Below are 57,671 nucleotides of genomic sequence, written 5' to 3' on the forward strand. Positions count from 1 at the left end.
ATATCAGTACCAATAAAAGTACAATCGTAAACAAAAATGTTCTTAGCACCACCACTCATTTCACTGCCAATTACAAAACCACCGTGCGCATGATAAACCGTACTATTTCTTACAATCACATTCTCAGTTGGCATAGCACGTTGTCTGCCCCAAGCGTCACGACCCGATTTAATACAAATGCCATCATCACCCACATCAAAAGTGCTATTTTCAATCAATACGTTTTTGCACGATTCGATATCAATACCATCCCCATTTTGTGCATACCAAGGGTTTTTAGCGTAAACATTTCTCACCGTTACGTCTTCGCACATGAGTGGATGAATGTTCCAAGCTGCCGAATTTTGAAAAGTAACGCCTTCTAACAATACCTTTTTGCATGAAGTAAATACCAACAGGTTTGGACGAAAGAAATCCTTAATAGAATCGTAGTATTCAGCATTCTTATCTGTTCTAATTTCTCCTGGATTACCTTTTATTTTTGACCCCTCTAAACTCTTTTGCGAAGGATACCAGGTCTTTTTATCCTCCGAAAGTACACCACCCGAAGCTACTAAGTTTTTCCATTGGGTTTCTGTCAGCTTACTTTTCTTCACCATTCGCCAAGCGTCGCCACCACCATCAACAATCCCATAGCCAGTTACAGCAATATTGGTTTGGTTAGTAGCCCATAGCGGCGATTGATTACGCATTTGTGGCAAACCCTCCCAATTACTTTGCACTAAATGATACTGGCTAAAATCCCTGGTGAACTGTAAAATAGCATTTTTTTGAAGGTGCAGGTTAACGTTACTTTTTAGCTCAATGGGTCCAGTAATCCATAAACCTTTGGGCACCAATACCACCCCGCCGCCTTTTTTGTTACAGGCAATAATGGCATCGTTAATATTTTTAGTCACTAAAGTTACCCCGTCGCCTTTAGCGCCATAGTTAACAATATTGAAAGTATCTTTTTTGAAAGAAGTTTGAGCTACTACTGGCAGGTTATTAAACGAATAGGCTTTTGGAGAAGCCTTTTGCGCCTGCAAAAAAATCGGCGCAGCAATCATCACGGCAAATATCGAAGCTACAATTTTCTTCATGTTCATGTGTATATTTATAAATGGTTATTTAAGTTATGAGTTACTTGTTTGGTGTTACGCGTACTGTTCGTCCTTCGAAACGTACATCAATAACCCACAATCCGCAACACTATTCTATAACAAGTCTACACAGTTTGGGCCAGTAAACGAACTAAAAGCCCGAAAATAACTATGCAAACGTTCCCAAATGATGGGTTGTAAACAATAAGTTACAGCTGAAACATTTTGAATTATTTTTGAAAAGTGAGTTCCAACCTCTTTTGAACTAGCGGCCCTGCTTTCGCTCATAGTCCTCGGTTTCGCCAAGCTCAACCTGTGGGCTAATCCGCTCAATCAGGTTTATCATTGAAGTTATTAGCTTTTGGCATTTAAACAAGAAAGTAGACCTACAACATTTAGATTATCTCTATATTTAGTTAGTCACCCTAAACCAATCAACATCAGCATAACCACTATCATTGGTTTGTTGCTCACGAGTGGCAAACAGGCCCATTTTTGCGCCAATCCATTTACCAGGAGTAGCTTCAAAAACATCGTCAATAGTCGTAAAAGTGTGACCATCTTTACTATAACTAAATTGGCACTTGGCCCCTTTGCTTACCTTTACCCTCAAGTAAATATCTTTGCCATCTAACTTTAACAAAGTTCTCTCTACTTCGGCTTTGCCTTTATCGGCATTCTTACAAACCGAATAAACAAGGTATAAGCCATCTTTTTTAGACTTTAACGCTAAATAGGCATAGCTCAATCCATAAACAGTTAGCCCTACTTTCTCATTCTCTAATTTGGGATTTACTGTAAAAGTAAACTTGGTAGTTGCTGTAAATTCTTCTGTCGGAAATTTCTGCATTAAAATATTGGGTACTTCCCAAAGGTTTTTAGCACTATCTGGAGTTTTAACGGTATACAGTCTCAAACTACCTTTGCTTATATTTAAAAACGACCAAATGGCTGCTGGATTTGCTTGCCATTGCCACTGCAAGCCAAGTGCAGCCCCATTAAATTCATCGCTTTCTGCTGGTGTAAAAATGGCACTTGCTTTGGCAACAGTAGGTTTTTTATGAATCAATACTGGTTCTCCAATTCCATTGCCATCATGATCTATTCCAATTACTGGCCAGTTGTTAATCCATTTCATCGGTTGTAAATGCACTACTCGTCCATAAGCATCCTTATCCTGAAAGTGTACGAACCAGTCTTCGCCATTTGGCGTATTAACCCAAGCTCCTTGATGAGGACCATTAATAGGTGATTTACCTTGGTCCATCACCACTTTACGTTCATAAGGTCCGTATACGTTTTTGGAACGCAATACCAATTGCCAACCTGTAGAAACACCGCCAGCTGGAGCAAAAATATAGTAGTAGCCATTCCGTTTATAAAACTTGGGACCTTCCAAGGTCGGATCCTGCTCATGTCCATCAAACACAATTCTACCTTCGGTAATGGTTTTATCTCCAGCAGCATTCATTTCTTTTACCACAATAAGGCTTTTAATACCCGCTCTGCTGCCTGCATAAGCATGTACCAAATACACTTTACCATCATTATCCCATAGCGGACATGGATCAATCAAACCTTTTCCAGCTTCTACCAATATAGGATCCGTCCATGGTCCATTAATACTTTTTGCCTTGGTTAAATAAATTCCAAAGTCAGGGTCGGGATAATAGATGTAAAACTCATTGTTGTGATAACGTATGGCTGGTGCCCAAACCCCATTCCCATGCTGTGTTTTAGCAAAATGTTCAAACGGTGGCTGACGTTTTAGCGCATGACCAATCAATTTCCAATTCACCAAATCTATCGATTCTAAAATAGGCAAACCTGGTATGGCATCAAAGCTCGAAGCAATCATATAAAATTTATCACCTACCCTTATCGCATCAGGGTCAGAATAATCTGCATCCATCACAGGATTTTGATAAGTTCCGTTTCTCAAATCAGACACCCAAACTTTTGAAACTTCGTTTTGGGCAAATAGATTTAAAGAAAGGGCTACGAATAGGATTACGAATGTTTGCTTCATTTTATGATTAAAAGTCTATTTGTACTGTGCTTCGGTAATGGCCTTGATCAAACTATTGATGTAAACCTCGATGTTGTCGTATGCAGAACTTAAGTCTCTACCATTGGCATTGGCTTTGTTCGGGTCTAGCTTATTGGCAATCTCCCAGTCATCTGGCATTCCGTCACCATCGGTATCTTTTAACACAGCCGTTTGGTTTAGCGTTGGCCAACTTCCCACATCGGTTTGTGAGTCGATAATTCCTTTGAAACCCGTTTTAGAGCCATTGTAAGTTACCGTTCCATTTTTCACTTCGTTGGTTACCCTCGTATCCACCGCATCACGTTTGTAACTTGCCCCAGCGTAAAGCAGTACCATATTGTAAGCCTGCTCTGCGGTATGTATGGTGGTTGGCTCTGCGGTAAACGGATTTGTTTGTTTGGTCAGTGCAAAATTAGCTGTACTCAATCCCGAGTTCCGATCTACGCCACCATTCCAATTATCGGCTGTTACGGCAGTGCTGTTGGTTACTACGTTGCCTGCCACATAAAACTTGCCGTAGCCTGCACCGTAAGTGGCTACATCAGGCTCCATATATAGTTCCAAAATGCGGTTTCGTTTGCTCGAAGAAGTGCCTGGCCCCGCTTTATAATAATTGTTAACAATGTTATACTCACCATTTTCTCCACCATAGCTACTGTTTGTACCCCAGTTATAAATCACGTTGTTACGATAATCCACTTTGTCGATGCCGAAGGTACTTTTTCCAGTTCCTGCCCTACTTCCGCCATCAAATCTTGGGTTACGACTGTTATGGTGTGCTAGCAAATTATGATGAAAAGTAGCACTTGAACCACCCCAAATCGCACCGTAACCGTGATCATCTTTCTCATGAAAAGATTTATTAAGGCTTTCAGATAAGATACACCACTGCATGGTAAAGTTTTTATTCGCATAAAATGACGAACATTCGTCAATAGACCAACTCATTGAGCAATGGTCAATCAGAATGTTTTCTTTCCAACGCCCCCAAAGCGCATCTTGCTCATTCTTTGTCAAATCGCCCATACGGAAACGCATAAACCTGATGATGACATTATTTGCATTCACGTTCATTTCATAGTTTTGGATACATATCCCATCACCTGGGGCAGTTTGTCCAGCAATGGTTAAATCGCCATTATTGATTTGTATTTTGCTGTTGAGCACGATGTTTCCAGAAACTTCAAACACAATAATTCGAGCGCCAGTAGCAGCAATAGCTTCCCTTAAACTCCCCGCACCAGCATCATTCAAATTCGTCACTTTAATGACTCTTCCACCTCTACCGCCAGTGGCATTTTTACCATAGCCTTCGGCTCCTGGAAATGCGTAAGGGGTTTCTTGTACCTGCACGGGTTTATCATCTCTAGTTACAGGATCTTTCTTCACTGCAGGCGCTTCGGTTTTTTTTGAGCAGCTTAACAAGGCAAAAGCGCCCAGTAATAGGTATAATTGATTTCTTCTCATTTTTCTATTTATTTAGTTTCTGGTAGCCATTTGTTACTACCTGAGAAAATGTTTTTAAGGGTATATTTTTTGAGTTCTTTTTTACTGAGTTGGTGCGACCAATTAACCCTTTGCCCAGCAATGTAACCTGGGCCAAACGAGCCATATTCTGCATAATAGCTTCGTTTATGGTTATCGTTTTTATTCCATGGACTCCAGCCTTGCGGTAAAATATGGTCGCCCATTTCGGTATTAATAAAAACTGTTTTAGCGAAAGGTCGCCAAGGCCTACCGAGGTAAACTTTCTTAAATTCAGGTGCTGCAGTAAGCTTACAGTTGAAAAAAACGAAGCCAAACGCTTGATGTGCTGTAGTGGATGCTGCTGTGATGTAAGAATTCTTTTTACTATGGATGTGACAATGTTCGAAAACTACGGTTGCCGCCCCGAAAATAAAATCTGTAGTGCCCTCAATGTAGCAATCCACATAATATTGTCTACTGGTATCTGCCGAAGGAAATAGCGTATCTTGGTTTCCGATAATCTTACAGTTTTTGATGATTACCCGATCTGCTTCTACATGCAAGGCTACCGCTTGTCCCACTGGACCTGCACTATTTTCGAAGGTTAAATTTTCTGCTACAAATTCATTTCCTTGCACTAAAACCGAATGGGAAGTATAAGTATTAATGATTCCTTTCCCTGAGTAGTCATCATAGGTGATGATCGTATGGTCCTTGTTTTCTCCAACCAGCCTAATCTTAGTTTTCTGTGCTGGGATCACCAATTTTTCTTTGTAAACACCAGCTTTGACATAGATGTTGACTGGCACATCGCTATAATCGCGAACAGCCATTACCGCTTCTTGAATAGTAGTGTAATTTCCGCTACCATCTTTGGCAACTTTTAATTCCTTGGGATAATCTTGTGCTTTTGAAGCCAAAAATCCAACAAGACAGCACCCTAAGAAGATAAATTTTTTCATACTCTAAACAGATTTTATTGCGTTGGAGTGACGGATTATTCCATCGGTTTCCAACCGTTAAAAATTTTCTCGAGCGTATAGTTTTCGCTTACTTCTTTTGCGGTAAGCTGGTGTGACCATTTAACACGGGCATTGTTGTTTGCTCCCAAGCCTTTGCTTTGATACTCGGCGTAGAATGATGTTTTTTCTGCATCTGACTTATTCCAATTATGCCAGCCTTCGGGTTTGATCTGTTTCCCTAAATCACAATTGATGAATACCGTTTTAGCGTACGGACGCCAAGGTCTGCCTAAGTAAAAGGAATTTTCTGGTGCATCGCCGTGAATACGAGTATTGAGAAAAACATAACCATATTGGGTGCTATCTGGTGTAGATGCTGCCGTAACGTAACCCGCTTTTTTGCAGAAGATTTCGCAATCCTCGAAAACAGCGGTAGCGGATCCAAAAATGAAATCCACCGTTCCTTCAATGTAGCATTTGTAGTAATACTGCCTACTAGCATAACCATACGTGTAAAGGGTATCTTGAAAGCCTAACATTCTGCAATTGATAAACCGAGCTTTATCGCCAGCGACAAACAACGCTACCGCTTGACCTACCGGACCTGCCGTGTTTTGAAAAGTGATGTTCTGTGCGGTAAACTGAGGACCGTAAACATAAAAGCTGGATGAACCAGAAGTGCCCTTCTCTTCACCAAAGATGTTTTTCTTTTGTGCCCAGTCATTGTAGGTTAAAATGGTATTGGCCACACTTTCTCCAATTAAAGTGACTAGGTGCTTGGATGAAGAAAGATTAAGTTTCTCTTTATAAACACCATTTTTGATAAAGATGGTTGTAGTTGCTTTCCTAAAATCGGGTACTGCGTTTAGGGCTTCTTGTACGGTGGTAAAATTACCAGATCCGTCTTGAGCCACTACAAAATCATATGCAGTTTTAGGTTGTGCAATCGCCGAAAAGCTACAGCACCATAAAACCACCAAACTACATATCCACCTTGTATTCATTACTTTTTAACGATTGGTTTTACCACCTGATTAGCCAAAGGAAGTTTAAGATTTTTGATTTCCTGAAGTACAATTTGTGCTATTTTTCTGGCACCAAGCTCGCTAAAATGGGTATTATCTACTTTCCCTTCTGGATAATTTGGATGCTCATTAGCTTGCAATTGTAGAAATAGCAACTTGGAATTTTCTTCACCCATTTGCTGATAAAGCGCACGACTTTTTTCATCTAAATCAATTAACGGGACGGTCAGTTTTGCAGCAATTTCTTTTACCAATGGAGTGTATTCTTGATGGGTTTCAAGTGCTTTTCCTTCTTTGTCAAATTTCCTTCTTGATACGGGTGTAATTAAAATTGGCGTAGCTTGTTTAGCTCTAGCTTCATTCACAAACTTGGTCAAATTTTCCTTGTATTGTACTGGCGTGGTATAACGATCTACTTTTTCTTTGCTTTCATCATTATGTCCAAATTGGATGAACACGTAATCTCCTTTTTTCATTGTGGATAAGGCAGTGGTCCATAAACCTTCACTTAGAAAAGTGCGGGTACTTCGCCCGTTTTTTGCCAAGTTATTTACCGTGACGCTTTGATCGAAAAAATAGGTAAAAGGCATGCCCCAACCTGTTTCGGGATAGGCTCTAGTTAACTTATTGGCCGCCGTAGAATCTCCGATAATAAAAACCGTTGTTTTATCTTCCTTCATGGGGAATAAAAATGCGAATAAGAAATAAGAAGCTAAAAGAAAATGACGAAACATAAATTTGAAAAAGAATTAAAAAAAGATGGGGCTTTGAGCCCCGTCTTTAAAAATGATCACCTACAATCTCCATCTTGGATCACCTGCACTAGCTTTACCAGCGAAAGTATCATCCTTGATTTTGAAATTAGCCGTTGCTGGAGCAGTAAATAAAGCTGTACTCGTTCCACCATAAGTATTTACTCCTGGAATGGCATTTGTTGAAAATGTAACATCAGATGCTTGATAATTATTCTCCAAAGTTGCCGTTGTACCGCCTCTGATACCTCTTCCAGTATTTGCAGGAGAATAGGTCTTTCCTAAAATATTATTTTTGAAAGTATAAGATGTAGAAACTATTTGAGCATTATAATCAATTAAGTATCTAGCATCACCTACGATATTATAGAAGGTATTATTTTCCACCGCTACCGAAACCGAAGGCGCCGAATTATGCAATATTAATCCGTAACCAATATTAGAAAATGTACTATTAGTAATGGAAATGTTGTTAACCTTACCTGTAGCAACATTCGTGTTAATAAATGCATAGGCCCCGTTACTTCCGTTGTTACTAACATCATCAACTATACATTTATTTACTATTATTTTATTTATCGTAATGGTGGCAGTACCTTGTAATCGCATTGGAGTATTAACTAAGTTTCTAATGGTACAATTTTCAAAGGACACTTGCTCCATAATGGAAGCGGCACTTTGATTAATTAAATACTGACGTTTAGTACCTGTAACGTCTCCATTGGCATAACCCGTTAAATCTACGTTTTCGAAGTGAAGCTTACCTCCTATAGAAGGTAATGTAATTAATGAAAATGAAACAATTGGCTTTACAGGTCCAGCTTCCCCAATGATACTGATGTCCAGTCCAGCTGGTAGAACTACCGTTAGATCCGAATTGTATTTAGTGCCTTGTAGAATTACGAATCTAGTGCTGGTAGTAGCTGCTTGAATTTTAGCAGCCAAGTCATCTGTTGCAGTTACGTAAACTACATCTGCGCCAGTTGGCAGGTTTGGAAGCGTAGTGAAATTTTTAGTTCCTCTTACAGCCGTATTATTTAAAATAGTCGCAGTATAAGTAGTCAAAGGAGATAACCCAGTAACCACTGCTTGTCCAGCCGCAATTTCGCCAGTTGTTAAAACTTTGGTGATATCACCAGGCATTATTTTTATACTTGTAACTGTAGAGGCTGCTGGCCAGTTTAATGTAACCGAATTAGGAGTTAACTTGTCGGATGTGATATCTTGAAAAATCTGCTCTGGCTCTGTTTTAAACGCAATATTTACCCATTTAGAATCGCTAGAACCATCGTTACCTATAGATTTAATTCTTGCATAATACTGTGTATCTCCACTCAGGTTTGTAACTGTATAAGTTATTAATGTATTTGCGATGTTTGAAATAGTACGCTCAGGCGTCCCTGTATAATCAGCTGTTTTGTAAATTTCAATGGTATAAGATTTTGTATTCTTAATTTTCTCCCAAGTAAACACAGCATTAACCTTACCTGAAATGACCACCTTTAAACCACTTACGGCAAATGATCTGGCAAAAGTTGGCTCAACTTCTTCCAGCTCATTTTCTTTACAACCACTAGCGAGTAACAAAACTGCCAATGCAATATTAAATATGTTTTTAAAATTTCTTTTCATTGTCAGTCAAATTAAAGTCCTAAATAGCTGTTGTTTAGCTTACCATCTGAAGCTTCTAAAAACACTTGCCAAATAGGCCAGTGAGGCTGTTTACTTGGTTGTTTTACGTAAAGTGCATTCCAAGTTTCTACCGAAGTTCCAGATGTAGTTGAAGAAAGTTTCCAGTCTACCGCGGTGTAACCAGTTTTAGCAGCACCAATAGCATCTGTATCTCCCTTATCTAAACCGTAAATATCAATGGTTTCATTATCAGCATTTAACTTCCAATATACTTTTGTTGGCCATTGAGCATAATTATTCACTTTATTATGCAAATCCTGTAAGTTCGCTCTATTAGTCGCTAATGCAGCATCTAATATATTCCAACGAATTAAATCTTGCTTTCTAATCATTTCACCCACAAACTCTAAAGCTCTTTGTTTCATGATTACATTTTCTAGGAATTGCTGTTTATCACTAAATGAAGCAGCATAAGTCATATATGCTGCTGCTTTTGCAGTATTATTTCCATAAGCTCTATCCACAATTTTCTTTACTTGAGGAAGTGCAGCTGCAGGACCATCAATTTCGTTAATTGCTTCTGCTGCCATTAAAATCACGTCCGAAAAACGCATCACCATCCAATTGATTCCGTCATCATTTGTAGAAGTTACTCTTCTTGTCATCCATTCATAACGATATTTTCCTAAATACATCGTACTCAATGTAGACACCTTTTGAACAGCGGTAGTAACTGTAGCTGCGCCCCATCCGTATGGTGTAACACTAACGTTTCTACGCGTATCTTCCTTATCATATTCATACCAAACTGCAGGATTTGCCAATACTGAACCACCACGAGCTTGAGCGGTATATTTATCAACACTGGCATGGTTTACACCTAAATCAAATATCACCCTACCTCTACCTTCTGCAAATGGAAGTTCCCACATTGATTCTTGGCCCGCAGTAGTGATCTCTTTACATAAGTTTTGGAATACTGTTTGGAAGCTAGGTAACAAGACTCCACGATTTTCATTAATTAACGCCAAACATTCATCTTTAACGATTTGGTACATTTTACTTTTCGTCAGTTCAGGATCGTTGCTTAAACGTGTGGTACCATCTAAATGCATATTGTAACCACCAGCCATTAAAGCGATGCGAGCTCTTAATCCCTTAGCAAAAGCCTTATTAATGTTCTCTACGGTACTAGTTCTTGCAGTTGCATTTGGCCAAGCTAAATATTTTTCAGCTTCAAATAAATCAGCAAGAATTTGTTTATAAATAACATCCATATCAGATCTAGGCAAGTTCAAGGTTGCGTTAGTTACGGGCTCAAATCTAGCTGGTACGTTACCCCATCCTTTAATTAAGTCCATATACATAAAGGCTCTTAAGGTTAATACTTCTCCATAAAGCTGAGCTAGCTGCGCATTGTTATCTATATCGCCATAAGCTTTAAACCCTCTGATTGCTAAATTAGCACGTTCAACACCTGAATATAACATGGCGTATACATTTGTACTGGCATTCATTTGAGTGTTATTTACGTTGGTATTATAGTTGCCCATACGCGATTTCTCGGTAGTAAAAGAAGTAATACCCGATAAAATCTCCGTATCTGTATTAGAACCATAAAGTGCAATATATCTACCTCTATATGAATTAGTTTCCGCAAACGTCTGCAAAATACCAGTGATTACACCCTCAGCCAAACGAACTGTAGAATATAATTCTTTATCTTCTATCGAAGATTTCAAAGGAGCATCCAGTGCTCTTTTACAGCTGCTTAACATCACTAATGCAGCTAAAAACAAAACTATAAAATTAATTTTTTTCATTACGCTTCGCATTAAAAGTTAACATTTAAACCGAATATAACCGACCTACTTCTTGGATATGCCGAGTAGTCAACACCAGGTGTTAAACCTGTACTCCTTCTGGTTGAAACTTCAGGATCGTAACCTGAATAGTTTGTCCAAACAAACACATTATTAACAGAAGAGTAGAATCTCACTTTTTTCAAGCGAATCTTATTTGTAAGACTTGTAGGCAAAGTATAACCTAAAGTTACTGTCGAAAGTCTTAAGAAAGAACCGTCTTCTATTGCCCAATCGGACAATACATAATTAGTGTAAGGTGACCATAAAGTAGTATTAGCATTCATCGCGGTTAATTCTGCAGGATCATTACTAATTGTTCCGTCACCACGAAGATTGGTCCACCTGCTTCCAGAGGCCATTTGACTAATTAAATTCCTGTAGCTAGTGTTTCCAGTCGAAGTATATTCAATCTTGTTTGCATTGTATACATCGTTACCATAGCTCCAGTTAAAATAAGCTGCGAAGTCGAAATCAAACAAACGGCCCGTTAATGAGAAACCACCAGTATGTTTGGGCAACGCGTTGCCAATAATTGTTCTATCGCTTGTATTTACTACACCATCACCGTTAATGTCTACTAGTTTGTGTTGTCCAGGTCTAATGTTACCCACTACAGAACTAGAATTTGGTATGCCTGTTTTTAAAGTCCAAGTAGAACCACTTACACCAGAGAAATCAGAAACTTCGTATCTACCTGCACTTTTGTAACCATAGATTTGACCCAGTGACATTCCTGGTAATACTTTATAGTCTTCACCAATTGCTGTTGAAGCCCAACCAGAAGTTCCGTTGATATTTTCTATAGCTCCTAAAGAAACCACTTTGTTTCTATTGAATGAAATATTAGCGTTGAAACCAAGGTCAAAGTTTTTCTTTTGTATTGCACGGTAGTTAACACCAAGCTCTAAACCTTTATTTTGAGTTTCGCCAATGTTTCTATATTGTGTTTCGTAACCTACCCCTGTAATTGGATAAAGTACTAACAAATCTTTCGTGTTGTTTAAGTAAACATCAGCAGTAGCTGTGACTTTGTTATTAAATAACCCAAAATCTAAACCAATGTTACGAGACACGGTAGTTTCCCATTTCAAATCTGGATTGTACATAATTTTGCCTAACGACCAAAAATTGGATGCTCCGTTAATCCACGATGTAGTGGAGTTAGAATAAGCTTGTAATACTTGTCCAGTAGGGATATTATTATTACCAGACTCGCCATAACTTGCTCTTAATTTCAAATCAGACAACCACGATTTTGTACCAGACATGAAATCTTCCTGAATAATTCTCCAAGCCGCTGATACAGAAGGAAAATACCCCCACTGGTTACCTGGCGCAAATTTGGAAGAGCCATCTGCTCTAAAAGCTACGCTCAACAAGTATTTGCCTTTGTAATCATAATTTGCTCTACCAAAAAACGATAATAGTTTATCATCTTGAGCAAAAGCATTATCAATAGAAAATGGCGTACCTAATGTTGTAAAATGACGAGTGTCATCAAAGCTAAAAGTTGTTGGATAACCATGAATTACATTTGTAAGGGTAGAATTCTCAACCTTCAAATACTCCTGTCCAATTAAAGCAGTTAGGTTGTGATCACTTGGCAAAAGCTTTCTGAAATTATAGTTTAAAGTATTTGTGTTTCTTAAAGATATTCTTTGTGAATTTGCTATCGTTAAAGCAGGTTGATTTTGATTTAATACCCCAGGAACATTTCTCACGTAATACGTAGTGAGTCCATAAAAACGATCATTGGTATTATTTCCAACTTCGTAACCTACGTCTGATCTAAATTTTAAATCATTGTTGATATCATAACTTAATGCACCAGTGAATGTATATTGTCTACGAGTAACTAACTGATCATTGTCACTAACAGCCGTAGTTGGTGTATACAAATTGAAATCGTCCTCAATGTTATCTGCGGTAGTTAAACCTGGTACCGAAAAAGGTGGATATAGTACCGCATATTTTAACCGGGAGTCTGCGGAGGAAACTTCTTTTGTTTCATTAGCGCCACCGCCATTAATTTTAGAATCTGAGTAACGTAGACCTAAATCAATCGAAAGCGACTTATAGATTTTATGATTTAATTTAAAGTTGATGTTTTGACGTTGAAAACCTGACAACATCATAATCGCCCTATCTTTTACAAAATTGTGGCTTAAGCTATATTTAGTTTTATCACTCCCCCCCATGATACTTAAATTATGGTTGATTGTGTTACCTCTACGGCCAAAAACAATATTCTGCCAGTCATTTGAGGCAATATTTTGATACATATCCATGTCTTCATAAGCACCAAAATAATCAGTATAACCAGATAAAGAACCTGTGCCAGGTGTGATTAATCTTTCATGCTCATATTGCCATAAAACATAATCAGCAGGCGTTAATACATCCAAAGTATTTGCAATTTTTCTAAAACCACCAAATAAATTATAGGAGATGCTCGTTTTACTATCTCGTGAGCTTTTAGTGGTTACTAGAATTACTCCGTTTGCGCCTCGAGATCCATAAATTGCTGTAGAAGACGCGTCTTTTAAGATATCAATACTTTCAATATCCTGCGGTGCAATGTCAGATATCGTATTCACAGGAAAACCGTCAACGATATACAGAGGCTCGTTACTCTGAGTAATAGAAGATCCTCCCCTAACACGAACATTAATCTCAGCATCTGGTGATCCCTCAGTAGTAGCGATGTTAACACCAGCTACCCTACCTTGAATTGCTTCTAAAGCCGAAGAAACTGGAGCGGCTGCTATGGTTGCTGCCCCTACGGAAGAAACAGCACCAGTAATAGCTTCCCTTTTAACAGTACCATAACCGATGTTTACAATTTTTACCTCATTAAGTGTTGTTGCACTTTCTTCTAAAGCCACATTTATTTGACTTTTAGAACCAACTATTTCTTCAAGACTATTAAAGCCAATAGAATTAAAAACTAAAACAACATTTCCAGTGGATGGAACTGCAATTTTATATATCCCATTAGCATCGGAAGATACAGCATTTTTGGTTCCTTTAATGGTTACGGCTACGCCAGGAATTGGAGATCCAGTAGCCTTTTCGGTTACTTTCCCTGTTACTGACCTCGTTTGCGCATGCGCTAATTGGATACCCATAGCCAATACACAAAAAAACAGTAAGATTTTTTTCATACAATATGGTTAAAATTTGGTTATATGCGAAATGGGTTTAGAGCCATCTCTTAACAATTCTACAACGTTTTTTTAAGATATAGCGCTGATGAGTAGCTATAAATTTATGCAATCGTTCCCGACAACGTTGCCAAAATCAAGCAAAAATTATATCTTTAGTACAATGAAGAAATAGTACTATTTTTGAGATACTTATTCAACATCACAAACTCCGTAATTTTATATCACAACGCATGTTCGAGCCCGTAACCATAAAAGATATCGCAAAAGCACTTGGTCTGTCTACTTCTACTGTTTCCAGAGCACTTAGAGACACGTACGAAATAAGTCCAGCCACAAAAAAATTGGTTACAGATTATGCAAAGCAAATTGGCTATAAACCCAATCCTATTGCTTTAAGTTTAAAGGAACGCAGAAGTAAGTCTATTGGCGTAGTGGTGAGCGAAGTAGCCAATAGCTATTTTTCACAAGCGGTAGATGGCATTGAATCCATTGCCTACGATAAAGGTTACCATGTTATCATTTCGCAAACGCATGAATCTTACGAAAGAGAAGTGATTAACGTAAACCATTTAGCTTCCAGATCAGTAGATGGGCTTTTAGTTTCCCTTTCTTCACAAACTTCGGACATTTCACATTTAAAATCTCTACACGATAAAGGTTTACCGATAGTTTTCTTTGATCGCGTAGCGGATGAGATTGTAACCCATAAAGTAATTGCGGATAACGAAAAAGGTGCGTTTGAGGCCACTGATTATCTGATCAAATCAGGTTATAGAAAAATTGCTCACCTTACCAGCTCCAGTTACCTCTCTATTAGTATAGAACGTTTGTCGGGCTATAAAAAAGCTTTAGCGCATCATGGAATTGAATTTAGGGAAGATTATGTAAAATACTGCCCTCACGGTGGAATGCTTTACGAAGAAACAGAAACAGCAATTAAAGAATTATTGGCGTTGAAAGATAAACCTAATGCCATTTTTGTGGCTGGTGATAGGTTAAGCACGGGTTGTTTAAGCGTATTTAAGAACTTGAACGTAGCAGTTCCTAATGATATGGCAATCGCTGGTTTTAGTAATTCGGATGTATTGGATCTTTTTAATCCTTCACTTACTTCGATAAGGCAGCCAGCGTATGAAATAGGCCGCCTTGCTACCGAAATGCTACTTAAAATAATTGAAGCAAAATATCCTATCGAAGAGTTTGAGAAAAAGGTTTTAGATACCGACCTCTACATCAGATAGTTTAGTGAGGCAATTTAAAAGCCTGTCTAGCCAATAACTTCCAATCTTTACCCTGTAGCTGCCAAACTAACAAAATACCAAGGTGAACTTCTCCAGGTTTACCGCCATCGTTGGTTTTAGCATGTAATTCATGACGTACTACCCCTGTACTGCCTGTAATCTTAACGGTTTGATTGGCTAAGTCAATGCTTACAAAATCAGATTTACCACTGGCTATGGTTTCTACAAAAGTGGCTTTATCTTCTATTTTTCCACCAGAATGACCGTAGCTTAAATCATCAGCGGCAATATCTTCTAAATCTTTACGATCGCCACTAACCATCGCAGCTTTCATTTTTTCTACAGCAGTTAAAAGATTTTGCTCTGCCTTATTTTGGGCAAATACGTAGGTGCTAGACATCAGTGCAAGGATTAAAACAAGTTTTTTCATATCATTAACGTAACTTTTGGGCATAAAAAAACATACCCTTCATTTTTCATTTCAACAAAAAAGAAAGGTATGCTTATTCTAAATTATTCTTATTTATTTTTTAGTAAGTCTCTAATCTCACCAAGTAAAATTTCTTCTTTAGATGGTGCTGGTGGAGCGGTTGGAGCAGCTTCTTCTTTTCTTTTCAGGCTATTTATTCCCTTAATCATTAAAAAGATAACCAAAGCTAAAAGTAAGAAATTAATGGCTACTGTAATGAAATTACCATAGGCGAAAATAGCTGTTTCTGGTATTTTACGTGCTTCTTCTAAAGCCGTATTTACAGGCACATCTCCTTTTAGTACGATGTACAACTGGCTAAAATCAGGCTGCCCAATAATGGCTGAAACAATTGGCATCACCAAATCCTTCACTACGCTGTCGATAATTTTACCGAAAGCACCGCCAATGATTACACCGACAGCTAGGTCCATTACATTGCCTTTTATGGCAAACTCTCTAAATTCTTTTACAAATCCCATATAAACGTGTTTTTAGTTAGGTATTTAATTTTTAGTTATCGTAAACTTACTGAAAAGAAGATTAATTAATCAAATTAAACCAACAAAAATCTAAAGCATTTGTTTATTTTTGGAACTCGAATTCATCCCAAATATGCTAAAACAACATCTTCAGCAAAAGTTATTACAAAAACTATCGCCTCAACAAATTCAGTTTATCAAATTGTTGCAGGTGCCAACGGTAGCTTTAGATACTCGCATCAAAGAAGAATTAGAAGAAAATCCAGCGCTTGAGGATTCGAGTTTAATGACTTTAGACGAACCTAAAGGTGAATATGACGACCTACAGGACGATAGAGACGACTTTGACGGCGATAAAGGTGAAGACACTGGTATGGATGAGTTCAATGTAGATGATTATCTACAGGACGACAGCACCAACGATTATAGCACTTCGTATAACAATGGCGACGATGAAGAAGACAAGAAGGAAACACCTATTGCCATTGAAACTACTTTTTTTGAAAGTTTACAACAGCAATTGGATTTAGTTCCCTTATCTGATCAAGATTTTATCATAGGCAAACAGATTATTGGCAGTTTAGATGACGATGGTTACCTACGCAGACCAATCACCTCTATGATTGATGACTTGGCCTTCTCACAAAATGTGATGGTGGAAGAAGAGGATGTCTTGGAAATGCTGAAATTGATCCAAAGCTTTGATCCTGCTGGAATTGCTGCCAGAGACTTACAAGAATGCTTGACTTTACAGTTAAAGAAAAAAGACGCTAACAATCCTTTAATTAAAAAGGCAATTGAAATTGTAGAGCATCACCTTGATGAATTTACCAGAAAACACTACGATAAGTTAGAACGTGCCGTTGGCCTTAATAGCGAAGAGCTTAAAGAAGTAGTTGCCGAAATTTTACGCCTAAATCCAAAACCAGGTGATTCAAATCAGGTAACAACCAAGCAAATGCAAATCATTCCCGACTTCCATATCTCGAATAATGATGGTGTTTTGGTACTTACTTTGAATGCTAGAAATGCCCCTGAATTAAGGGTAAGCCGTTCGTATATGGACATGTTTGAGCATTACGACAAGGCTTCACAAAAAGATAAGAAGATGAAGGAAGCCGTTCAGTTTGTAAAGCAGAAGCTTGATTCGGCTAAATGGTTTATTGATGCGATTAAGCAAAGACAGCAAACCTTGCTAAAAACCATGAATGCGATTATGCACTATCAATATGATTATTTCCTAACCGGTGATGAACGTAAGTTAAGACCAATGATCTTAAAGGATATTGCAGACAAGATTGATATGGATATTTCTACGGTATCAAGGGTAGCTAATTCGAAATATGTACAAACCGAGTTTGGTACTTTTCTTTTAAAATCTTTCTTCTCTGAAGCTATCCAAACCGAAAGCGGTGAAGAGGTTTCTAACAAAGAGGTAAAGAAAATATTGGAGGACTGCATTGGAAAAGAAGATAAGCGTAAGCCTTTGGCCGATGAACGTTTAACGGAAATCCTGAAAGAGCACGGTTACAATATTGCGAGAAGAACAGTAGCTAAATACCGTGAGCAAATGAACATTCCAGTAGCTAGATTAAGGAAAGAACTTTAAGATTATCTCCAGGTTCTACCGCCGCTAAACACCTGATAAACGTTATTTAATTGGAAGCCCAGTACAATTTCATGGCTACCATTAGAAACGGTGTTCAATTCAGAAACCGTAAAATCATAGGCATAGGTTAAATTAAGGAATCTTTTAAAATTGATGCCCGCCATTGCCGAAAAGGAGTCTGATTTACGATAGCTACCACCAATCCATATTTTATTTTTGTAATCGAGCTTAAGATTCAGATCAAATGAAATCGGTAATCCTTCTACCCTTTTCACCATGAATGACGGGATGGCCGAAATATCCTCATCCACAAAAAGCTTGTAGCCAGAAGTTAAAAAGAAATGCGGTACAGATTTCCCTGTACTATAATCAGCGCTACTGGTAAAGGCTAATTTTTGCGGCAAAATTTGCTGTGATGAAATACCAGCAAAAAATCTGGCACCATAATACCAAACACCCATGGATAAATCTGGCTTAAACTGACTTACCACTGCACCTGCTAATGCTGGATCATTGGCATTTTCCAAAGTAATTTGTTTCATGTCCAAAGCAATGCGGCTCACTCCAGCGTAAACTCCTACCGATAAGTTATTTGTTCCGCTCATTCGAAGGTGGTAAGCATAACTAACACCTGCATCAATTCTTGAAATAGGACCTGCCTTATCTGAAACCATCATCACGCCTACGCCGTGGTGAGCTGGAGAGGCGGTATAGTTTTGCAAATAACTTCGGCTCATCGGATCATCACCTTTCTCTGGAAGCGATAAAGGATTGCCCCAGAGGTAATCATCGCCTAAGCTCCAATGTGCCGACAGAAATGAAGTCTTGGGCGCATTCTCTATACCCGACCACTGAGAGCGATGTCCCACTTTAATGTCAGCATAATTCTCTGTGCCGCTTAAAGCTGGATTTAACAAATAATTATTGAATATGTATTGCGTGTATTGTGGTCGTTGTTGGGCAAACAGTTGAGTCGCAACCATTGAAAACATTAAAATACAGGTAGATCTCTTTAAAAACATTATCTAATAATGGTAAGCGTGCCAGTGATTGGCTTTTTGCCGACTGCTAAATTAATAATATAATAATACACTCCAACAGGTAGTGGATTATGGTTATAAGTTCCGTCAAATGGCTTAGTATATCCTTTACTTCTAAATACATTCTGTCCAGCCCTGTCAAAAATCTCTACAGTTGCTGCTGGGTAGCTGTCTATATATTTGAGATTCCATTCATCATTGATCGCATCTCCATTTGGAGTAATGGCACTAGGAACTTCTAAATTTTTAAGCAGCTTTACAAACACCTCATCGGTTTGTACGCAACCTTTTTCGCTAGTCACAATTAACCGATAAAGCATATCTTCTGTTGGATGAACTACAGGGTTCAACACATCATCTCTATCCAAACCAGTAGCTGGTATCCACTTATAGGTCAGGTTCTTTCCAAAACCAAATGCAGTAGCCGACAAGGTAGCCATTCCACCTTCTAATACTTTTTTATCTTCTCCTGCGTCTACGGTTGGCGTTTCATTTACCGTAATACTTTGCGTTTTTTGCGCTTTACATCCATTGGTTACTTCATAGGTATAAGTAATTTGATGCACCCCAGCGCCAGCTCTTGCGGGACTGAACAATCCACTAGCGTTAACCCCCTCTCCGCTAAAAGTACCTGTACCAGGCAGTCCATTTTTTTCTGTAGCCAATAGCTGAACACTAGGTGCTTCCAAGCAAATCTCCATGCTTTGATTAAATTCTATTTCTGGGAAAGCATTTAAGGTAATGGTCTTTTCTACTGTTGATACACAAGTATTTCCTGAATAAGCCACCATTTTAACCACATAACTTTTACTAAAAGGAGCACTAAAAACTGGATACTGATGGGTGTATGATTTTGGATTAAGACTAGAACCAGGTGAAAAGTCACTTTCCAGTTGACTTGGATGATTGGCAAAGTCGTAATACCAATCAACTCTGGTGATGTTTCCAAAAGCTAGGGTCGTTTTATCTTCAAATACTACAGGCGTTTGGCTACAAAGTTTATTGGCATCTTTAATTTCAAAATCAGCATGAGGCACTGCACCTTCCACATTAATTTCCTTGGTGATTGTTTTACTACAACCAAATGGTGTCTTCACAGTTAAGGATACAGTATATTTACCCACTGAAGTATATTTATGGGATGGACTTAACGATGTGGAAGTATTCGGATTCTGCGCATTAGCATTTTGATCTCCAAAATTCCATAAATAAGTAAGTGAGGCATTTGGAACGATATAGCTCGACAAGTTATCGAAATTTGCTTGTCCATCTACCAAACATGCGGTTTGAAGATCAAAGTCTACTAAAGCATCTGGATATAGGATAATATTTTTGGTTTCTTCGCTTACACATGCGCCGCCAGAATAAGCCCTCATTTTAACCACGTAACTCCTTGATGGCTCACCTATAAAGGTTGGATATTTAAAATTGTATAATTTAGCGGCATCCGTTCTCAAATTCGGATTTTCGTCTACTTCATCTGGTGTAGTTTTATTCGCATAGTCAAAAAACCATTCTATCTTGGTGATTTCGCCAAAATCAACAGTGGCTTTATCTTTAAAAACTACTGGACTATTACTACATAGAGTATTTTGATTTTCAACCTCGAAAGCAGCTTTAGGTACACTGCCATTTACTCGAAACTGCTTTCTTACCGTTACGGCACAGCCACTGGCAGACTTCACCGTTAAAGTAACTTCATATAATCCAGTGCTGGTGTAAACATGTGATCCGTTACGAAGCGTAGAAGTATTAGGTCTTGCTGGTGTGGCATTTGCATCGCCAAAATCCCATAAATAGGTTAACTGTTCATTAGAGGTGATGGTTGCTTTATTGGTAAATATCGCACTTCCGTCGGCAAGACAAAAGTCTGGCAAATCGAAATCAACAATAGGTAAAGTATTTACATTAATCCTTTGTAAAACAATACTTTCGCATCCAAATTCTGATGTAACCGTTAATTTTACTTCATACTGACCAGCAACGTCATAAGTATGTACAGGATTTTCGTCTGTAGAAGTTTTGTTATCACCAAAATCCCACAACCATTTGACCAATTGACCATCTGAGGAGGTCGACTGATTTTCGAAGGTAATCACCTGTTGTTCGCAAAGTGCTGTAGGCTTGGCAATAAATTTAGCAACAGGTAGCGCCAATACACGAATATCTTTCGAAAAAACGTCTGAACTACATCCATTCTCAGTCGACACAATTAACTTCACCGTAAACACCCCTGGATTAGCAAAAGTATGCTTGGGATTCTGCTCCGTAGAAACTGGGCTTCCGTCTCCAAAATCCCACATCCATTTTTTGATAGCCCTATCCGTTACATTTGAATTACTTGCGTCGGTAAATGCAACCTCATTTCCTAAACACGATTGTGCTGACGTGGTAAAGTTTGCCGTTGGCTCTGGGTCTACATTAAAAAGAAATTCGAAATCGGCACTACTGCCGAAACAACTATTTGAATTTACCGCAAAATATCCTGTTGCTTTAATTACTTTTTGTCCTGCAGTGGCATAAGATTTATTAACAGGTGCAATGTAATCATAAAGTGTTTCTCCATTTACAGTTCTCATTGTTGGGCTTGGCGACACGTCATCGTAAATAGGCGTTCCATCATCAAATTGCCACACCAAACGGGTCAGTAAATATGGCATGGTGATTTTGAAATCGGCGCTTTCGCCTATACAGGCATTGCTATGCTCTTCGTGACTCGTTTTGCTAATTACTGTCAAATATTGATTGGCAGCTAAGCTTGTTCCTGCAGAATACCCGTATGACTCGGCATTTCCAAACCCATAAGCAATGGCGTTAAAACCTTCATCGGCACTTAGCGTTAAACTTTGATTGTAAACTTGAATTTGTATATAGGAATAAGCTGAGTTTGTTGGAAAAAGTTTCCATGTACCATTGGCAGGCACCGCTCCATTCACTTTAAAACTAGCTCTACTGTCGGTTTTGATGACCACGTTAATATACTTTTGCTGAATAGCCTGTTGATCGGAGGAGAACAACGTAATTTTGGTGATGCTAAACTCCACGGGGTTGAGCAAAATCATATCGGGATCTCCGATCAAATTGCCGCCTGTGATGGAAGAGCAGTTTTGAGTTAATGAATATTGCGCTACACTGATTAATTTATCAGCAGTAATGATGGTACCTTCAGTTAACAATCCTGTTTCATAAAATTCTCCTTTGTTCAGTGTAACTACTGAACCATCAATGTTTATTTTAGTATTATTTTCCTGGGCTAAAACCCTCACAATGCATCTTCTATTAATAAATGGTGCAACAGCATAGGTTTTGCCCCAGCTATTGGTGGTATACAGCTGCTGTAATAAAGGATCTCTGGAATTGGTACATTGGATATTTAGCGAGGTACTTCCCGAAAAAGCTGCAAATCGCTTACATTGTGAAGTAGTTTCATCTACTTCTACATACACCCCCGTTAAATCAGTAGAAGCGGGGCCTAAATATTCATACACATCGCCCGCTTTTGCTAAAGTGATGGTTCTTATCGTACCATTTTTTTCTGTTAAGCGGAGTGTTGTATTGTCCTCTGCTGCCACCAATACCAAAAAGTTACGACCATTGGCATCTTGCCGATAGTTCATGGAGTAATACTTTTGCCCCAGAGCTTCAAATGGAATAATCAATGACGCCGCAGATCTAGCTCCTGCGTACACGTGCCCGTATACAGCTACCGCGGGTTGGCCAGCCGTTACTTTAATGTGTATCCCTCTATTGGTTAAGTTTTTATTGGCATCGGCTGTTTCTATATACGAATCAGCCCTAGGCACGGCAAATACCACCACGGTATTGGCAGGAATGGCTTTAGTTTCAGTATAAGCACCACAACTAACCGTAACTTCCGAAGTTCTTTTAGAAGTAATAAAGATATTCATATTCGCTAGCTGGTTGCCGCTAGGATCATGTGTCGGAAAAACCGCCCAAAAATCAGTTCCTTCGTTAGATATATTTTGTGCCCGCAATTTTTCAGCTAGGCCGAAATATAGCATGATCAATAGGCAGAAGGAACAAATAGGCTTCATTGTTAAACTAACATAACATAGATGTTAAGTTATTAATAAAACCTAATAAACCAATAGCTCATTTAAAAAAGAAGTCTTAGAGAAATTTCATGTGAGCCAGAAGAGGCCGTCCGTAACTGCGACGTAGTATAATCATAAGCATAGCCCACTCCTACTATTTTAGCAATATTAAAGCCTACATTTCCAAAAAAAGCATCATTTTTACGATAACCGCCCCCTACCCAAAAAATATCTCGGTAGGCAAATTTCAGATTCAAATCAAAAGCTTTTGGCAATGGGCTAACCACTTTTAACATTACCGAAGGGGTTAAAGAAAAATCATTACCGATCCAGAATTGATATCCGCCAGTTAAAAAATAATGTGCTACTTCTTTTCCCGTATTAAAAGCACCATCAAAAGCCAATTTGTTTTTAATGATTTGTTGCATAGAAGCACCGATGTAGTAATTCGCAGAATAGAAATACACACCTGCATTTAAATCGGGCGTAAACTTATTGATTTGTCCAGCGTTAGCCACTACTGGATCACCTGGCTCGTCAAAAATCAAGGATTGTGCATCTAAACCTAATCTATTCAAACCTAATCCAACGCCTACCGATAAATTAGCCCTATCGCCTATGGCCAAATGATAGGCGTAAGTGAAATTGCCGGTCATACGGTTTAAGGGCCCAGCTTTATCATTAATAAACAACGCGCCAAAGCTATGATGTGGCATAGAAGCCGTGTAGTCAAAGCTATCGTCTCTAGTTTGTGGTTCGGTAACGCCTAAATCATTTGAACGATAATTAGCCATATCACCTCCAAAGGAAATAGGCATACTGAAACTTACATAACTGGTTTTCGGTGCATTTTCTAAACCCTGCCATTGCGTACGTAGGCCAAATCTCAAATCCTTACCACTATTAAGACCTGTTACCGCTGGATTTAACACCGACATATTTTGTACATATTGAGAATAGTGTGGGCGTTGTTGGGCAACTGCTGTAAACAACATCAGGTTTAAAAAGATCAAAACAGCTAACTTTCTCATCTTAAAATAGTCACTGATCCTGTATATTTTTTACGGCCATTATTAGGCTCAATAATGTAGTAGTAAACACCTACAGGCAAATCGGCTCCATTTAACCGTCCGTCCCAAGGCGTATCATAAGGCGAGGCTTCGAAAACCTTTTGTCCATACCTATTAAATATAGAAATAGTGCCCTTTTCAAATGTTTCTAAGTACTTAATATTCCAAGTATCATTCTTGCCATCTCCATTGGGACTAAAAACATTAGGTACACTTGGATTTTCGTGTACCGTTACCAGATATTCATACACCGATTGGCAGCTATTTGAAGTAACGGTCAAGGTGTATCTAGTAGTTTTGGTGGGATTTGCAATCGGATTTAAAATGTTGTCAGCACTCAAACCTTCTGATGGTGCCCATTTATATTGGTTATTGCTCCCTGTTGCTATAGCTTCAATAAGTTTTTGTCCACCCAATAAGATATCCATATTTGGTGGCAGTGTTACCTTTGGAAGTTTATTTACAATAACATTGATATTTTTTTCCTCTACGCAACCGTGAACTGTGGTAAAAACATACTTAATATTGAAATTACCAGGGCCACTCAATCTAGGACTAAATACTCCAGTACTGGAAATAGCGGCACCACTGTAAGCAAAACTTCCAGCTACGGCATTTTCATCTGTAATCACCAGTTGAATAGGATCTGCTGTTTCACAAACGGGCGCAATATCAGCAACTTTTAATATAGGTGCTGGGTAAACTGTAATCGTAACGGGTGCGCTTTCCGTAAAACAAACCTGACCTGAATAAGCCCTCATCACTATTTTATAGTCTTTCTGCACCGATAGGCTTGGATATTTATGCAAGTAGACTTTTCCTGCAGTTGGATTTTCATCCGTAACCACTGTATTTAGTCCACCACTTTCATAATCGAATATCCATTCAATTTTACTAATCTTTCCAAAGCCAATACTGCTTTTATTTTCGACGGCAACCTCTTTATTAGCACATAAATTTTCCAGATCTTTCACATCAAAAACGGCATTCGGGCTACTCCCACTAATCACTACTTGTTTGGTAAACACCGTAGCGCATCCTTGGTCGGTAGTACCTATTAAAGAGATGTTATACGTGCCTGCTGCATTAAATTTATGGGTAGATTTTTGTTTAATGTCTTCTGTTAGATTGCTAACTCCATCACCAAAATCCCAGCGCCAAGCTACAAAATTGCCTTTCACAGCCGTGGCCTCAAACTGAACGATGTCATTCACACATGAACCTGGATCCTTAAAAGTGATTTCTGGGTTTTCGACAATGGTGATGACCTTTACAATCGTGTCAGCACAACCGCTCGAAGAAACTGAAATTAACTTCACATTATAGTTACCTGCAGCCTTGTATTTAGAAGTAGGTGATTGATCCGATGAGTTTGGCTGTCCGTTCCCGAAATCCCAAGTTTGACTAGCCACATTGGAGTTTGCTGTGGTAGTTTGGTTCACAAACTTAATCTCACTGTCAATACAAAAAGGCCCAACCGCAGTAAATCCCGACTTTGGAGCGATAATGATATCGATGTTTTTAGATACCGATAAATTACAGCCCATGTCAGTCACTACCCTTAACTTTACCGTTTTAGTTCCATAGCTTGCGTATTTATGAACGGGGTTTTGTAAGCTAGATTTCATTCCATCACCAAAGTCCCATTCCCAAGCGGTAATGTTCCCACCAGTTCTGGGCGACGCATCAGTAAATTGAATATCGGTATTGATACAAGCCTGTACAGGCGCATTAATTTCTGGAGAAAAAATATCAAAAACTGTAAAAATCTCCTCATCTACCGCACAAATTGCCGAAGAAGGTTTCTGTATCAATGCCCTTATCGCATAGTTACCAGCCGTAGCAAAATAAGTAGGCGGTATCGTGTACTTGTATAAATAATAGGTTTGCCCATCTTCCACTTGAGTGGTATAACTAGGGGTATTAGTTACTTCGGTTTTAAGTCCATTATTCAAGTTCCAAGTAATCTTATCCGTTACATACGGTAATTTCAATACAAAATCTAAATTGGTACCCAAACAAAAATTACTAGCGGCAATATTACCCCCATTAGGAAAAACCTGGATGTTACTTTTGAGGTTTTTAAGATCTGTACCAGCCAAATAAGCATATGACTCTACAGAGCCATAACCATAAGCAATGGCTACAAATCCGCCGCTGGCAATTAAACGATGTTGGTCGCTCGAATTGGTTACATCTACCACAGCATAACTATATTCGCTATTGGCAATAGGCTTAAACAAACTATTAATCGTACTTCCATCCAGCGTAAAACCTTGAATATCGGCTGTTTTAATGATGATATTTAAAAAGTATTTAGAGATATTGGTATTTACCCCTGTAACACTATTCAATCTTGAATAAACCGCAATATCTTTTAAAGTTTGTTCGATAGGATTTAAAATGGTCATTTCAGGATCTCCCAAATAAGGCCCACCTTGTCCAGATTGTGCACTGTTGGCCAAATTACAAGTTTGAGAGGTTTGATATTGCGCTACTGCAATTGGCGACGATGCCTTGATCACATTAGGAGAAGTCGTGTAAAAGGTAATAACACTTCCTTTTTGATAAGGATTTGATAGAGGCGTACCATTGACAATTGTAGTACTTCCATTTACATTTACCGTGGTGTTATCCTCTGCTACAATAATCTTAATGATATCCGTATTTCCATTTAACGTATTATAAAATGGTGCCGATACAAAGTTCTTGCCCCAAGCTGTTACAGGGAACAATTGCTGAAATAAATTATCACCACCATTTGGAGCTCTTGAATTTCCCAACTCACAAAAAGCCGACCAAGTAGTTCCTGAAAAAACGGCAATTGGCGTACAACCAGTAACCGCTTTAACCAAAGTTCCAGTTAAATCATTAAGAGATTGGAATTGATAAACATCACCTTTGTTTAGGGTAATTTGGTACTTTACATTGGCTGGTCTCTTCCCATCAGAACTGCTTTGCGTAGGCGTAATATCTATTAGGGTACCGTCCTTAATCCCAACAATGGCAAACTGAGAATACACAGTAGCACTTGAATTTCCTTTGTTTTGCTCTGAAAAAACATAGTATTCCTGTTCCAGCGAAGCCGTAGGCAATACCAAGGTAGATCCTGTTCGAGCATTATTAGAAATTACACAGTATAAAGAAATAGGCTTCGCCGAAGTAACGTTAATTCCCCTATCTACCTCTTTAAAGTTAGAGGAACCAATATAAACGCTGTGTTGGTTAGGATTAATAAAAACTGGTGTAACCACATTAGCCGAAATACTTCCACTAGAGATAACCTTTCCTCCCGATTTTACTTCATACGTAGTATTCACATCAGATGACAGAAACAAGGTCATCCGAGAAACCAAGCCATCAACATGGCCTGTATAAGCCAACCAAAAGTCAGTACCCCTGTTGGAAGTAGATTGAGCGCTTAAATTGACAGGAATGAAAAGCAGTGATATAATAGATATCACGAACAAAAGCTGGCTTTTCATTTCAGCTTAAAATAAGAACGTCTAGCGGATATAAAGTCTTCATTAAATTTTTGGTAACACTAACAGTCAATTACAACAGTACGTTGTACGTATAAAACAAAAAAGTGTCTATGTAATGCTTGAGAGCCTTACGACAATAGATTTTGACGAGCGATAAATTCTAGCTGTTGGTTAGCAATCAAGAGCTTTTCGGTCAATTCCCTATTCTCTTTTCTGAGCGTATAAATTTCGATAGCCTTATCTATGTTGATTCGCAAATCTTCCTCCATCCAAGGTTTTTGGATATATCGATAAACCTGACCTTTATTGATTGCGTCAATTACAGCATCAATATCCGTATACCCCGTTAAAATCATTCTAATGGGCTCTGGATACTTCTCTAAAATCGAAGCTAAAAACTCAACCCCAGTAGTTTTTGGCATTCTTTGGTCGGTTATGATTACTTGTATATCTTCAGTATCCAAGATCTTTCGACCATCTTCTGCAGACTCCGCCGTAAAAACTTTATACATTCTACGAAAGGTTGCCGCAAAAGCGCTCAAATTATGTGGTTCATCATCAACGTAAAGGATATTCGCTGTCATTTCTTTGCTAATAAAAAGTTAAAAATACTTTTTTAATGTAATTCTAAAAAACTAATTTAGTCTTTTAGCCTTGAAAAACATGTTTCTTCCGCAATATTTTATTTTTCTCAGACCTAACAATGCATTCTAAAGCCGCACCCCAATCGTTAACGGAGCTTATTGGGAAAACCCAAAAATTCAATCAGATTTACAAGCCTACTAAACTGAATTTGAGCAATCAACAAGACCTCGTTCAGTTTAATAAAATCATACAAGAACAACCCAACCTACAGGTATTCGACACCATTAAATTACAAGTGAAAGAACTTGTAAAATGTTTGCAACCTTTTTTAGCTTTAAACCCCGCAAATGTAGATGCTGCTGTTGAAAAACGTTTTGCCGACATTCCAGAACATGAGTACGGCGTTTGGTTTTACTACCCTTGGTCAAACAAACTAGTCCATCTTTTAAATGAGGATGAATTTACAGTAGTAAGGACCAATAGAAATAAGCATAAAATCACCGAAGAGGAACAACAAGCCCTTGCCACCAAAAAAATTGGGGTGATGGGTTTATCAGTTGGACAATCTGTTTCATTAACCTTAGCCATGGAACGTGGTTTTGGTGAATTAAGGATCGCCGATTTTGACGAGCTTGACTTGAGTAACATTAACAGGATCAGAACGGGTGTACATAATATACAATTAAAGAAAACAGTGATTGTTGCTCGTGAGATTGCTGAAATAGATCCCTACTTAAATATAGTATGCTTCCACGAAGGTATTACCGACGAAAATATCCACCAGTTCCTTACCGAAGGTGGTAAGCTAGATTTACTGATAGATGAATGTGATAGTTTCGACATTAAAATCAACAGCAGGAAAATCGCCCGTGAACTACAAATACCTGTGCTGATGGAGGGTAGTGACCGTGGAACTATCGATATCGAACGCTTCGATCTTGACCCTCAGCGCCCTATTTTACACGGTATGGTGGATCATTTGGACATGGACAAATACAGTTCACTCAAAACATTCGACGAAAGGATACCTTATATTACTGCAGTTACAGGATTAGAAACCCTCTCCCCTCGTATGAAGGCTTCTGCAGTTGAACTAATGGCCACCATTTCTACTTGGCCTCAATTGGCCAGTGCAGTTACTTTTGGCGGTGGCGTAAGTGCTGATCTCTCTAGGAAAATCTTACTAAATAACCTCAAGATCTCAGGAAGATTCTTTTTAGATCTAGATGAAATGATTGCTGATCCACAAAAAGAAGATCATCAAGTAGAAAGCATACCAGAAAAGCAAGCACTAAGCCTTACCGAAATTGAAACATTCATTGCACAAAACAACCTTAATGATTGGGATAATACAGGTAAAGATCTCTCTGAACAAAACTTATTTCAATTAATAGAAGCCGCTAAAAAAGCACCATCTGGTGGTAACAATCAGCCTTGGAGATTTCACTACCAAAATAAACAGCTGCACCTATTTTTAGAGGAAAGTGCTACAGGTGCTTATTTAGACCCTCAGCTTATTTCTTCTTATACTTCAATTGGCGCCGCCATCGAAAATCTTTTGTTAACAGCAGCCATTCAAAACCTAAAAGTAAACTGGCAGCTCACGCCACACTTGGCACCTAAACACCTTGCTATTTTCAGTTTTACGGATGGTAATGGCCCAAGCGAGCAAGAAAAAGTACTGCAAAAGCAAATAGAAGCTAGACATACCAATCGGAAAGCACCGCCTAAACAAGAAATTAGCGAGGCCGACATGGATTACCTCAAAACTCTGGTTACACAAACCAATGGTGTTGAACTTACCTTTGTTAAAGATCCTGCAAAAATAAACGCCCTATCCAAAATAGCCACACAAGCTGATTTGCTCAGAATGTTTATTCCTGAAGCTCATGAGGATTTTATCACTCGCGAAATGCGTTGGACACCAACCGAAGCCAATGAAAGAGAAGATGGAATAGGTATCCATACCTTGGATTTGAGCAATAATGATCAATCAGGTATCCGCATGCTGCGTGATCGTAGAATGATTGATTTTCTAGAAAAAATAAAAGGTGGAAGTGCCTTTGGACGTCTCTTGGCACAGCAATTCAATACTTCATCAGCTATTGGACTAATCACCATCCCTAATAATGACGTATCTTCTTGGATAGATTGCGGCATTGCAACTGAAAGAATGTGGCTGGGAGCCACTAACTTAGATTTCCAAATACACCCAGTGAATGTTCCTCTGATCTTTTTTTATAAAAATTCTATAGAGAAAAACTTAACTTTAGCAGAAGAAAAAAGAATTGAATTAACTAAAGCAGAACACGAGTTAAATATTATTTTTGACGAGCCGAAAAACCAAATCCCAGCGTTTATGTTTAGGATTTTTAAGGCAAGCGCATCTCCAGAAAGAACCATCAGAAAGTCGAACAATAAAATTTTCTCCATTGGAAGAGCATAACTCAGATATAAAAAACATCCATTTCACGGCATTTAGGGCTATCAATGATAGAGAAGCCTGTATGCAGTTTGTGGAAGGACATAGGCGGGTATTGGAGATATTTGGGATTACTCAAATTACGTCGGCAAAAGCAGATTGGGTTTCCAATCCTGATGTTTACGTAATGCTGGTGACCGATGCCGATACTGGAAAAGCGTTGGGCGGTGGTAGAATACATAAAGCAAATAGAAAAAATCCCCTACCCATCGAAGAAGCCGTAGGTTACATGGACAAGAAAATCTACCAAATGGTGGATGATTATACCGACGCAGGAACTGGAGAAGTAGCTGGGGTATGGAATTCGTTCGAAATTGCTGGTTTAGGAATAGGAAGCCTACATTTAAGTACAGCCTGCGTGGCCTACTCTAAGTTTATAGGTATTACTACTTTATTTGGACTAGCTGCTCCCGCTACCTACAGAAACGTAGTGAGAGGCGGTTTTAGGGTAGTTACTGATTTAGGCAACAATGGCAAATTTTATTATCCCAAAGATGATATGACCGCTACGGTATTATTTAATCACGATATTATTGAGCTGCCTTTGACCTTAGAACCTCAAAGAACGATTGCTTTTGAAATGAGGAGAGATATTGTTTACAAAACAGAAATCACTTCTAAACAAGGTGATGCCGTAACCTTAACATTCGACCTATCCAGAACATGAAAAAGGGTATTTTTTATAGGCTGTTCATCATTATATCCATCCTATTTATTGGGAATAGCAAAAGCTACGCCACATCCGAAATTGATACGCTACCTTTTAAAACACAATATTACAAAGATGCCAGCAATCAGCTGCATATTGACGAAATTGATAAAAAGGTATTTACACCAGTACAATCAGACATCTTTAATTTCGGGGTAGAAAATGCTACTTTTTGGTTAAAACTCGATGCCGAAAAGGATTTGGTATTCAATAGAAATATCCTTTTGATAGAACAGGCGAGATTTTTAGCGGGCGAGATGTATTATCAAAAACCCAACAAAAAGCCCCAGTTAACCAAATCATTCAATTTTTTTAAGGACAGCACCCAAAAAGGTGCCCAAGGAATGGCTTATCTTTTACCAGATACTATTAAGAAAGGCGAAGCATTATACCTTAAGCTAAAATCTCACGAAGCTTTCATCACCAAAATTTCTATTGTTAACGAAAGTGAACTACATGATAAATATGCCCTAAAGGATATCATTTTTGGTATTTATACAGGGGTAATGTTAATCATGTTCGTTTATAACCTCTTCCTATTTATCATTGTGAGAGATAGAAGCTATATATTTTATGTTTTCTATATCTTCTTTACCTGGTTAACCCAAATTTCCATTCAAGGCTATGGCTTAAAATATATGTGGCATGCGAGTTCGCCAATTAACCACTATTCCGTAGTACTTTACTCACTAATAGGACTTGTATTTGCCAGCTTATTTACCACCTCCTTTTTAAACACCAAGGTATTTGCGCCTCGAATACATCGACTCATTAAAATATTCATTTTACTAACCCTTGCCAACATTTTGGTATTGTTTGTTGCCGATACTTACGTAGGCTTCATTACCATGCAGCTAACTACTGTTTTAGGTGTGGTCATCGCCTTATCGTCATCATACTACGTTTATTTTAAAAAGCATTTTAAACCTGCAGGTTTTTACCTTATCGCCTGGTCTATTTTATTAATCGGTGCCGTACTGTTTATCTTAAAAGATTACGGAGTTTTACCTTATAACACTTTTACCACTTACCTATTACAAATATCATCAGCCATTGAAGTCATGTTGCTATCATTTGCACTGGCAGATAAAATCAACTATTTCAAAAAGGAAAATGAAACTTCGCAGGCACAGGCCTTAAGAGCGTCTTTAGAAAACCAACACTTGATCAAAGAGCAAAACATAATGCTCGAGAAAAAGGTAAAAGAGCGTACCGAAGAAATAGAGAATACCAACCAAGCACTCAACGAAACGTTGAACAACCTCAAATCTACCCAATCTCAATTGGTGGATGCAGAAAAGATGGCTGCTTTAGGTCAACTTACAGCGGGTATAGCACATGAAATCAATAATCCAATCAACTTTGTCACGTCTAACGTAAAACCATTACAACTAGATATTGATGACCTTAAAGATATCATCAAAAAATATGAAGGTATTGATGTTGAAAAAGAAATTAAACCTCAAATAGATGCCATTGAAGCCTATAAAAAGCAAATAGACCTCGATTTCATCAATAACGAAATTACTTCCCTCCTTTCAGGAATTAGTGAAGGTGCAAAACGTACGGCCGAAATCATCAGAAGCTTGCGCAATTTTAGCCGTGTTGACGAAACCGATATGAAGGCCATCGACTTGAACGAAGGGCTTTTATCTACGCTAGTATTGATCAGAAACACCCTTCCTGATAACCTAACTGTTATTAAAGACCTAGGCAATCTTCCTAAAGTAGAATGTATGCCAGGAAAAATCAATCAGGTATTCATGAACTTGGTATCCAATGCCGTGCAAGCCATCAAAAGTAAAGATGTTCAGCAAGAAGAAGAATTCCTGACCATCAAAAGTTGGTACGAAGATCAAAAAGTGCACATCAGTATTAAAGATAGCGGCACAGGAATGACCGAGGAAGTTAAACATCGCATATTTGAACCATTTTTCACCACAAAGGACATTGGCGAGGGCACAGGGCTAGGTTTATCTATCGTATTCAGTATCATCGAAAAACACAAAGGACACATAGAAGTTGTTTCTAAAGTGGGTGAAGGAACCGAATTTATTATTACATTGCAGGTAAATACACTATAAACTAAACGGCAAAATGAGTATACCTACAGTACGTGTCTTATATATAGATGATGAGGAAAACAACCTTCAAGCATTTAGGGCAAGTTTTAGGCGACAATATGAAATTTACACCGCATTATCAGCAGCTGAAGGCCTCTTAATCCTACAAAATGTAGATGTACATGTAGTGATTGCCGATCAAAAAATGCCAAATACTACGGGTGTTGAATTCTTTAAAAGTATTGTAGAAACGCACCCAGATCCCATACGCATTCTCTTAACAGGCTACACAGATATTGAAGCCCTAGCTGATGCCATTAACCATGGTGATATTTACAGGTATATTACCAAACCATGGAACGACCTTGAACTTCACAACTCTATCAAAAATGCCTACGATGCCTATAAAGCTAAAATAGACCTTCGTAACAAAATGACCGAGTTGGAGAAAACAAACGATGAACTTAACCGATTTATCTACAGTATTTCTCACGAATTAAGAGCACCATTGGTATCTGTAATTGGGATTATCAATTTGGTGAAGATGGAAGATTTATATCATTCTAGTGGAGAATATTGGAGCCTCATTGAAACCTGCTCAAACAAACTAGACTACTACATTCAAAAAACCTTACAATACTATAAAAACACCAAAGATATTCCCGACCATAGCGAAATTGACTTCAAACAATTGGTTGGTGAATTGATTGATCTACACACCTATTCTGACAAGGATACTGGATTTAACGTAAGTATTAATCAAAATGTTAAATTTGTAGGGGATGCGTTTAGGATTGAAGTGATACTCAGCAATCTGATTTCCAACGCCATAAAGTATCAGAAAAGTAATGAACTGAACAAAACCGTAAATATTGAGATTGACGTTACCGATCATCAAGCAAACATCAATATCAACGACAATGGAATGGGCATTCTTAAAGAACACTTGGAGAAAATCTTCACGCAGTTCTTTAAAAGCAAAATGCACCACGGTAGTGGTTTAGGACTTTTCATTGTAAAAGAAGCATTAAATAAGATTAATGGTACAATTAACGTTAGCTCAAATATAGAAGATGGTACCACCTTTAAAATAACCATACCAAATGCCAAATAAGACCGGAAAAGTGTTGCTGATTGACGACAATGATATTGACTTAAAAATCAATTATAAAATAATTAAGTTGTCTGGCTTTTTTGATGAGATTATCCTATGCCAATCTGGAGAGGAAGGAATTGAATATATTAATAAAAACCTTAACGAACCTGAAGCATGGCCAGATTTCATTTTACTGGACATACAAATGCCAGAAATGGATGGCTTCGAATTTCTAGAGATCTACAAGAATTTCTCTACGGAGTTTTTGGATCACTGTAAACTGGCCATCCTGTCCTCTACGCTCGATTTTGGCGACATCAAGAAAGCGGAAGCAAATCCATTGGTATTAAAGCTGCTGAAAAAGCCTTTATACCCAAATGAGCTGCAAACCTTATTGCATAAACATTCAACCCTATTGGGAATATAACCTAATTATCCAAAATATTTAAAGGCCAGCTTAAAACAACAAAGCTGGCTTTTTCATTTTGTGTAGCGGAATATCAATCTCCTGAAAAACACATTCCTTATCAAACATATTGAATTCCAAAGTTTCCAATAAAATACCTGAGTCAGTCTTTATCTCAAGCTGATGCTTACCCACCGTAACCTCCTTAACTACAAATACATTAATTAAATTTTCAGGCTTTTTCAAGTCCTTGCAATCATTAACGGGGCTGGGTCTACCCGTATTTACCACCTGAATTGTGCCACTTTCTTTACCATCAATAAAAAATTGAAGGTTTAAAGTTGCATCGCCCTTGTATTTTAAACCAATGGCATACTGTCCAAGTTTTTTGTTGAAGTTGTCTTTGTCGCAAGAAGAAAGTAAAAAGAGCGCAATAAATAGCAGAAAAATCGAGGCGTTGATTTTTTTAAACATGGTGATGGTTTAGTTCTTAGTTGTTTGCGGCAAAGATGTACAATATTTTAAAAAAGGCCAATACCTAAACATAGGTATTTAACACAAGTCAAATAGATTTTACAAATGATATCAGTAAAGTACTTTAATTACAACGCTCTACCGTACCATAAGCACTGTGCGTGTGTGGCGACAAGAAAGGAATGTTTAGATTAGAAGCCCTTAAAATAAAAAGAGCCCCCATAAACAAAGCAAACCATGGAATTAGTTTTTGACTATTGAACCTAAAGTACTTCTTTAAATAAACACCACCTAAAGAGATAATAAGCATTAAAGGCGTGGTGCCTAAGCCAAAAAGCAACATAAAACCAGCACCAGAACCTGAATTTGCTGAACCAAGTGCTGTAGCTAAAGCCAAATAAACCATTCCACAAGGAATCAATCCGTTTAGCATCCCCGCAAATAAGCCCCAAAAAGGCAGTTTAAATATCTTACCCATTAATTTGCTAATGGGCATTACCAAACGACTTTGTAAACGTTGTAATGAAGCCGTGTAACTTCCTGTAAGCTGTAATAGGGTAAACACAATTAACACCACCCCAATCACAAAGCCCAAGGTTTCTTGCTTTGCAAAAACAGAGAAGGTATTCCCAAGCAGTCCAACCAATAAACCCAAAAAAGTATAAGTGGTCACCCTTCCTAATTGGTACAATACCACCTGCAAAAGGTTTCGCCAGTTGCTTTCACCATTTAAAGGCAACCCCAGTACAATTGGTCCGCACATCACGGCGCAATGCACACTGCCTAAAAACCCCATTAAGAAAGCAAGCGGCATTAAACTCATATCGTGATTTCTTTTACAAACAGATAATCTTTGCCATTAGAACGCCATGCCAATTTTAACGACCACAGACCTTTATCCATATGCGTAGCATCAATAATAATCAAATGCGCATCCCCTATGGTTTTGCCTTTGCTGCTCATGTCTTTTTTAGCTTCCGAAGGTCTCATTAAAGTCAATTGGTAATCGGCTTCATCTTTCAACTGTAAAATGATTTGGCTTTTGCTTATTTTAATAACAGGCGCTGCATCATCATTTAAGGTATTGCTTTTGGCATCGTATTCTTTATCGTAATGAATGCCCTTTTCGTAGTAATCGTCTTCTACCAAAGCATCGTTACCGTGGGTTTTAAACATATACACCACCATACTAATGATAAACAGCATAAATGCCGCCATTCCTAAAACTATTTTTGTTCCCCAGTTCATTTTTATTAGTGATTAGTGGTTAGGTATTAGTAGTTAGTATTTAAATAAGTAGTTTCCTAAATTCCCCTATTTCAGAGGTACCCAACGGGCGGGTGTTTTTTCATGGTTTAATCGATGATTTGTTTTATTGGTTAATTGATGATTTGCTTAATCGGTTAATTGTAAAGCCGCCAACTGAAAACTGCCAACTGTAAACTGCCAACTGTAAACTGTAAACTGATAACTGTCAACTGAATCACGGTTGTGAAAAGAACGTTGTCTTCGCATTGCTAATCACCTTTCCTCTAGTTTCTACTTCAAAACCAACCTTAGTCTTAAATGCCTCAATATTTTTCGGTTGTTTAATCAAGAAAAACGTCAAATGCGCACTGCCTTCCTTTGGTAAAATGGTATCCGCTTGTATAAATTCAATCCTGTCCAGTTCATCTGCCGATTTAAACACGAACTTAATGTCCTTATTCGTTTTATTAATCAGTTCAGCATTATACAAATTGGCAATACTTCCATCAGGTCTTTTTTGGTATAAAGTACCACTGGCTCTTAAAACGGTCGTCTGTACATCTTCCCTTTTATAAATTAAAGAAGAGAAGATAATGATCACCAGCACCAAGATCACAGCATACCCATAAGCTTTAGCTCCTACCTTAAATGGATTTCTGTTCTTGATAAAATCGTGGTTATAAAAACCAATCAACTTTTTAGGCTTGTTGATTTTTAACATCACTTCATCACACGCATCAATACAAGCGGTACAGTTTACACATTCCAACTGCGTACCTTTTCTAATGTCAATTCCCGTTGGGCAAACCTGCACACACAAGCCACAATCAATACAATCGCCTTTTAAGCTTTGGTCTTGGTGCTTTTGCAGGTGTCCGCGAGGCTCTCCTCTGGTTTCATCATAAGCTACAATTAAGCTCCTATTGTCTAACAAAACCCCTTGTAGCCTACCGTAAGGACAAATTACGGTACAAACCACTTCTCTTACATAAGAAAATACTCCGTAAAAGATGAACGTGAAAATCCAGATTGAAATGAAACCAACCGTATGTTGACTGATAGGCTCGGTGATAATTTTATACAAAGCATCAGATCCAATGATATAAGCCAAAAACACGTTAGCAATAAGAAATGATATGGCCAAAAACAAAAAGTGCTTAAATCCCTTCTTAAACACCTTCTCGGCATTCCACTCCTGCGCGTCTAATTTCTTTTGCTGATTAGCATCACCTTCAATCCAATACTCAATACGCCTGAACACCATCTCCATGAAGATAGTTTGCGGACAGGCCCAACCACACCATAATCTGCCCAAAACCACCGTAAAACAAACAATAAACAGAATGAAAATCAACATCGCTAAGGCAAAGAGATAAAAATCCTGTGGGGTGAATATCAAGCCAAAGAACACGAATTTCCGTTCCAAGAAATTGAGCAGTACCAATTGCTCGCCGTTGAGCTTAATGAATGGACTCGAAAACAAAAGCAGGAGCAATACGTAGCTCAGCCATTTCCTCTTTTGGTATAAGCTACCTTGAGGCTTTTTAGGGTAAATAAACTGTCTGCCCCCGCTTTTTTTTGGTTTGTCTTGTTGTTTTGCCATTACTCGCTATTCTTTACTACCAATTAGCACTAACCTTTCCCAAACGCGTCATTTCGACCGTGCCTGTCCCGATCCTTCGGGAGAGAAATCTTTGAGCTATACCATCTGTCATTCTGAGCGCAGCGAAGAATCTCTAAGTGGTTGTGCATAATCAAGAGATTCCTCGTTCCTCAGAATGACAAGCAAGCTAACTTAATTCGCCACCACCTCCTCTGCAGCCGCATCGTACTTCTCTCCCTGAGGCGCTTTAGGATTAGCTGGCTTGCTACCTTGCAACGATAAAATATAATTAGTTACCGCGCTGATATTAGCCGAACTCATGTTCTTTTCCCAGCTTACCATTCCCTTTTCAGGCACCCCATACTTCACTACTTTAAAAATATCCTTTACCCCACCACCATGTAGCCAAAACTCATCTGTAAGGTTAGGACCAACCAAACCCTCGCCATGCTGACCATGACAAGCAATACAATTGGCATCAAAAACACCCTTACCCACTGCAATTTGCGACGGATCTACCTTTACGCTATTCTCATCTACCGAAGAAGCATTTTTAGCCAAGAACTGCTGTTTGGCCAAATTAGCTTTGGTCATTTCCGTTTGATACTCATCATCCTGTCTCTCGCCATACTCCCCAATATGATAGTAGTATAAATAACCCGCTGCAAAAATCAATGTGCCATAAAACAACACATTAAACCAAGTAGGCACGGGATTATTCAGCTCCTTAATCCCATCATAAGCATGCGGAATTTCCAAGTCCTTCTCTGCCGATAGCGGCTTTAAACTCAACAACTTGGTCCAAATGCTTGGTTTGTCCCCTTTTTGTTTCTTCCACTCCTCGTAATCCAAAGCTTCTTGTTCATGTTTTACGTAAGGTGTAGGATTCATTTTCTCCTTATAAATCACCTTAAAGCTATTGTACAAGGTAATGGCAACAAACAGCAGGATAATAGAGAAAACCAACAAAGTAATGATCAATAATTCGGTGGTAGTTACTCCTAAAGAAGGCTCTGGAATAACTACTGCGGTTTCTTCCGCAGCCGCTGCAGCATCCTGTGCAAAAACACTAAAGGCGGATAACAACAACATCATCAATAAACTAAACTTCTTCATATTCATCAGGTTGAGGTTCGTTAATAGGTAGGTTACTCATTTCAATAATATGGGTCTTGTTCATTTTAATCAGGTAGATACCCACCATGATGAAGAAAGCCATAAATATCAGTAGCGATGCAATCAGGTAAAACTCACCTCCTGCTAAATCTTTTATTTGCTTAAACATAATTTTACTGGTTAGATGGAATAGTCGTTTTATTAGCTTTAATATCAGTACCCATACGTTGCAGGTAAGCAATCAGTGCCACAATCTCACGATCACTTTTTACCTCAATGTTGTTCTGTTTCAAATCAGCGGCAATAACATCGGCCTGCTCTTTAAGTTTAGCCTGCGCTACCTTGTCAAAATTCTCCCGATAAGGCACACCCAAGGTTTGCATCGCTCTTATTTTAGCCTCTGTTTGGGTAGTATCCAATTTTTGGGTAATTAACCACGGATACGGTGGCATGATACTTCCAGGCGACATGGAGGTAGGATCCAACATGTGATTGTAGTGCCATGCATTAGAGTACTTTCCGCCAATACGGTGCAAATCAGGTCCTGTACGCTTACTGCCCCATAAAAACGGATGGTCGTAAACAAACTCTCCAGCCTTACTATATTCACCATAACGTTCTGTTTCCGATCTAAACGGACGGATGGTTTGCGAGTGACAGTTCACACAGCCTTCCCTGATATAAAGATCCCTACCTTCCAGTTCAAGTGGGGTGTAAGGTTTTACGCTCGAAATGGTTGGTACATTGCTCTCTATGGTAAACGTTGGCATCATTTCTACCATCCCGCCAATCAAAATCACAATCATCGAAAGCACCATAAATTTCATTGGTTTACGTTCCAATACACGGTGCCATTTTTTATCTGCAGGATCTTCGTTAGTCACCACTTTCTCCAAGGCCATCGCTTCTGCCGCTTCGTTAGCCACCAACTTACCTCTTAACATGGTTTTAGCCAAGTTGTAGGTCATTACAATAGCCCCCAATAAGTACAATGCACCACCAATAGAACGTAAAATGTGCATTGGGATAATCTGTAAAGTAGTGGTTAAAAAGTTGGCATATTTCAACAAGCCCTCGGCAGTAAACTCTTTCCACATTAAACCTTGTGTAAAGCCAGCCCAATACATTGGAATTGCATAAAACAAGATCCCCAAAGTACCAATCCAGAAGTGGAACGATGCCAGTTTTTTAGAGTACAGTTCTGTTTTATAAATACGTGGAATTAACCAATATAGCACCCCAAAGGTTAAGAAACCATTCCAGCCCAAAGCACCAACATGCACGTGTGCTACAATCCAGTCGGTAAAGTGAGCAATCCCGTTAATTTGCTTTAAGGATAACATGGGACCTTCAAAAGTGGCCATACCATAAGCAGTTAAGGCTACCACCATGAACTTTAGGGTTACATCTTCACGAACTTTATCCCAAGCCCCACGCAACGTCAACAAACCGTTAATCATACCACCCCAACTTGGTGCAATCAGCATCACCGAAAAAGCCACCCCCAGCGATTGTGCCCAACCTGGTAGCGAAGTGTATAACAAGTGGTGAGGCCCTGCCCAGATATAGATAAAAATTAACGACCAAAAGTGCAGAATACTCAATTTATAAGAATATACAGGGCGATTGGCCATTTTAGGTAAGAAGTAATACATCATCCCCAAATAAGGGGTAGTTAAGAAAAAAGCCACCGCATTATGCCCATACCACCATTGTACCAAAGCATCCTGTACACCAGCAAAAACATAATAACTTTTTAAGAAAGAAATAGGCAGCTGAAAAGAATTGACAATGTGCAACACCGCAATGGTCACAAACGTAGCGATGTAAAACCAAATGGCAACGTACAAATGACGCTCCCTACGTTTGATAATGGTACCAAACATATTGATCCCAAACACCACCCAAATTAAGGTAATGGCAATATCAATAGGCCACTCAAGCTCTGCATACTCGTGCGATGAAGTAATCCCCAAAGGCAAAGTAATGACTGCCGAGACAATGATGAGCTGCCAACCCCAAAAGTGAATATTGCTTAACAGGTTGCTAAACATACGGGCTTTCAGCAAACGCTGTAACGAGTAGTAAACCCCCATGAAAATGGCATTGCCCACAAAAGCAAAAATCACCGCGTTGGTGTGTAAAGGTCTGATACGACCAAAAGTAGTGTACTGGTTGCCCATGTTCATTTCGGGCTTAAACAGTTGCATGGCAACAAGCAGTCCAACCAGCATTCCAATAACACCCCATACAATGGTAGCGATACCGAAATTTCGAACGATCTTATTGTCGTAGGTAAATTTTTCTAGCTGCATAATGATTAGAAATAGATTTGTTAATGTTTAAAGCAAAGGTATTGTAGCCACTACCCGCGGCTCATGATGAGCATTAGTCGGAAATATGATCCTGATCACTTTTTTCGTCTTTCACTTCATCATCAAAAAGGATGCGTACACTCGGTGTATACACGTCATCATGCTGACCGTTTTTTAGCGCCCAAAAGAAAGCGCCCAGAAAGATCAAAGCCACCAGTACGCTACAGCCAATTAAGAAATATAAGATGGTCATGTTTTTAGGGATTAGTGGTTAGTCTGTTGATTATTATTTTTGTTCATTAGTTCATTGGGGTGGACTCCTGCCATCCAGAGCGAGCCTGTACCGACTCTTCGGTAGCGAAGGATCTTCTTTAAGCACTGGTTATTCGTTTAACTGTTTAGTTGGTTAACTGGTTATTCCGTCAATAGCACTTGTCATTCCGAGGGAAGTGCAACGACGAGGAATCTCTAGATCATTGGCTGTTCTTTTGTTTCATATCTCATTATTTTAAGCTTATCCCGCAACTCATAACTTACAACTCGCAACGCTTGGTTACGAATTAGCACCAACCTTTCGGGATCTCCATCCCACTAGCTTATCATCAAATTATCACATTCACTAATCACCATTCCCGCAACTCGTAACTTACAACTCGCAACTCTTGGTTACGGATTAGCACCAACCTTTCGGGATCGCCATCCCATTAACTGATCATCAAATTATCACATTCACTAATCACCATTCCCGCAACTCGTAACTTGCAACTCGCAACGTTTGGTTAGGGATTAGTCTTTGGGTTAACTGATTATCCGTTCATAGTCCTTGTCATTCCGAGGGAAGTACAACGACGAGGAATCTCTAAATAATTGATTATTCTTTTGTTTCTCATCTCACTATTTTAAGCTTATCCCGCAACCCATAACTCACAACTCACAACGCTTGATTACGGATTAGCACTAACCTTTCGGAATCTCCATCCAATTAGCTTATCATCAAATTATCTCATTCACTAATCACCATACCCATAACTCGCAACTCGCAACCTGTAACTCCACTAACCACTAACCACTAGCCACTAACCACTAACAACTAACCACTACCTCAACCTATTCCTCCTCGCAAAATACCTCGTCGCCAAACTCGTAAAACTAATAATGGTAATCGTGCTAATCGGCATTAATACCGCTGCTACCAAAGGATACAAAGTGCCCTGTACCGCATAATACACCCCAATCAAATTATAAGCAGTAGCAATGGCAAAGCTGATTTTAATGGTCTTCAGTCCATCGCGGCTCAACTGAATGAACTTAGGCAACAAACCCATCGAAGTCCCTTTCATAATCGCATCACAACCAGGGGTAAAATTGTTGATGTTGTCCGTAATGGCGATGCCGAAATTAGCCTGTTTCAAAGCACCAGCATCATTTAAGCCATCCCCTAGCATCATCACCTGCTTATCACGAGCCTGTAACGCTTTAATCTCCGCTAACTTCTCATGCGGACTTTGGTTAAACAGCAAAGGTGTCGACGGTTTAAATACCGATTTCAACAATTGCTCATCCCTATTCGTATCCCCCGATAGTACTTTTAAATCAAAGTCATCATCCAGTTCATTAATTAAGGCAGCAATCCCTTCTCGCCATTGCTGTTCTACCGTAAAACAACCTTTATACTCCTCGTCAATCACAATATGGACCCCGCCATTATCATGAGCAGGCACATCAAAAGGCAAAGCACGTTTGCTCCCTGCATAAATCATCCTACCATTAACCACCCCCATAATGCCTTTACCCAATACCTCATTATATTTAGCGATGGCGTAAATTTTACTAGGGTTAAGTACTTTAAGCACCTGTCTGCTCAGCGGATGCGAAGAATTATACAGCAACGAAGCCACCAGCAATTTCTCTCCTGCCGACAAACTGCCTTCAAACCTAATTTCCGACTGATGTGTACTGGTCAGCGTACCTGTTTTATCAAAAACAATGGTATCAATAGCAGCCAATTGCTCTAACGCATCCGTATTTTTTACATAAAAACCCTTTTTATCAAATACCGAAAGAATGGCCGATAACGTAAAAGGCGTACTTAAAGCCAATACACAAGGACAAGCCACAATCACCACCGCGGTAAAGGCCGACCATGCTTTGGTGCTATCATTTTGCCACAGCCAATAGCCAGTGGCGGCAAAAGCAATGACAAACACCCCAATGCTGAAATACTTGGCAATGCTATCGTTAAAGTTCTGTTTCTTCACATCACTCTTGTAAAACTCCTTGTTCCACAAACCTGTTAAGTAACTTTGCGAAGCCGGTTTAACCACTTCAAGCTCTATCGCTTCGCCCATCTGTCTACCCCCAGCATACACAATTTCACCCAAAACCTTCTGCTGTGGCTCGGCTTCGCCAGTTACAAAACTCATGTCCAACCAAGCATCTCCCTTCATCAAGATGGCATCGGCGGGCACTAATTCGCCATTGCGTATCAATAGTCGATCCCCAACGACAATCTCGCTAATGGCTACCGGTTTCTCCCGGTGATCTTTAAGGGTAGTAATCGCAATAGGAAAATACGAGCGATAATCCCTATCAAACGAAATGTGATGATAGGTGCGTTGTTTCACCCATTTCCCCATCAACAACAGAAATACCAATCCCGTCAACGTATCTCCAAAACCAGGCCCAGTATTAAATATGGTAGATATAGCCGTACGAATAAAAAGTACAGCGATGATGAGCGCCAGCGGCGTATCCAGATTAACAAATTTCTGTTTTAAACTCGCAATGGCCGAAGTAAAATAATCTCTGGCACAGTAAAAGGTTACTGGAATACAAAAAGCCAGATTTAACCAAGCAAACAAGTACTGAAACTCCTTTTCCAAGGCCGATAAACCGAAATACTCAGGAAAGCTGAACAACATCACATTGCCCATACAAAACCCCGCAATGGCAATCTTCCAAATCAACTGCTTATTAACCGAATTACTTTTCTCCTTCACCACATCCTGCAAACTAATCAAAGGTTCATAACCTATTTGGTTAAGGATTTCAACCACCCTACGCAACGAAACCTGTTCGTGCTTATAGCTAATGGTGACTTCCTTCTTTAAAAAGTCAATACGTGAACTGAAAATAGCAGGGTTGATTTTATATAAATGCTCCAACAGCCAAATGCACGAACTGCAATGAATGGCGGGAATATAGAAAGTAACAATGGTATTCTCGTTGTCTTTGTAATTGATCAACTGGGTGATAATGCTTGGCTCATCCAAATACTCATAATGCCCCTCCTCCTTTACCCGTTGCCCAGGCGTATCATTATAAGCATAGTAATTGCACATGTTATTTTCAGATAAGATCTGATAAACACTCTGGCAACCGATACAGCAAAAATCCTTCTCATCGTAGCTTAATTTCACCGCAGGCAACTGATCGCCACAATGATAACAAACTGCACTTTGGTGGGTAATGGTTGTATTGCTCATCTTTGATTATTCTTTTAACACCTAAAATTTATTGCTGATCAACTATGTGTCTATGTGGTTAATCTTTAAAAAAATCTATTATTGAACCACATAGACACATAGGTTGATCCCCTCTATTTCTTTCAAGCATGCTATGTGCCTATGTGGTTAATTTGATGAAAATCTATTATTGAACCACATAAACACATAGGTTGATCCCTTTATTTCTTTCAAGCATGCTATGTGCCTATGTGGTTAATTTTTAATATTAAATCGCAGCACTAAACAATTGCGTTTGTGGTTGCTTTTGCCATAGCCTATCATCAAAGGCCATACAAACGTTCCGCAGAAACGATCTCCCCAAAGGCAATATTTTCACCTCTCTGTTCCTAATCGCCACCAACCTATCCGCAATCATTGGTTGCAAACGCTCCATTACCTCAACAGGCACTTCCCCGTCAAAGCAAGTACTGCTCTGACACATCAAGTTTAAAATATGTTGCCTAATGCGTAAATCCTCCCCAGTCAATAAATGACCCTTTTGCACCGCCAAATCCCCCTCCAAAATATGCTGCTTGTACTCCTCTACCGTTTTAGCATTCTGCGCAAAAGCAGTTCCGCAATCACTAATCGATGAAACCCCAAGCCCCAACAAAATTTGCGTATGCTGATCCGTATAACCCATAAAATTGCGGTGTAACTTGTTTTCCTGATAAGCCACATACAGGCTATCTGTTCGTAAAGCAAAATGATCCATACCAATCTCCTCGTAACCAGCAGCCATCAACATTTCCCGACCCTTTTGGTACAAAGCAAACTTCTCATCACCCTGCGGAAGATCCGCCTCCGTAAAATGGCGTTGTCCAGCTTTGATCCAAGGCACATGCGCATAACTATAAAAAGCAATCCGATCAGGCTTTAACCCAATCACCTCGTTAATCGTTTCCACAAGCCCTTCCATCCGCTGACCAGGCAAGCCGTAAATTAAATCGTAGTTAATAGACTGATAGCCCAAATCCCGGGCAAGCGTGGTAATATGCTGTACCTGTGCAGGCGTTTGGTAGCGGTTAATCATAAACTGTACCTTAGGATCAAAATCCTGAATACCAAAACTTACCCGTTTAAACCCAAGACGGTATAAAGTCTGCAAATGCTCAAGCGTGGTATTATCAGGATGTCCCTCAAAAGAACAAGCCACCGTAGCCTCAAATTGCGATGCCCCTGCAATACCTTCCAACAACTGTTTCAGGTTAGCCGCACTAAAAAACGTAGGCGTACCACCACCCAAGTGTATTTCCTTAATTTTCGGACGCTCGCCCAATAATCCCACATACACTTCCCACTCCCTAAGCAAAGCCTCAATATAAGGCAGTTCCACGCCGTGGTTTTTAGTAATACGCGTATTACAACCACAATAAGTACACAAACTCTCGCAAAAAGGCAAATGAAGATAAAGGCTAATCCCCTCCTCCCTATTCTCCCTATAAGCACTCAACAACCTCGATTTCCAGGCTGGCCCTTCAAAACTTTCGCTGTCCCAATAAGGTACCGTCGGATAACTCGTATACCTGGGAGCAGCAATATTGTACTTGCGCAAAAGTTCAGTAGTTTCCATCAATGCCCCTTTTCCTTAAGTGAAGCACCACAATCATTTGGACAACAACAAGCCTTGCCCACACATTTGCCAGCAGCCCAATTATCTAAATTCTTAATCACCTGCTGCATGCGAGGCATGGCCAATTCCTCCCCCTCTTTAAAAGGCACATTGGCAATTTTAAGACCTGCCTTTCCAGCAGCAGTTAAATCAATATGCTTTGTTTCAAAAGACGAGGTAGCAATATATTTAATGCCCAATGCCCTTAGGCCCATGATCAAATCTTGATCTAGCGGATCCTCATTAAACACAATCAATACCTCCTTGCCCTGTGCAAAAGGCAAAGTTTCGCCACTTAAGCTGTTGGCAATAATGGTAATATCATGCTTCTTGTGATTAGCCAATACCAGGCACTCTTTTTCCTCAGGTTTAATATTATAGGCAATTGCTTTCATCCGTTCTAATTATGTACCTACAAAACTAGCTAGCCCCTAAGCCCTAGGAGTTGAGCGTAGTTATCAGAAAAAGTGATATTCGTCACAAACGGAGTAGTGGTTAGTAACTAGTGGTTAGTAGTTAGTAGCTAGTACGGCCAATCGTGTCATCTTGAGCGCCCTTTGTCATCCAGAGTGCAACGAAGGATCTCTAGTAGCTTGGTTAACTGTTGATGTGTTTAATTGGTTAATTGTTGTTACAGCAGGTGCGCTAATGTAAATTGTTAACTCATAACTGATAACTGCCATTCCTGTCATCCTGAGCGCCCTTTGTCATCCAGAGTGCAACGAAGGATCTCTAGTAGCTTGGTTAACTGTTGATGTGTTTAATTGGTTAATTGTTGTTACAGCAGGTGCGCTAATGTAAATTGTTAACTGGTAACTCGTAACTCATAACTGGTAACTCATAACTGGTAACTGACCACTGATAACTGATAACTGATAACTGCTAATTGGCAACTGCTATTCCTACAGCGTCATCCTCGCGTATGCGGGGATCTTAAAGCGTATCGCTATCAAATCTTTCCTTTCTATCGCTTTAGGGTACCCAATCGAGTTGGGTATGACGACAGCATGATGCAGGCCCTTCCCAAGCACACTCTCGCCCTTTTAGGAAGAACCGAAGCGTAGCAAGCTCATTGATGCCAAAATACAATAGCGTACTTATCAATAGATGTCCAAAGGACAGAGAGGGTGATATATAAAGAAACCTCCCTCTAACTCTTCCGATGAATCGGAACAAGTACTCCTTAAGAAGGAGAGAGAATTGTATAGAGATAACTCATTCTATTCTGATTAAATCGAACGAGCACTTCTTAAAAAAAGGAATTGGCAGTACCAAATACAAGTGTATCAAGCACTACCAATCCCCTTATCTGTATATAAAAATCCCAAAAGACGATATCAGAACAACAAATAACCAATCAACTACTAATCCGCGGAGGCAACAAATAACCAACTAACCAGTTAAACAAATAACCAATCAACTACCCATCTAAATACTAATATCTAACTACTAAATACTAACCACTAACCACTAGCAACTAACTACTTCTTCACCGGAACCATAATCCCAGGATACAACACCCCATCAGTAACCAAATTAAGATGAAGCAACTTGGCAATTAACGGTGCAATATCTTCCTGCCCCATTAAAGGCAACACCACACCAGGTTTAATCCCTTTACCAAAAGCCACAAAACCAGTCTGTATCTCTTTAAAATCAGGCAAATAACCATGCGTACCCCCACTTACCGAAGCCAAAAAGTCGCCACTGGCCGAAGCCCCGAAACTAAAACCCTGATGAGCCGCTAAGGCCAATACCGCATTCGGATCACCCTGAGCCTTAACCAAAGCCTCCTTGTCTAACACCTTAAACATGCGCTTCATACCCTCAGGCAATTGCGCTAAGCCCTGCACTACCTTAGCCAAAGTCGATTTATCCTTAGGATCCCTTAAATGCAAAAAGGCCGAACCACCACTCTGTTGAAAATAAGCCTTCCAGCCTTCTTTATTCCCATCATCATACAAACCCAATTGCGCCAATAACACATTCGGTTTAAACTGCGTGTGGATGTCCACAAAACCATGATCCCCAGTAATGATAAACGTGGTGTTCTTGGCAATACCAGCAGCCTCTACCGCATCAATCAAGTTTTTAATCGCCACATCAGCACCCACTACGGCCGACCTCACCTTATCACCATCCCTGCCTTGCTCATGCTCAAAATGATCCGTTGCCGCAATATGCAGTGCCAAGAAATTAGGCTTGTAGCGCTTAATGATATAAGCCGCCATCCTGGCCTTGTTTTGATCATTGCTGTTATAATCCAACGTCGCCCCAAACTCACCAAATTTCCCAATCGCATAATCCTGCACCTCCTGCACCAACTCCTTAGGGCTCGACTCCAACAACATAGCCTTCACCTCATCCTTCTTCTCGCCCTTATTTTGCGGTAACACCACATACTCAGGCAAATTATATGTAATAGGCGCACCCACCGTTACTGGCCAGCTCACACAAGCCGTCGTTAAACCAGCATCCTTCGCAGCAGTCCACAACGTAGGCACCTTAATGTCCTTATAATACCAAAACCACTTGCCCGAGATCCCCAAAGGCTCCACAGGCGTATTGTAATAAATTCCATGCTTAGCAGGCAACACCCCGCTCACAATCGTAGTATGCGAAGGATAAGTCACCGTAGGAAAACTGCCACGCACCCCTTCCGCATAAGCACCAACCTTCATCCCCTGACGCACATTCACCATGCCCCATTGCGCATCCATATAAAACTCAGGTCTCAAACCATCCACACTAATCAATATCACGTGGTTCTGCTGCGCCTGCGCCACCATAGCGCCCATGCCCAAACCTATTATCAAAGCAAATACTCTTTTCATCATGCTAATTTTTAATGCTGCGAAGATATTGGCCCTACATGCTGTGGATATTATCGAAATGTTAAGTTTTGTTTAGGAGATAGGGATTAGGGGTTAGGAGTTAGGAGTTAGGAGTTAGGGGTTAGGGGCTAGGAGTTAGTAATTAGTAGTTAGTAATTAGTAATTAGTAATTAGGAGTTAGTAATTAGATATTAGTAGTTAGTATTTAGATGCGTAGTCCCCAAATTCCCCTCTTTTAGAGGGGTGCCCAACGGGCGGGGTGTTTTTTCATGGTTTAATCGATGATTTGCTTTATTGGTTAACCGATGATTTGTTTAATCGGTTAATTGTAAAGCCACCAACTGAAAACTGCCAACTGTAAACTGAAAACTACCAACTGAAAACTGAAAACTGAAAACTACCAACTGATAACTGCCAACTGTAAACTAAAAACTGTAAACTAAAAACTGTAAACTGTAAACTGTCAACTTTGCACTTTATCCTCACATTTTCTATATTTATACCAACACTATCCTAATTTACTATGAAAAAATTCAAATCTACCGATCCCTTCGAGTTACGCCCGTGTCTTGTTGGAATGGGTGTATTCATCACCGAAGCCCATTATTATATCTTAGATTTATGCTATTACCTTACCTTTAAAAAATCGCTCAAGCTGATGGACCGCGAGTTTTACGATCCACTTTTAACCCCAATAATCGAAATTGAGTTCTATAAAGACATCGATGACCCTATCGTAAGAAACGGTCACGATGCTGGCACTTTGCTGACCGATTATCTGTATCCCTTCCTACTGCGTAATGGCCTCGATGAAGCAGAAATCTTTAAAGAAGACCTAGAGATTGGGCAAGCAAACAGGTACGCCACCTATGGTTCTTATGCGCTCAGAAAAAGTTATCCGCAAACCGCTTTGATTTATCAGCGGTTCCTCGAAGGACTATCCAAAAGTTTTTATTACTACGCCTGTGCACTAACAATGCAGAGTTATCAAATTCCTAAGCACATGAGAACAGCGATCGATTACAGCCCGCAAGGTAGCTTTAAATGGCTTAATGTCGAGCTTTACGAAGTACAAAGCCTAGTTGAATTGATTGAGGCCCTACAAGAAGAAGAAGCAAAGCTAAAAAAGATCATGACCAGAAAAAGGTAAGTTAGTGGCTAGCTGTTAGTGATTAGTAGTTAGATATTAGGAATTAGTATTTAGATGCCTAGTCCTAAAATTCCCCTCTTTTAGAGGGGTGCCCAACGGGCGGGGTGTTTTTTCAAGGTTTAACCGATGATTTGTTTTATTGGTTAACTGATGATTTGTTTAATCGGTTAATTGTAAAGCTGCCTACTCCTAACTGTCAACTGATAACTGTCAACTAATAACTGTCAACCGCCAACTGTAAACTGCCAACTGAAAACTGCCAACTGCCAACTGTCAACTGCCAACTGCTAACTGTAAACTGAAAACTGTAAACTGAAAACTGCCAACTATGAAAACAACCAAACCAACCGATCCATTCGAGTTAACCCCATGTATCCATGGAATGACCACAATCATCACCTATGCCTATACCCACATACTCAATTTCTGCTACGCCCTTACCTTTAAAAAATCACTGAAGGCCCTAGCCCATGAATTTAAAGACCCAGAAGAAAACCCCATCAACGACGTCGAGTTCTATCAAGATATAGACGATCCCATCGTAAGAAACGGTTACAATTCCGCCACGTTGCTCATCAACTACATCCACCCATTCCTACTACGCTACAACCTAGATCATGAACAAATAATGAATTTAAACCTCAACGACGAAGCAAAAAGATACGCCCCTACCTTTATCACTTACCTACGCGGAAAAAGCTACCTACAAACCTCACTAGCCTATCAACGTTTTCTCGAAGAACTCTCCAACACCTTCTACCACTACGCCTGCGCCCTAAGCCTCAACAGCTATCAAATCCCAGTGTACATGCGAACCTCCCTAAACTATACCCCACAAGGCAGCTTCAAATGGCTAAACAGCGACCATTATGAAGTACAAAGCCTAATTGAATTGATAGAAGCCTTGCAGAAACTAGAAGCAGAACTAAAAGAAATCATGACCAAAAAAAGGTAAGTTAGTGGCTAGTGATTAGGAGTTAGGAATTAGTATTCAGTATTTAGATGCGTAGTCCCAAATTCCCCTCTTTTAGAGGGGTGCCCAACGGGCGGGGTGTCTTTTCATGGTTTAATCCATGATTTGTTTAATCGCTTAATTGTAGAACTGCCTTCCCTAACTGAAACTGTCAACTGGTAACTCATAACTGAGAACTGCCAACTGCAAACGTCATCCAGTGCGTTACTGTCCCGACTCTTCGGGAGCGAAGGATCTCTAATCACCTAGGAATTTTCATTAAAAATATGCGAAACTTTATCATTAATGGATAGAGAAGATAGATAACCTTTAATTTGATCATCTTCTTGAATTAAAGTAAAAACTTGTCTATAGTTATTATCATATCTGTCTTTAAAAAAAATCATGGATAAAAACTTTAGGTCTTTAAAATTCGACTGTTTTTTGCGGAAGAAATACATAACAGTAACGTCTTGACTAATACAGTCTACATCTTCCGTAAGAATTTCTATATCACAAAATGGCATTGCTCTCACATTTAAATTTAAAGCCTGCAAGTTCCCTACTTTCTTTAAATGGATTATCAAATTTGGGTCCTCATTTCTACTTTCCAAGTGATAAAAGGCATATTCCTTCAAAATGAAAATAGGTCTATCTTCTTTAACGTATTTATCAATCTCGATTTGTGTTAAATCTAATTGGCTTTTTTGAACGATCAGTTGAGACTGAAAAGTTCTGTAGATAAAATATAATGTAACAATTGTAGCAATCGTTAAAACCCAGTCAGATACCGTGCCCCAAATTGTAACATCAAAAGGAAAGTTGAACATATTTATCAATTAATGAGCTTTCTATTGTCCTCTTCACTTAAGTTACTTCCTAAATCAAACAGTTCAAACAAACCATCACTCTCTCTTTTTCCCTCCTTAAATAGAAAGCTTCTATAACTATTATCCTTAAACAATTCAAATGGATCAAATTCTCTTAACACCAAATTTTGATCTAAATTATGTATCATTCTGTAATCTGTGAAAAACCTATTTGCAAGTCTCTCATCGCCTGGTTCTTTATCTTCCCAAGCTTCACCATACCCAGCTAGCCAATTATAATATAAAAGGGCTACTTCATGATTAGATAATTGTGCTCTAAACATTTTCAAATACTTTCTTTTGTCTTCGTAAGAAAGTATTTGGCTATTTTCATTAACAACAAAATTAACTATCGCATACATATGTCTATAGAAATGTCCTAGCCTTATTAAATGACCACCAAAAGGCTTATAACTAAAATCTAAATGTAGTGACTCTGAGTTAATGTAAGCTTTAATATACCTTATACCTCTTTTATGACAGGTTCGAAGCACTTCCAACTCTGCTAAAATCTCATTGTATAGTTTTGCATCGTTTTTTCTAGTAAAGTCATAATCCAATTTACTGTCTTTTATCAATTTATTATAAATGTCCTTACCAGAAAAGAAAATTTTATAGGAAAGCATCAATATTTTTTCATACAACACCTTCTTTTGATGTTTACTTAATGAATGGTTCTTTAACACAAAATGGCTTACAACATTAAAAGTCAAATGAAACTCCTTAAGCATAAGATTGAATATTTTTCGTCCACTTATTAACTTAGTTTCTTTTATATTATTTCTTTTTGACGAATCATATTCTCCTTTTGCTTTTTGTTGTTTCACTTCATGATAAATAATACATGCTTCGTCATCATTTATTTTTTCATCATACTGATATCCCTCAATTACCATTTCATTTACATTCTCTTTATGAAGCTTTAGCATTTCATAAAATTGAGATTCAAATTGCTGAAGCTTAAACTGTTTCTTTAACTCTTTATTTGCTTCTAAAAAAGACTTGTTCGCACTATATTGGGCATAAAAAGCTAACCCTGTTATAATTACACCTGCAATGGCTATAAAGGGGTTCATTACACCTCCAAGTGTATCACCCAATGGACCTGTTAAACTGTAAATTGATTTATTTTCACTTGTTCCATAAGACACTTCTTTAAAATCAATAAATTTAAAGATGATGATGGGACTTATGATCGCGAACAAAACAAATAAACCTCCTATCGTAAGCAAATAGAAACTTATTTTGCTTTCATTAACCTTACTACGGTACTTTATTTTAGGAAAAAGCAAATAAATAATCGAAAATATCAGAAACAGATATAAAAAGATAGATGCGAGAGCCGTTAATTCTTGTGTCATTCTTAATTATTATTTAACCTTATTTTTCAATTTCTTTAAATAAATTACTAGTATCACTATTGTTTTTTTAATCTGGCATCTCTATCAGACATCTCATCATAGCATCTATAGTAAATATCAGCCTGCCCCCGTCAGCTAGCTTGCTCATTATCTCCTTCAAAAAAAAAACTGTGTAGCTATTTGATCAGATACTTATTTTAAATTATCCTTTTCTAATACCCTTACTATCTCCCTAAAACTATCCAACCCCGCTTCAATATTATCAATAATCTCCAATGCTAAAACATCTGGGTCGGGTAAATTATCCAAATCAGTCAAACTCTGATCTTTTACCCAAAAAATATCCAAACTGGTTTTATCTCTTGCAATGATTTCATCATAGCTATATTTTCTCCAACGACCATCTGGATTGCTTTCACTCCAAGTTTCTTTACGTTTATTAATGTTTGAAGAATTATAGCATGCTACAAAATCTAACAAATCAGTTTCGGCTAAAGGTTTTTTCTTTAAAGTATGGTGAACGTTGGTTCTGTAATCATAAAACCAAACTTCTTTTGTCCAAGCATCTTTATTAGCAGGCTTGTTATTAAAGAACAAAACATTTGCCTTTACACCATTAGCGTAGAAAATACCAGTAGGCAAACGTAAAATCGTATGCAGTTCTGTTGTTTTCAATAACTGCTTTCTAATTTCTTCTCCTGCTCCTCCTTCAAATAAAACGTTATCTGGTAATACAACAGCCGCTTCGCCATCAATCTTCATTAAAGATTTAATATGCTGTAAAAAGTTCAACTGTTTATTGCTTGTTGTTTCCCAAAAATCTTGACGATTGTAGCTGATATCTTCTTTTTCGATATCACCATCTTCATTGGTAACGGTCATACCGCTTTTTTTACCAAACGGCGGATTGGCTAATACATAGTCATAAGTCTGACTGTCGGCTGCTATCAATGCGTCATTTGATTTTACCAACGGCTCTGCATCTATTTCACCAATACCGTGGAGATAAAGGTTCATTAGACACATTCTACGAGTACTAGCTACGATTTCATTTCCGTGAAAAGTACTGTTCTTTAAGAACATCTTTTCGTCTTTGTCTAATTTATTATTTTCAGTTAACCAATCATACGCTGCCAAAAAGAAACCGCCCGAACCACAAGCTGGATCTATTACTGTTTTCATAGGTTTTGGCTGTACGCAAGCAACCATTGTTTTGATTAAAGCGCGGGGTGTAAAGTATTGCCCTGCTCCTGATTTGGTATCTTCTGCATTCTTTTCGAGTAAACCTTCGTAAATAGTTCCTTTTACATCGGCACCCATTAAACTCCAATTTTCCTTACCAATTAAAGTGATGATACGTTGCAGGTTAGCTGGGTCTTGTATTTTGTTTTGGCTCTTTACATAAATTTGCCCTAACATTCCCTTCTCAGTACCTAATGACCGCAAAGCTTGTATATAAAAAGACTCCAATTCTGCACCATTTTTTGAAGTTAAATTCTCCCAAGAACAAACCTCTGTACCTTCCACTTCTTTGCCTTCTACATCTTTTAACCTAGGTAGTTTCAGATTTCTGTTATAAGGTGGCCTATTTAATTCATCCACCATTTTAAGAAATAGCAAATAGGTGATCTGTTCCAAATAATCTCCATAACCTACTCCATCGTGGCGCATTACGTTCGCCAGATTCCATATTTTTGATACTATTGCTGCTTCTGTCATTTTATAAATTGATCAATATGTCAGTTTTTGTTGTTAAAGTTGTTTCTGTACTATCAAAATCTGTATTTAAACATGATAAATAGATTTTGTCGGGATGCTTATAACTATTTTTTCCCACAGAAATTATTGCTTGTTTAAATCTCATACTTCCTGGATTGTGGTATATAAATTTCCCAGCTTTACCTCCATGGTGCGGGACAATAAGAAAATGTTCATGATTATAGTTTAAATGCGGTAATACAAATTGCGATAATTGCAAGTACTGACAGTCTCCGGAAAATATAACACTGGACTTTGCTGTTTTTAAGGATAAAACCAGACCAGATATATTTCGATCTTTGTGATACTGCGAATTATATAGAACTATTTGGTCGGTTGTATCATTTAGTGGCGTTAAACTTGTTATTCTAACTTTAGGTATTCTATTTTCAGCGCGAATTGCATATATATCTTGATAGTCCTTAACATTTCTAATCCTACTATATAATTTTCTACTTGTTAGATTCGGTATATCATTTCTAAAAATGTATTTTGAAAAAAAGGTTAGTTCCTTATCGGTCATTCCTAAAAGACAATGATAATGATCTTTGTCCCAATGTGATAGTATAAAAACAGGTTTATCGTTTCTGTAATTTGCATTGCTTTGATCAATTAATGTTCGAATTTCAGAAGGTTTAGCATCTACATTTGTTCCACAATCATAAACTAAAAGAAAGGTGTCGTCTCGAATAATTTCATTCCAATTTCCTTGTCCAACATTTCGAACATTAACCTTAATATGACCTTTCAAATCAAATAGTAAATCATCAATATTCCATTTACCACAAATTAGATGACTAGATTCAAAGTCGTTATTTACGGAAACTGAATGGTCGAAAATTTCTTCTCCAAAATTAAAATTTGATAAATTAATTGAATATGCTATCAATAGAGAGTTTTCATACTCATCCATGAAACCATTTTCCCACCAGTTAGTAATAGTTTCCCTTTTAATTGAATAGTAAGTGTTTTCCTGAATATTTTTACCATAATAATCTTTAAGTAAAATCATTGTAGGTTTTTCAATGTTCAAACTTGCATTCGAATATTCAGAAAACATTGCAAACTCATTCGAATCGTAGAAATCAAACAAAACTGTTTTATTTCTTTTATCAAATTCTTCAATATAAACTAAAATATCATCTGGAAAGTTTTTTTTATGATTACTATACTTCACTTCTAAAGATTATTTTTTGCTCTTTTTTATTCTCTCCAGCAAAATACTTGCAGGTTCATAATCTGCAGCTTGTTTGCATTCTGCCAATTCCTGTGCCGTTAACAAATTACCTTCAAATGCTTTTTTAAGAATGCTTTTGCGCAAAGCTTCTGCTTTCTCTAAACTTTCTTTGATGTTTTGTTCTATGGAATCACAAACAGATAAACGCGATTCGATATGTTTGACGATTTGATTCTGATTCACAAGCGAAGGGAATGGCACTAAAGTTTCTTTGATAGCATTCATTCCAACATTTCCTTGTCCAGTATTTCCAGTTTCTGCCGAAAAGAAATCATCTTTAAAATAATCTGTAGAAAAGTAATGCAAATAGTACTTTGGATTACAATCTTTATCAAACCTTATTGCAGCTAAGCGTTGATTCAGTAAAAGATTTTCATTCTTAACTAAAGCTGAAAATCCATAATCTCTTTTATTTCTGGTTCCAGTAAGTGATATAACAATGTCATTATCTTTTAAAAGATATTTTTTTGTCTTATCATTGAGTTCATTAATAAAAACAGGATTAGAATCTAACCTAATTAAATCAGGTCTAATATTCCCAATCCTAATAACTTGATAATTTCCTTTTTCTAAAAAATCAGGACTTTTAAAAGCAAATCCACCAATCGCATCAGAAATATTAATTAATTTCTGTTCTCTTTTCTCCTCCTCAAAAGCCTTTTTCAAAACCGCTTGCCTGTAAATTTTTAATTGCTGTTGTGCTTTTTTTAAATCGGCAACACCGGCATCTAAACTGCTAAATAAACTTTCTAATTTTTTAACAATGGCTCGTTGTTCGGGAAGGGGTGGTAACAAAATTCCATATTCATAAATTTTTGCCCCTGAGATAACTGGTTGTGCTG

42 protein-coding genes (2 of these 42 only partly in view) are annotated in these 57,671 nt (G+C 38.5%); 9 read left to right on the forward strand and 33 right to left on the reverse strand.

Annotated elements, in window-relative coordinates; translation table 11 throughout:
* The 9 genes from DUT70_RS04175 to DUT70_RS04215 all read right to left on the reverse strand — a co-directional run.
* Positions 1 to 1,082: the 5' portion of a glycoside hydrolase family 28 protein gene (locus DUT70_RS04175; RefSeq protein ID WP_113646563.1), read on the reverse strand. The gene continues 592 nt to the left of window position 1, outside the view; the window shows 1,082 of its 1,674 coding nt (coding positions 1–1,082); the start codon lies at positions 1,080 to 1,082; the stop codon falls past the left edge of the window.
* Between the two features lie 412 nt (positions 1,083 to 1,494).
* Complete coding sequence (locus DUT70_RS04180; RefSeq protein WP_113646019.1) at positions 1,495 to 3,111, reverse strand: glycoside hydrolase family 43 protein; 1,617 nt, start codon at positions 3,109 to 3,111, stop codon at positions 1,495 to 1,497.
* 15 nt (positions 3,112 to 3,126) lie between these two features.
* On the reverse strand, positions 3,127 to 4,599 hold the full coding sequence (locus DUT70_RS04185) for a pectate lyase (RefSeq protein WP_113646020.1): 1,473 nt from the start codon (positions 4,597 to 4,599) through the stop codon (positions 3,127 to 3,129).
* 8 nt (positions 4,600 to 4,607) lie between these two features.
* The gene (locus tag DUT70_RS04190; RefSeq protein WP_113646021.1) at positions 4,608 to 5,561 is read right to left on the reverse strand and encodes a pectinesterase family protein; all 954 of its coding nucleotides are present in this window, start codon (positions 5,559 to 5,561) and stop codon (positions 4,608 to 4,610) included.
* 35 nt (positions 5,562 to 5,596) lie between these two features.
* Entirely contained in the window at positions 5,597 to 6,565 is a 969-nt protein-coding gene (locus DUT70_RS04195; RefSeq protein ID WP_113646022.1) for a pectinesterase family protein, read from the reverse strand.
* The gene (locus DUT70_RS04200; protein WP_113646023.1) at positions 6,565 to 7,320 is read right to left on the reverse strand and encodes a rhamnogalacturonan acetylesterase; all 756 of its coding nucleotides are present in this window, start codon (positions 7,318 to 7,320) and stop codon (positions 6,565 to 6,567) included. The genes DUT70_RS04195 and DUT70_RS04200 overlap by 1 nt, the downstream gene beginning before the upstream one ends.
* A 60-nt stretch (positions 7,321 to 7,380) precedes the next feature.
* The gene (locus tag DUT70_RS04205; RefSeq protein WP_113646024.1) at positions 7,381 to 8,970 is read right to left on the reverse strand and encodes a DUF5123 domain-containing protein; all 1,590 of its coding nucleotides are present in this window, start codon (positions 8,968 to 8,970) and stop codon (positions 7,381 to 7,383) included.
* An 11-nt stretch (positions 8,971 to 8,981) separates the two neighbouring features.
* Positions 8,982 to 10,793: a RagB/SusD family nutrient uptake outer membrane protein gene (locus DUT70_RS04210; protein WP_113646564.1), complete on the reverse strand. Its 1,812-nt coding sequence runs from the start codon at positions 10,791 to 10,793 to the stop codon at positions 8,982 to 8,984.
* 11 nt (positions 10,794 to 10,804) lie between these two features.
* Positions 10,805 to 13,999 carry a SusC/RagA family TonB-linked outer membrane protein gene (locus DUT70_RS04215; protein ID WP_113646025.1) on the reverse strand — a complete coding sequence of 1,065 codons (3,195 nt, stop codon included), beginning with the start codon at positions 13,997 to 13,999 and terminating at the stop codon, positions 10,805 to 10,807.
* Positions 14,000 to 14,232: 233 nt separating this feature from the next.
* Between DUT70_RS04215 and DUT70_RS04220 the strand changes: the two genes are divergently transcribed.
* Positions 14,233 to 15,243 (forward strand): LacI family DNA-binding transcriptional regulator, encoded by a 1,011-nt coding sequence (locus DUT70_RS04220; RefSeq protein ID WP_113646026.1) that lies wholly within the window; start codon positions 14,233 to 14,235, stop codon positions 15,241 to 15,243.
* A gap of 1 nt (position 15,244) precedes the next feature.
* Here the strand turns inward: DUT70_RS04220 and DUT70_RS04225 are convergent, their stop codons facing one another.
* Positions 15,245 to 15,673, reverse strand: coding sequence for a nuclear transport factor 2 family protein (locus tag DUT70_RS04225; protein WP_113646565.1), 429 nt, complete (start codon positions 15,671 to 15,673; stop codon positions 15,245 to 15,247).
* A gap of 89 nt (positions 15,674 to 15,762) precedes the next feature.
* Complete coding sequence (gene mscL / locus DUT70_RS04230) at positions 15,763 to 16,194, reverse strand: large conductance mechanosensitive channel protein MscL (RefSeq protein ID WP_113646027.1); 432 nt, start codon at positions 16,192 to 16,194, stop codon at positions 15,763 to 15,765.
* Between the two features lie 133 nt (positions 16,195 to 16,327).
* On the opposite strand from mscL, the gene rpoN reads away from it, so the two are divergent.
* Positions 16,328 to 17,803 (forward strand): RNA polymerase factor sigma-54, encoded by a 1,476-nt coding sequence (gene rpoN, locus DUT70_RS04235; RefSeq protein WP_113646028.1) that lies wholly within the window; start codon positions 16,328 to 16,330, stop codon positions 17,801 to 17,803.
* A 2-nt stretch (positions 17,804 to 17,805) separates the two neighbouring features.
* On the opposite strand, the gene DUT70_RS04240 is transcribed toward rpoN, so the two are convergent.
* From DUT70_RS04240 to DUT70_RS04260, 5 genes are all read right to left on the reverse strand, one after another.
* Positions 17,806 to 18,825 (reverse strand): PorP/SprF family type IX secretion system membrane protein, encoded by a 1,020-nt coding sequence (locus tag DUT70_RS04240; RefSeq protein ID WP_113646029.1) that lies wholly within the window; start codon positions 18,823 to 18,825, stop codon positions 17,806 to 17,808.
* Complete coding sequence (locus DUT70_RS04245) at positions 18,825 to 22,751, reverse strand: PKD domain-containing protein (protein WP_205529725.1); 3,927 nt, start codon at positions 22,749 to 22,751, stop codon at positions 18,825 to 18,827. Before DUT70_RS04245 ends, DUT70_RS04240 begins: the two co-directional genes overlap by 1 nt.
* 209 nt (positions 22,752 to 22,960) lie before the next feature.
* Complete coding sequence (locus DUT70_RS04250) at positions 22,961 to 23,929, reverse strand: PorP/SprF family type IX secretion system membrane protein (RefSeq protein ID WP_113646031.1); 969 nt, start codon at positions 23,927 to 23,929, stop codon at positions 22,961 to 22,963.
* Positions 23,926 to 27,453 (reverse strand): PKD domain-containing protein, encoded by a 3,528-nt coding sequence (locus tag DUT70_RS04255; RefSeq protein WP_113646032.1) that lies wholly within the window; start codon positions 27,451 to 27,453, stop codon positions 23,926 to 23,928. The genes DUT70_RS04250 and DUT70_RS04255 overlap by 4 nt, the downstream gene beginning before the upstream one ends.
* Positions 27,454 to 27,581: 128 nt before the next feature.
* A complete protein-coding gene (locus DUT70_RS04260; protein WP_113646033.1) occupies positions 27,582 to 28,037 on the reverse strand; it encodes a response regulator in 456 nt (151 codons plus the stop codon).
* Positions 28,038 to 28,156: 119 nt separating this feature from the next.
* Between DUT70_RS04260 and DUT70_RS04265 the strand changes: the two genes are divergently transcribed.
* From DUT70_RS04265 to DUT70_RS04285, 5 genes are read left to right on the forward strand one after another with little or no spacing between them, the layout of a single operon-like run.
* Positions 28,157 to 30,484, forward strand: a complete 2,328-nt coding sequence (locus DUT70_RS04265; protein WP_113646034.1) for an Rv1355c family protein — start codon at positions 28,157 to 28,159, stop codon at positions 30,482 to 30,484.
* Positions 30,471 to 31,187: a hypothetical protein gene (locus DUT70_RS04270; RefSeq protein WP_113646035.1), complete on the forward strand. Its 717-nt coding sequence runs from the start codon at positions 30,471 to 30,473 to the stop codon at positions 31,185 to 31,187. Before DUT70_RS04265 ends, DUT70_RS04270 begins: the two co-directional genes overlap by 14 nt.
* Complete coding sequence (locus DUT70_RS04275; protein WP_113646036.1) at positions 31,184 to 33,313, forward strand: 7TM diverse intracellular signaling domain-containing protein; 2,130 nt, start codon at positions 31,184 to 31,186, stop codon at positions 33,311 to 33,313. The genes DUT70_RS04270 and DUT70_RS04275 overlap by 4 nt, the downstream gene beginning before the upstream one ends.
* Positions 33,314 to 33,326: 13 nt before the next feature.
* Positions 33,327 to 34,406 (forward strand): hybrid sensor histidine kinase/response regulator, encoded by a 1,080-nt coding sequence (locus DUT70_RS04280; protein WP_113646037.1) that lies wholly within the window; start codon positions 33,327 to 33,329, stop codon positions 34,404 to 34,406.
* Positions 34,396 to 34,815 (forward strand): response regulator, encoded by a 420-nt coding sequence (locus tag DUT70_RS04285; RefSeq protein ID WP_113646038.1) that lies wholly within the window; start codon positions 34,396 to 34,398, stop codon positions 34,813 to 34,815. The genes DUT70_RS04280 and DUT70_RS04285 overlap by 11 nt, the downstream gene beginning before the upstream one ends.
* A gap of 30 nt (positions 34,816 to 34,845) precedes the next feature.
* Here the strand turns inward: DUT70_RS04285 and DUT70_RS04290 are convergent, their stop codons facing one another.
* From DUT70_RS04290 to DUT70_RS04345, 12 genes are all read right to left on the reverse strand, one after another.
* On the reverse strand, positions 34,846 to 35,268 hold the full coding sequence (locus DUT70_RS04290) for a hypothetical protein (RefSeq protein ID WP_113646039.1): 423 nt from the start codon (positions 35,266 to 35,268) through the stop codon (positions 34,846 to 34,848).
* Positions 35,269 to 35,392: 124 nt separating this feature from the next.
* Positions 35,393 to 36,091 carry a sulfite exporter TauE/SafE family protein gene (locus tag DUT70_RS04295; protein ID WP_113646040.1) on the reverse strand — a complete coding sequence of 233 codons (699 nt, stop codon included), beginning with the start codon at positions 36,089 to 36,091 and terminating at the stop codon, positions 35,393 to 35,395.
* Positions 36,088 to 36,516: a FixH family protein gene (locus DUT70_RS04300; RefSeq protein WP_113646041.1), complete on the reverse strand. Its 429-nt coding sequence runs from the start codon at positions 36,514 to 36,516 to the stop codon at positions 36,088 to 36,090. The genes DUT70_RS04295 and DUT70_RS04300 overlap by 4 nt, the downstream gene beginning before the upstream one ends.
* A gap of 235 nt (positions 36,517 to 36,751) precedes the next feature.
* The gene (ccoG, locus tag DUT70_RS04305; protein WP_113646042.1) at positions 36,752 to 38,119 is read right to left on the reverse strand and encodes a cytochrome c oxidase accessory protein CcoG; all 1,368 of its coding nucleotides are present in this window, start codon (positions 38,117 to 38,119) and stop codon (positions 36,752 to 36,754) included.
* Between the two features lie 192 nt (positions 38,120 to 38,311).
* Entirely contained in the window at positions 38,312 to 39,235 is a 924-nt protein-coding gene (locus DUT70_RS04310) for a cbb3-type cytochrome c oxidase N-terminal domain-containing protein (protein WP_240432019.1), read from the reverse strand.
* Entirely contained in the window at positions 39,222 to 39,404 is a 183-nt protein-coding gene (locus tag DUT70_RS04315) for a hypothetical protein (protein WP_113646043.1), read from the reverse strand. Before DUT70_RS04315 ends, DUT70_RS04310 begins: the two co-directional genes overlap by 14 nt.
* Before the next feature lie 4 nt (positions 39,405 to 39,408).
* Entirely contained in the window at positions 39,409 to 41,550 is a 2,142-nt protein-coding gene (gene ccoN, locus DUT70_RS04320; RefSeq protein WP_113646044.1) for a cytochrome-c oxidase, cbb3-type subunit I, read from the reverse strand.
* A 73-nt stretch (positions 41,551 to 41,623) separates the two neighbouring features.
* Positions 41,624 to 41,803 carry a cbb3-type cytochrome oxidase assembly protein CcoS gene (gene ccoS, locus DUT70_RS04325; protein WP_113646045.1) on the reverse strand — a complete coding sequence of 60 codons (180 nt, stop codon included), beginning with the start codon at positions 41,801 to 41,803 and terminating at the stop codon, positions 41,624 to 41,626.
* 844 nt (positions 41,804 to 42,647) lie between these two features.
* On the reverse strand, positions 42,648 to 45,035 hold the full coding sequence (locus DUT70_RS04330; RefSeq protein ID WP_113646046.1) for a heavy metal translocating P-type ATPase: 2,388 nt from the start codon (positions 45,033 to 45,035) through the stop codon (positions 42,648 to 42,650).
* A gap of 247 nt (positions 45,036 to 45,282) precedes the next feature.
* On the reverse strand, positions 45,283 to 46,629 hold the full coding sequence (hemN, locus tag DUT70_RS04335; protein WP_113646047.1) for an oxygen-independent coproporphyrinogen III oxidase: 1,347 nt from the start codon (positions 46,627 to 46,629) through the stop codon (positions 45,283 to 45,285).
* Positions 46,629 to 47,063 carry a Rossmann-fold NAD(P)-binding domain-containing protein gene (locus DUT70_RS04340; protein ID WP_113646048.1) on the reverse strand — a complete coding sequence of 145 codons (435 nt, stop codon included), beginning with the start codon at positions 47,061 to 47,063 and terminating at the stop codon, positions 46,629 to 46,631. The genes hemN and DUT70_RS04340 overlap by 1 nt, the downstream gene beginning before the upstream one ends.
* A gap of 1,086 nt (positions 47,064 to 48,149) precedes the next feature.
* Complete coding sequence (locus DUT70_RS04345) at positions 48,150 to 49,502, reverse strand: alkaline phosphatase family protein (protein WP_113646049.1); 1,353 nt, start codon at positions 49,500 to 49,502, stop codon at positions 48,150 to 48,152.
* Positions 49,503 to 50,025: 523 nt separating this feature from the next.
* On the opposite strand from DUT70_RS04345, the gene DUT70_RS04350 reads away from it, so the two are divergent.
* Both DUT70_RS04350 and DUT70_RS04355 read left to right on the forward strand, forming a co-directional pair.
* Positions 50,026 to 50,652 (forward strand): hypothetical protein, encoded by a 627-nt coding sequence (locus DUT70_RS04350; protein ID WP_113646050.1) that lies wholly within the window; start codon positions 50,026 to 50,028, stop codon positions 50,650 to 50,652.
* Between the two features lie 328 nt (positions 50,653 to 50,980).
* A complete protein-coding gene (locus DUT70_RS04355; protein WP_128353289.1) occupies positions 50,981 to 51,607 on the forward strand; it encodes a hypothetical protein in 627 nt (208 codons plus the stop codon).
* Positions 51,608 to 51,870: 263 nt separating this feature from the next.
* On the opposite strand, the gene DUT70_RS04360 is transcribed toward DUT70_RS04355, so the two are convergent.
* The 5 genes from DUT70_RS04360 to DUT70_RS04380 all read right to left on the reverse strand — a co-directional run.
* Complete coding sequence (locus tag DUT70_RS04360) at positions 51,871 to 52,434, reverse strand: hypothetical protein (protein ID WP_113646052.1); 564 nt, start codon at positions 52,432 to 52,434, stop codon at positions 51,871 to 51,873.
* Positions 52,435 to 52,439: 5 nt separating this feature from the next.
* The gene (locus DUT70_RS04365) at positions 52,440 to 53,834 is read right to left on the reverse strand and encodes a putative phage abortive infection protein (protein WP_113646053.1); all 1,395 of its coding nucleotides are present in this window, start codon (positions 53,832 to 53,834) and stop codon (positions 52,440 to 52,442) included.
* A gap of 192 nt (positions 53,835 to 54,026) precedes the next feature.
* The gene (locus tag DUT70_RS04370; RefSeq protein WP_113646054.1) at positions 54,027 to 55,553 is read right to left on the reverse strand and encodes a class I SAM-dependent DNA methyltransferase; all 1,527 of its coding nucleotides are present in this window, start codon (positions 55,551 to 55,553) and stop codon (positions 54,027 to 54,029) included.
* 1 nt (position 55,554) lies between these two features.
* Positions 55,555 to 56,769 (reverse strand): ComEC/Rec2 family competence protein, encoded by a 1,215-nt coding sequence (locus DUT70_RS04375; protein ID WP_113646055.1) that lies wholly within the window; start codon positions 56,767 to 56,769, stop codon positions 55,555 to 55,557.
* 9 nt (positions 56,770 to 56,778) lie between these two features.
* A protein-coding gene (locus DUT70_RS04380; protein ID WP_113646056.1) for a restriction endonuclease subunit S crosses the window boundary here: on the reverse strand, positions 56,779 to 57,671 show its 3' portion. It continues 328 nt past the right edge of the window; 893 of the gene's 1,221 nt are visible here — the last part of the coding sequence; its start codon lies off the right edge, out of view; the stop codon is at positions 56,779 to 56,781.

Origin of the sequence: Pedobacter chitinilyticus (assembly GCF_003313385.1) — a bacterium.
GTDB classification, from domain to species: Bacteria; Bacteroidota; Bacteroidia; order Sphingobacteriales; family Sphingobacteriaceae; genus Pedobacter; species Pedobacter chitinilyticus.

What these genes read in the sequence shown, in the direction of transcription:
- DUT70_RS04180 (WP_113646019.1), bottom strand. Translation starts at nt 3,111, where the DNA reads ATGAAGCAAACATTCGTAATCCTATTCGTAGCCCTTTCTTTAAATCTA.
- DUT70_RS04185 (WP_113646020.1), bottom strand. Translation starts at nt 4,599, where the DNA reads ATGAGAAGAAATCAATTATACCTATTACTGGGCGCTTTTGCCTTGTTA.
- DUT70_RS04190 (WP_113646021.1), bottom strand. Translation starts at nt 5,561, where the DNA reads ATGAAAAAATTTATCTTCTTAGGGTGCTGTCTTGTTGGATTTTTGGCT.
- DUT70_RS04195 (WP_113646022.1), bottom strand. Translation starts at nt 6,565, where the DNA reads ATGAATACAAGGTGGATATGTAGTTTGGTGGTTTTATGGTGCTGTAGC.
- DUT70_RS04200 (WP_113646023.1), bottom strand. Translation starts at nt 7,320, where the DNA reads ATGTTTCGTCATTTTCTTTTAGCTTCTTATTTCTTATTCGCATTTTTA.
- DUT70_RS04205 (WP_113646024.1), bottom strand. Translation starts at nt 8,970, where the DNA reads ATGAAAAGAAATTTTAAAAACATATTTAATATTGCATTGGCAGTTTTG.
- DUT70_RS04210 (WP_113646564.1), bottom strand. Translation starts at nt 10,793, where the DNA reads ATGAAAAAAATTAATTTTATAGTTTTGTTTTTAGCTGCATTAGTGATG.
- DUT70_RS04215 (WP_113646025.1), bottom strand. Translation starts at nt 13,999, where the DNA reads ATGAAAAAAATCTTACTGTTTTTTTGTGTATTGGCTATGGGTATCCAA.
- DUT70_RS04220 (WP_113646026.1), top strand. Translation starts at nt 14,233, where the DNA reads ATGTTCGAGCCCGTAACCATAAAAGATATCGCAAAAGCACTTGGTCTG.
- DUT70_RS04225 (WP_113646565.1), bottom strand. Translation starts at nt 15,673, where the DNA reads ATGAAAAAACTTGTTTTAATCCTTGCACTGATGTCTAGCACCTACGTA.
- mscL (WP_113646027.1), bottom strand. Translation starts at nt 16,194, where the DNA reads ATGGGATTTGTAAAAGAATTTAGAGAGTTTGCCATAAAAGGCAATGTA.
- rpoN (WP_113646028.1), top strand. Translation starts at nt 16,328, where the DNA reads ATGCTAAAACAACATCTTCAGCAAAAGTTATTACAAAAACTATCGCCT.
- DUT70_RS04240 (WP_113646029.1), bottom strand. Translation starts at nt 18,825, where the DNA reads ATGTTTTTAAAGAGATCTACCTGTATTTTAATGTTTTCAATGGTTGCG.
- DUT70_RS04245 (WP_205529725.1), bottom strand. Translation starts at nt 22,751, where the DNA reads ATGAATATCTTTATTACTTCTAAAAGAACTTCGGAAGTTACGGTTAGT.
- DUT70_RS04250 (WP_113646031.1), bottom strand. Translation starts at nt 23,929, where the DNA reads ATGAGAAAGTTAGCTGTTTTGATCTTTTTAAACCTGATGTTGTTTACA.
- DUT70_RS04255 (WP_113646032.1), bottom strand. Translation starts at nt 27,453, where the DNA reads ATGAAAAGCCAGCTTTTGTTCGTGATATCTATTATATCACTGCTTTTC.
- DUT70_RS04260 (WP_113646033.1), bottom strand. Translation starts at nt 28,037, where the DNA reads ATGACAGCGAATATCCTTTACGTTGATGATGAACCACATAATTTGAGC.
- DUT70_RS04265 (WP_113646034.1), top strand. Translation starts at nt 28,157, where the DNA reads ATGCATTCTAAAGCCGCACCCCAATCGTTAACGGAGCTTATTGGGAAA.
- DUT70_RS04275 (WP_113646036.1), top strand. Translation starts at nt 31,184, where the DNA reads ATGAAAAAGGGTATTTTTTATAGGCTGTTCATCATTATATCCATCCTA.
- DUT70_RS04280 (WP_113646037.1), top strand. Translation starts at nt 33,327, where the DNA reads ATGAGTATACCTACAGTACGTGTCTTATATATAGATGATGAGGAAAAC.
- DUT70_RS04285 (WP_113646038.1), top strand. Translation starts at nt 34,396, where the DNA reads ATGCCAAATAAGACCGGAAAAGTGTTGCTGATTGACGACAATGATATT.
- DUT70_RS04290 (WP_113646039.1), bottom strand. Translation starts at nt 35,268, where the DNA reads ATGTTTAAAAAAATCAACGCCTCGATTTTTCTGCTATTTATTGCGCTC.
- DUT70_RS04295 (WP_113646040.1), bottom strand. Translation starts at nt 36,091, where the DNA reads ATGAGTTTAATGCCGCTTGCTTTCTTAATGGGGTTTTTAGGCAGTGTG.
- DUT70_RS04300 (WP_113646041.1), bottom strand. Translation starts at nt 36,516, where the DNA reads ATGAACTGGGGAACAAAAATAGTTTTAGGAATGGCGGCATTTATGCTG.
- ccoG (WP_113646042.1), bottom strand. Translation starts at nt 38,119, where the DNA reads ATGGCAAAACAACAAGACAAACCAAAAAAAAGCGGGGGCAGACAGTTT.
- DUT70_RS04310 (WP_240432019.1), bottom strand. Translation starts at nt 39,235, where the DNA reads ATGAAGAAGTTTAGTTTATTGATGATGTTGTTGTTATCCGCCTTTAGT.
- DUT70_RS04315 (WP_113646043.1), bottom strand. Translation starts at nt 39,404, where the DNA reads ATGTTTAAGCAAATAAAAGATTTAGCAGGAGGTGAGTTTTACCTGATT.
- ccoN (WP_113646044.1), bottom strand. Translation starts at nt 41,550, where the DNA reads ATGCAGCTAGAAAAATTTACCTACGACAATAAGATCGTTCGAAATTTC.
- ccoS (WP_113646045.1), bottom strand. Translation starts at nt 41,803, where the DNA reads ATGACCATCTTATATTTCTTAATTGGCTGTAGCGTACTGGTGGCTTTG.
- DUT70_RS04330 (WP_113646046.1), bottom strand. Translation starts at nt 45,035, where the DNA reads ATGAGCAATACAACCATTACCCACCAAAGTGCAGTTTGTTATCATTGT.
- hemN (WP_113646047.1), bottom strand. Translation starts at nt 46,629, where the DNA reads ATGGAAACTACTGAACTTTTGCGCAAGTACAATATTGCTGCTCCCAGG.
- DUT70_RS04340 (WP_113646048.1), bottom strand. Translation starts at nt 47,063, where the DNA reads ATGAAAGCAATTGCCTATAATATTAAACCTGAGGAAAAAGAGTGCCTG.
- DUT70_RS04345 (WP_113646049.1), bottom strand. Translation starts at nt 49,502, where the DNA reads ATGAAAAGAGTATTTGCTTTGATAATAGGTTTGGGCATGGGCGCTATG.
- DUT70_RS04350 (WP_113646050.1), top strand. Translation starts at nt 50,026, where the DNA reads ATGAAAAAATTCAAATCTACCGATCCCTTCGAGTTACGCCCGTGTCTT.
- DUT70_RS04355 (WP_128353289.1), top strand. Translation starts at nt 50,981, where the DNA reads ATGAAAACAACCAAACCAACCGATCCATTCGAGTTAACCCCATGTATC.
- DUT70_RS04360 (WP_113646052.1), bottom strand. Translation starts at nt 52,434, where the DNA reads ATGTTCAACTTTCCTTTTGATGTTACAATTTGGGGCACGGTATCTGAC.
- DUT70_RS04365 (WP_113646053.1), bottom strand. Translation starts at nt 53,834, where the DNA reads ATGACACAAGAATTAACGGCTCTCGCATCTATCTTTTTATATCTGTTT.
- DUT70_RS04370 (WP_113646054.1), bottom strand. Translation starts at nt 55,553, where the DNA reads ATGACAGAAGCAGCAATAGTATCAAAAATATGGAATCTGGCGAACGTA.